The sequence below is a fragment of the Vibrio sp. V09_P4A23P171 genome (assembly GCF_963875615.1).
Taxonomy (GTDB): domain Bacteria; phylum Pseudomonadota; class Gammaproteobacteria; order Enterobacterales; family Vibrionaceae; genus Vibrio; species Vibrio anguillarum.
The window spans coordinates 1-57671 of sequence record NZ_CAWNMR010000055.1; the positions used below are offsets into that span (position 1 = coordinate 1).

The 57671-nt window shown below is 46.2% G+C and carries 56 protein-coding genes, 1 tRNA gene and 1 riboswitch (1 of these 58 running past the window's edge); of the genes, 33 read left to right on the forward strand and 24 right to left on the reverse strand.

The features are described 5' to 3' along the window. Nucleotides 1-557 precede the first annotated feature (557 nt). Together AACT23_RS13765 and AACT23_RS13770 are read right to left on the reverse strand one after the other, a co-directional pair. Nucleotides 558-1808, reverse strand: coding sequence for an HD-GYP domain-containing protein (locus AACT23_RS13765; protein WP_017045406.1), 1251 nt, complete (start codon nucleotides 1806-1808; stop codon nucleotides 558-560). Between the two features lie 248 nt (nucleotides 1809-2056). Further along, nucleotides 2057-2141 (reverse strand) — tRNA-Leu (locus AACT23_RS13770). Nucleotides 2142-2294: 153 nt separating this feature from the next. On the opposite strand from AACT23_RS13770, the gene AACT23_RS13775 reads away from it, so the two are divergent. Then, on the forward strand, nucleotides 2295-2816 hold the full coding sequence (locus AACT23_RS13775) for an RDD family protein (RefSeq protein WP_094127402.1): 522 nt from the start codon (nucleotides 2295-2297) through the stop codon (nucleotides 2814-2816). A 66-nt stretch (nucleotides 2817-2882) separates the two neighbouring features. Here AACT23_RS13775 and lptG read toward each other — a convergent pair whose 3' ends face one another. Next, on the reverse strand, nucleotides 2883-3953 hold the full coding sequence (gene lptG, locus AACT23_RS13780; RefSeq protein WP_013855998.1) for an LPS export ABC transporter permease LptG: 1071 nt from the start codon (nucleotides 3951-3953) through the stop codon (nucleotides 2883-2885). A 3-nt stretch (nucleotides 3954-3956) separates the two neighbouring features. Then, entirely contained in the window at nucleotides 3957-5057 is a 1101-nt protein-coding gene (gene lptF, locus AACT23_RS13785; protein ID WP_013855997.1) for an LPS export ABC transporter permease LptF, read from the reverse strand. A gap of 189 nt (nucleotides 5058-5246) precedes the next feature. Between lptF and pepA the strand changes: the two genes are divergently transcribed. The 3 genes from pepA to AACT23_RS13800 all read left to right on the forward strand — a co-directional run bounded on the left by pepA (nucleotide 5247) and on the right by AACT23_RS13800 (nucleotide 10228). Further along, nucleotides 5247-6755: a leucyl aminopeptidase gene (gene pepA / locus AACT23_RS13790; RefSeq protein ID WP_010318842.1), complete on the forward strand. Its 1509-nt coding sequence runs from the start codon at nucleotides 5247-5249 to the stop codon at nucleotides 6753-6755. A 67-nt stretch (nucleotides 6756-6822) separates the two neighbouring features. Next, nucleotides 6823-7272: a DNA polymerase III subunit chi gene (locus tag AACT23_RS13795; RefSeq protein WP_017043380.1), complete on the forward strand. Its 450-nt coding sequence runs from the start codon at nucleotides 6823-6825 to the stop codon at nucleotides 7270-7272. A 94-nt stretch (nucleotides 7273-7366) separates the two neighbouring features. Beyond that, nucleotides 7367-10228, forward strand: a complete 2862-nt coding sequence (locus AACT23_RS13800) for a valine--tRNA ligase (protein WP_094127403.1) — start codon at nucleotides 7367-7369, stop codon at nucleotides 10226-10228. Between the two features lie 66 nt (nucleotides 10229-10294). On the opposite strand, the gene AACT23_RS13805 is transcribed toward AACT23_RS13800, so the two are convergent. Next, entirely contained in the window at nucleotides 10295-11257 is a 963-nt protein-coding gene (locus AACT23_RS13805; protein WP_094127405.1) for a D-2-hydroxyacid dehydrogenase, read from the reverse strand. Nucleotides 11258-11286: 29 nt separating this feature from the next. Beyond that, nucleotides 11287-12024, reverse strand: a complete 738-nt coding sequence (locus AACT23_RS13810; protein WP_064625906.1) for an RluA family pseudouridine synthase — start codon at nucleotides 12022-12024, stop codon at nucleotides 11287-11289. Nucleotides 12025-12272: 248 nt separating this feature from the next. Between AACT23_RS13810 and AACT23_RS13815 the strand changes: the two genes are divergently transcribed. Further along, entirely contained in the window at nucleotides 12273-13544 is a 1272-nt protein-coding gene (locus tag AACT23_RS13815; RefSeq protein ID WP_094127407.1) for an NRAMP family divalent metal transporter, read from the forward strand. A 77-nt stretch (nucleotides 13545-13621) separates the two neighbouring features. On the opposite strand, the gene rapA is transcribed toward AACT23_RS13815, so the two are convergent. Further along, nucleotides 13622-16531: an RNA polymerase-associated protein RapA gene (gene rapA / locus AACT23_RS13820; protein WP_094127409.1), complete on the reverse strand. Its 2910-nt coding sequence runs from the start codon at nucleotides 16529-16531 to the stop codon at nucleotides 13622-13624. Nucleotides 16532-16965: 434 nt separating this feature from the next. Between rapA and AACT23_RS13825 the strand changes: the two genes are divergently transcribed. The 7 genes from AACT23_RS13825 to AACT23_RS13855 all read left to right on the forward strand — a co-directional run bounded on the left by AACT23_RS13825 (nucleotide 16966) and on the right by AACT23_RS13855 (nucleotide 23529). Further along, nucleotides 16966-18342: a PhoH family protein gene (locus tag AACT23_RS13825; protein ID WP_094127413.1), complete on the forward strand. Its 1377-nt coding sequence runs from the start codon at nucleotides 16966-16968 to the stop codon at nucleotides 18340-18342. A gap of 116 nt (nucleotides 18343-18458) precedes the next feature. Next, nucleotides 18459-19463 (forward strand): ornithine carbamoyltransferase, encoded by a 1005-nt coding sequence (locus AACT23_RS13830; RefSeq protein WP_017047038.1) that lies wholly within the window; start codon nucleotides 18459-18461, stop codon nucleotides 19461-19463. Between the two features lie 460 nt (nucleotides 19464-19923). Continuing rightward, nucleotides 19924-20853 carry an aspartate carbamoyltransferase gene (gene pyrB, locus AACT23_RS13835; RefSeq protein WP_013855987.1) on the forward strand — a complete coding sequence of 310 codons (930 nt, stop codon included), beginning with the start codon at nucleotides 19924-19926 and terminating at the stop codon, nucleotides 20851-20853. Nucleotides 20854-20869: 16 nt separating this feature from the next. Beyond that, a complete protein-coding gene (gene pyrI, locus AACT23_RS13840; RefSeq protein WP_010318833.1) occupies nucleotides 20870-21337 on the forward strand; it encodes an aspartate carbamoyltransferase regulatory subunit in 468 nt (155 codons plus the stop codon). A 120-nt stretch (nucleotides 21338-21457) separates the two neighbouring features. After that, nucleotides 21458-21847, forward strand: coding sequence for a RidA family protein (locus AACT23_RS13845; RefSeq protein ID WP_094127415.1), 390 nt, complete (start codon nucleotides 21458-21460; stop codon nucleotides 21845-21847). Between the two features lie 190 nt (nucleotides 21848-22037). Beyond that, complete coding sequence (locus AACT23_RS13850) at nucleotides 22038-22589, forward strand: heme NO-binding domain-containing protein (RefSeq protein ID WP_013855985.1); 552 nt, start codon at nucleotides 22038-22040, stop codon at nucleotides 22587-22589. Beyond that, nucleotides 22582-23529, forward strand: a complete 948-nt coding sequence (locus tag AACT23_RS13855) for a sensor histidine kinase (protein ID WP_017047037.1) — start codon at nucleotides 22582-22584, stop codon at nucleotides 23527-23529. The genes AACT23_RS13850 and AACT23_RS13855 overlap by 8 nt, the downstream gene beginning before the upstream one ends. Before the next feature lie 8 nt (nucleotides 23530-23537). Here the strand turns inward: AACT23_RS13855 and AACT23_RS13860 are convergent, their stop codons facing one another. The 8 genes from AACT23_RS13860 to mlaF all read right to left on the reverse strand — a co-directional run bounded on the left by AACT23_RS13860 (nucleotide 23538) and on the right by mlaF (nucleotide 28960). Further along, on the reverse strand, nucleotides 23538-24284 hold the full coding sequence (locus tag AACT23_RS13860) for a 1-acylglycerol-3-phosphate O-acyltransferase (protein ID WP_013855983.1): 747 nt from the start codon (nucleotides 24282-24284) through the stop codon (nucleotides 23538-23540). Between the two features lie 89 nt (nucleotides 24285-24373). Then, the gene (murA, locus tag AACT23_RS13865; RefSeq protein ID WP_026029130.1) at nucleotides 24374-25639 is read right to left on the reverse strand and encodes a UDP-N-acetylglucosamine 1-carboxyvinyltransferase; all 1266 of its coding nucleotides are present in this window, start codon (nucleotides 25637-25639) and stop codon (nucleotides 24374-24376) included. A 9-nt stretch (nucleotides 25640-25648) separates the two neighbouring features. After that, entirely contained in the window at nucleotides 25649-25903 is a 255-nt protein-coding gene (gene ibaG / locus AACT23_RS13870; RefSeq protein WP_013855981.1) for a BolA family iron metabolism protein IbaG, read from the reverse strand. 13 nt (nucleotides 25904-25916) lie between these two features. Then, entirely contained in the window at nucleotides 25917-26225 is a 309-nt protein-coding gene (locus AACT23_RS13875) for an STAS domain-containing protein (protein ID WP_094127417.1), read from the reverse strand. Continuing rightward, nucleotides 26222-26860: a phospholipid-binding protein MlaC gene (gene mlaC, locus AACT23_RS13880; protein WP_029190030.1), complete on the reverse strand. Its 639-nt coding sequence runs from the start codon at nucleotides 26858-26860 to the stop codon at nucleotides 26222-26224. The genes AACT23_RS13875 and mlaC overlap by 4 nt, the downstream gene beginning before the upstream one ends. Before the next feature lie 20 nt (nucleotides 26861-26880). Further along, nucleotides 26881-27372, reverse strand: coding sequence for an outer membrane lipid asymmetry maintenance protein MlaD (gene mlaD, locus AACT23_RS13885; protein WP_010318826.1), 492 nt, complete (start codon nucleotides 27370-27372; stop codon nucleotides 26881-26883). Nucleotides 27373-27374: 2 nt separating this feature from the next. Next, entirely contained in the window at nucleotides 27375-28166 is a 792-nt protein-coding gene (mlaE, locus tag AACT23_RS13890) for a lipid asymmetry maintenance ABC transporter permease subunit MlaE (protein WP_013855979.1), read from the reverse strand. Continuing rightward, the gene (gene mlaF, locus AACT23_RS13895; RefSeq protein WP_026029128.1) at nucleotides 28163-28960 is read right to left on the reverse strand and encodes a phospholipid ABC transporter ATP-binding protein MlaF; all 798 of its coding nucleotides are present in this window, start codon (nucleotides 28958-28960) and stop codon (nucleotides 28163-28165) included. Before mlaF ends, mlaE begins: the two co-directional genes overlap by 4 nt. A gap of 271 nt (nucleotides 28961-29231) precedes the next feature. On the opposite strand from mlaF, the gene AACT23_RS13900 reads away from it, so the two are divergent. The 12 genes from AACT23_RS13900 (at nucleotide 29232) to mgtE (ending at nucleotide 38458) form a co-directional block, all read left to right on the forward strand. Next, entirely contained in the window at nucleotides 29232-30197 is a 966-nt protein-coding gene (locus tag AACT23_RS13900; protein ID WP_094127419.1) for a calcium/sodium antiporter, read from the forward strand. Between the two features lie 19 nt (nucleotides 30198-30216). Continuing rightward, nucleotides 30217-31191, forward strand: a complete 975-nt coding sequence (kdsD, locus tag AACT23_RS13905) for an arabinose-5-phosphate isomerase KdsD (protein ID WP_094127421.1) — start codon at nucleotides 30217-30219, stop codon at nucleotides 31189-31191. Further along, nucleotides 31191-31745: a 3-deoxy-manno-octulosonate-8-phosphatase KdsC gene (gene kdsC, locus AACT23_RS13910; RefSeq protein WP_202599046.1), complete on the forward strand. Its 555-nt coding sequence runs from the start codon at nucleotides 31191-31193 to the stop codon at nucleotides 31743-31745. Before kdsD ends, kdsC begins: the two co-directional genes overlap by 1 nt. Beyond that, nucleotides 31742-32305 carry an LPS export ABC transporter periplasmic protein LptC gene (lptC, locus tag AACT23_RS13915; protein ID WP_013855973.1) on the forward strand — a complete coding sequence of 188 codons (564 nt, stop codon included), beginning with the start codon at nucleotides 31742-31744 and terminating at the stop codon, nucleotides 32303-32305. The genes kdsC and lptC overlap by 4 nt, the downstream gene beginning before the upstream one ends. After that, entirely contained in the window at nucleotides 32286-32786 is a 501-nt protein-coding gene (gene lptA / locus AACT23_RS13920) for a lipopolysaccharide transport periplasmic protein LptA (RefSeq protein ID WP_013855972.1), read from the forward strand. The genes lptC and lptA overlap by 20 nt, the downstream gene beginning before the upstream one ends. A 2-nt stretch (nucleotides 32787-32788) precedes the next feature. Further along, a complete protein-coding gene (lptB, locus tag AACT23_RS13925; RefSeq protein ID WP_013855971.1) occupies nucleotides 32789-33514 on the forward strand; it encodes an LPS export ABC transporter ATP-binding protein in 726 nt (241 codons plus the stop codon). Nucleotides 33515-33565: 51 nt separating this feature from the next. After that, the gene (locus AACT23_RS13930) at nucleotides 33566-35026 is read left to right on the forward strand and encodes an RNA polymerase factor sigma-54 (protein WP_013855970.1); all 1461 of its coding nucleotides are present in this window, start codon (nucleotides 33566-33568) and stop codon (nucleotides 35024-35026) included. A 25-nt stretch (nucleotides 35027-35051) separates the two neighbouring features. Then, entirely contained in the window at nucleotides 35052-35339 is a 288-nt protein-coding gene (gene hpf, locus AACT23_RS13935; protein ID WP_013855969.1) for a ribosome hibernation promoting factor, read from the forward strand. Nucleotides 35340-35341: 2 nt separating this feature from the next. After that, a complete protein-coding gene (gene ptsN / locus AACT23_RS13940) occupies nucleotides 35342-35788 on the forward strand; it encodes a PTS IIA-like nitrogen regulatory protein PtsN (protein WP_013855968.1) in 447 nt (148 codons plus the stop codon). A 16-nt stretch (nucleotides 35789-35804) separates the two neighbouring features. Next, nucleotides 35805-36662 (forward strand): RNase adapter RapZ, encoded by an 858-nt coding sequence (gene rapZ / locus AACT23_RS13945; RefSeq protein ID WP_010318814.1) that lies wholly within the window; start codon nucleotides 35805-35807, stop codon nucleotides 36660-36662. A gap of 10 nt (nucleotides 36663-36672) precedes the next feature. After that, nucleotides 36673-36951, forward strand: coding sequence for an HPr family phosphocarrier protein (locus tag AACT23_RS13950; protein WP_013855967.1), 279 nt, complete (start codon nucleotides 36673-36675; stop codon nucleotides 36949-36951). Between the two features lie 151 nt (nucleotides 36952-37102). Further along, nucleotides 37103-38458 (forward strand): magnesium transporter, encoded by a 1356-nt coding sequence (mgtE, locus tag AACT23_RS13955; RefSeq protein WP_013855966.1) that lies wholly within the window; start codon nucleotides 37103-37105, stop codon nucleotides 38456-38458. Between the two features lie 97 nt (nucleotides 38459-38555). Here the strand turns inward: mgtE and pmbA are convergent, their stop codons facing one another. Further along, nucleotides 38556-39899: a metalloprotease PmbA gene (pmbA, locus tag AACT23_RS13960; protein ID WP_081245151.1), complete on the reverse strand. Its 1344-nt coding sequence runs from the start codon at nucleotides 39897-39899 to the stop codon at nucleotides 38556-38558. 108 nt (nucleotides 39900-40007) lie between these two features. Between pmbA and yjgA the strand changes: the two genes are divergently transcribed. Continuing rightward, entirely contained in the window at nucleotides 40008-40535 is a 528-nt protein-coding gene (yjgA, locus tag AACT23_RS13965; protein WP_010318810.1) for a ribosome biogenesis factor YjgA, read from the forward strand. 55 nt (nucleotides 40536-40590) lie between these two features. Here yjgA and thiQ read toward each other — a convergent pair whose 3' ends face one another. The 5 genes from thiQ to mpl all read right to left on the reverse strand — a co-directional run bounded on the left by thiQ (nucleotide 40591) and on the right by mpl (nucleotide 46123). Further along, nucleotides 40591-41295 (reverse strand): thiamine ABC transporter ATP-binding protein, encoded by a 705-nt coding sequence (thiQ, locus tag AACT23_RS13970; RefSeq protein ID WP_017046452.1) that lies wholly within the window; start codon nucleotides 41293-41295, stop codon nucleotides 40591-40593. Beyond that, the gene (gene thiP / locus AACT23_RS13975; protein ID WP_094127423.1) at nucleotides 41295-42884 is read right to left on the reverse strand and encodes a thiamine/thiamine pyrophosphate ABC transporter permease ThiP; all 1590 of its coding nucleotides are present in this window, start codon (nucleotides 42882-42884) and stop codon (nucleotides 41295-41297) included. The genes thiQ and thiP overlap by 1 nt, the downstream gene beginning before the upstream one ends. A gap of 13 nt (nucleotides 42885-42897) precedes the next feature. After that, nucleotides 42898-43890, reverse strand: a complete 993-nt coding sequence (gene thiB, locus AACT23_RS13980) for a thiamine ABC transporter substrate binding subunit (protein WP_094127425.1) — start codon at nucleotides 43888-43890, stop codon at nucleotides 42898-42900. A 66-nt stretch (nucleotides 43891-43956) separates the two neighbouring features. Further along, nucleotides 43957-44076, reverse strand: a riboswitch (TPP riboswitch). Between the two features lie 29 nt (nucleotides 44077-44105). Beyond that, nucleotides 44106-44735, reverse strand: coding sequence for a flavin prenyltransferase UbiX (locus AACT23_RS13985; RefSeq protein WP_094127427.1), 630 nt, complete (start codon nucleotides 44733-44735; stop codon nucleotides 44106-44108). A 29-nt stretch (nucleotides 44736-44764) separates the two neighbouring features. Then, entirely contained in the window at nucleotides 44765-46123 is a 1359-nt protein-coding gene (mpl, locus tag AACT23_RS13990) for a UDP-N-acetylmuramate:L-alanyl-gamma-D-glutamyl-meso-diaminopimelate ligase (RefSeq protein ID WP_094127429.1), read from the reverse strand. A 272-nt stretch (nucleotides 46124-46395) separates the two neighbouring features. On the opposite strand from mpl, the gene fbp reads away from it, so the two are divergent. Both fbp and ppa read left to right on the forward strand, forming a co-directional pair. Continuing rightward, nucleotides 46396-47406, forward strand: a complete 1011-nt coding sequence (gene fbp, locus AACT23_RS13995) for a class 1 fructose-bisphosphatase (RefSeq protein ID WP_013855958.1) — start codon at nucleotides 46396-46398, stop codon at nucleotides 47404-47406. Between the two features lie 177 nt (nucleotides 47407-47583). Next, nucleotides 47584-48111 carry an inorganic diphosphatase gene (gene ppa / locus AACT23_RS14000; RefSeq protein WP_010318803.1) on the forward strand — a complete coding sequence of 176 codons (528 nt, stop codon included), beginning with the start codon at nucleotides 47584-47586 and terminating at the stop codon, nucleotides 48109-48111. Between the two features lie 233 nt (nucleotides 48112-48344). On the opposite strand, the gene AACT23_RS14005 is transcribed toward ppa, so the two are convergent. From AACT23_RS14005 to tamA, 3 genes are read right to left on the reverse strand one after another with little or no spacing between them, the layout of a single operon-like run. Continuing rightward, a complete protein-coding gene (locus AACT23_RS14005) occupies nucleotides 48345-48692 on the reverse strand; it encodes a gamma-glutamylcyclotransferase family protein (RefSeq protein WP_164996789.1) in 348 nt (115 codons plus the stop codon). Between the two features lie 10 nt (nucleotides 48693-48702). Next, nucleotides 48703-52500, reverse strand: coding sequence for an autotransporter assembly complex protein TamB (gene tamB / locus AACT23_RS14010; RefSeq protein ID WP_094127435.1), 3798 nt, complete (start codon nucleotides 52498-52500; stop codon nucleotides 48703-48705). Then, complete coding sequence (tamA, locus tag AACT23_RS14015; protein WP_094127437.1) at nucleotides 52497-54209, reverse strand: autotransporter assembly complex protein TamA; 1713 nt, start codon at nucleotides 54207-54209, stop codon at nucleotides 52497-52499. The genes tamB and tamA overlap by 4 nt, the downstream gene beginning before the upstream one ends. Before the next feature lie 167 nt (nucleotides 54210-54376). Here tamA and msrA point away from each other — a divergent pair, with 167 nt between their 5' ends. The 6 genes from msrA to AACT23_RS14045 form a co-directional block, all read left to right on the forward strand. Next, nucleotides 54377-55015 (forward strand): peptide-methionine (S)-S-oxide reductase MsrA, encoded by a 639-nt coding sequence (msrA, locus tag AACT23_RS14020; RefSeq protein ID WP_094127439.1) that lies wholly within the window; start codon nucleotides 54377-54379, stop codon nucleotides 55013-55015. Between the two features lie 114 nt (nucleotides 55016-55129). Beyond that, nucleotides 55130-55681 (forward strand): YtfJ family protein, encoded by a 552-nt coding sequence (locus AACT23_RS14025; RefSeq protein WP_094127441.1) that lies wholly within the window; start codon nucleotides 55130-55132, stop codon nucleotides 55679-55681. Nucleotides 55682-55821: 140 nt separating this feature from the next. Beyond that, nucleotides 55822-56115, forward strand: a complete 294-nt coding sequence (locus AACT23_RS14030) for a DUF2607 family protein (protein ID WP_094127443.1) — start codon at nucleotides 55822-55824, stop codon at nucleotides 56113-56115. 81 nt (nucleotides 56116-56196) lie between these two features. Then, nucleotides 56197-56874 (forward strand): zinc uptake protein ZrgA, encoded by a 678-nt coding sequence (gene zrgA / locus AACT23_RS14035; protein ID WP_176428633.1) that lies wholly within the window; start codon nucleotides 56197-56199, stop codon nucleotides 56872-56874. A 69-nt stretch (nucleotides 56875-56943) separates the two neighbouring features. Further along, a complete protein-coding gene (locus tag AACT23_RS14040; protein WP_013855948.1) occupies nucleotides 56944-57660 on the forward strand; it encodes an ABC transporter ATP-binding protein in 717 nt (238 codons plus the stop codon). Next, nucleotides 57657-57671, forward strand: the start of a protein-coding gene (locus tag AACT23_RS14045) for an ABC transporter permease (RefSeq protein WP_017042870.1). Its footprint extends 1245 nt past the window's final position; only the first 15 of its 1260 coding nucleotides appear in the window; its start codon is at nucleotides 57657-57659; its stop codon lies off the right edge, out of view. The genes AACT23_RS14040 and AACT23_RS14045 overlap by 4 nt, the downstream gene beginning before the upstream one ends.

Below are 57671 nucleotides of genomic sequence, written 5' to 3' on the forward strand. Positions count from 1 at the left end.
GTAATTTTAAAGCTATTGTTGTTCCAACAGAACAACAATGAATTGACTGTGCCAAAATCAAGTAAACTTGATTCTGATTGGTCACTCAGTTCATTGATAAATCTTTTTTGATTATCATCAACGAGTGCCCACACAGATTGATAGGTTTATATTGTTAAAGAGCGTTCTTCGCTGGGTTGCAGAGACTTCCTTTGAAGAGGCGGCCATTCTAGCGAGATAATGGAAAGTGTCAAACACTTTTTTACATTATTTCGTCTTACCGATTTGACCTACTGATTGGCTGGCTAATTGGGCTTGAACCCTTACTGGCTGTGCCGTGTCAGTGAGGCGGCATTATAGGGAGAACGAAGATGAGTGCAAGCGGTTTTTAGAAAAAAGTACCTTCTGATAGCTCAAGTGAACAAAAAGACACCAAAGCGTCAAATATCGATGAATTAGCGACCTATTTCCCTCTCTAAATCTCCTGATTATCACCCGAGCATTGAGGTGACACTCTTCATATTGCGTGTTTTTCTTCGTCAATGAAAGCCCGCACTGAGGCAATACAAAGAAGCATATTACTCATCACTATCGAAGAAATAAGAGATTCTAGAGCGTGGGTTAAGATAGTCTCGGATTTTATCCGGAAGTTTATGTGGAAGAATGGCGTTAACAATTTTCAAATCTCGATCAGCTAAATCAATAATGGGCGCTTGGGTTCGCGGAACCGAAGGGTCGTAAATCAATACATTAGGATATAGTAAGTGGCTAGCGTTTACGGAGATGACTAACCCAACCATATTGTTAGAAAGCTGAACAACGGTTCCTGGAGGGAAAACGCCCATAAATTTAACCAATACGTTTAAGTTTTCGTTACTATATAAGTGATTACAATGCTTATACATATAGGAAAGTGCAATATAAGGAATCTTCTGCTCTGCAACGATATTGGGATGACACAAATTATCAAATACATTCGCGACCGTAATGACCTGTGAAAGCTCATCAATAGCCGCTTCCTTTAAACCAAGCGGATACCCACTGCCGTCATTGAGTTCATGATGCTGTTCTATTACTCTCTTTGCACTTTCTGGAAAGCTATCGATATGGCTCGCAATATCCAAACCATACTTAGTATGTAATTTGAGATAATTTTGTTCGGGCTCTGTCAGTGTTGTTTTCTTTCTAACAATCGCGGTGGGAACCTTAATTTTGCCTATATCATGAAACAGCGCAGCAAAAGCAAGTTCTTTGATTTTTTGAGCATCATACCCTTTCGCTTTTCCTATCATCATTGCAATGACCGAAACGTTGAGTGAATGAAAGTAGATGTCTTCAAACTCACTTTTGCCATTCATTAAATGCAGCGTAACGCTATCTTCACTCAGTAGCTTATCGACGATATCTTCAACCAAAATTGAAGCTTCATCTATCGCATCCTCTGGCCGATTGCGTATCTTGTTCATTACCGCACGCATACGGGATAGAGAACGCTCAAACTCTTTTTCACAGTTTAGAACTCGCCGACGATATGCGTTCAACTTTTCAATCCGTTTCTGCTTCTCTTCCCACAATTTTTCAGCCTCACTCTCCATCTCTGAAGATTCTTCTATGGCTTCCGGCTGCGTATTGACAGGTAAGGGTTGAGTATCGCTTTGCGCAGGATTGATATAAACATGTTGAATCCCCAAGTGTTTTATCAATTGAATCTGTTCTTGGGATTTAATCTTAAAGCTATTAAAAAGAAAGGGGTGTTCGTTCCACTTTACGGGCAACTTAATGTGCAGGCCAGGCTGCAATCTATCTACTGTGATTTTTATGCTTGCCACAATTTATATAACACCTTAAGTACTAAGTAGTTAATGAGTTTAAAAGAAGTCACTCAAAAGTTCATCAACTACATATTAGTAGTGTTGATATAAATGTGTATGGCTAGAAGCAAGAAATGTGCGCTGTTCAATATAGAAGTATGTGAAGGCTATCAAAAGAGTCCCATTCATCTAAGATAGCGGACTATTATTTCGAGGACAAAAACAACAAAGCCCCGACTTTCGTCGAGGCTTTGTTGTTTAAATTATGGTACCGGTGGGCGGACTTGAACCGCCACTCCCGAAGGAAACGGATTTTGAATCCGTCGTGTCTACCAATTTCACCACACCGGCATCTTGGGCATTGCCCTTTGATGGTTGGCATTATACGTAAGAAAGTTATTGGCGCAATAACAAAATATTGAAATACAAATCGTTTGCCGATATTTTCGCCACAAACCTTCAAGCTGTGCGTCTCTTCTCTTTTCAGATCCTCTCCGAGGCTATATGCTGCTGCAATTTCGCGAATACAAAAGATGTTTAGATATGATGAGTAACTCTATTTCTCTACCGCCTGCCGGATTACTACGCCGATTTGGTGCGCTCATTTACGATGCATTAATCATCATTGCTCTTGAGATGATGGCTGCTGGTGTTGTCGTTGCTATATTAGAAACTCTCGTTGCGTTGAATGTGATGAGCTATGGCTCGTATGCAGATGTCAGCGACCTTCTCACTCGTCATCCCATTTGGAGCTATGTTTACACATTTTACCTTGCCGCTGTCTGGGTCTACTTCTTCGTCTTTTTCTGGACAAGAGCAGGCCAGACATTAGGGATGCGTGCTTGGCGACTTTTGATAATTAACGAACAAGGTGGAAATTCAATCAGCGCCACGCAAGCTTTAATACGTTTGTTCACCTCAGGCTTTGGCTTGGCAAACCTCACCGTACCCTTTGATCAACAAAAAAGAGGGTTCCAAGATATTTGGGCCAAAACGAAAGTAGTGGTACTTCCTAAAGTTAATTGAGTCGGAATAACAAAAAGGAAGGTTTGCCCTTCCTTTTTGTTGATAGTTCTTACCTGTCATTTTTATTTAGAGTTTTCGTCTTAACAACATTACGGCAACGCTGAGAAACACCAAACTGGGTGCGACGGCACCAAACACTGGTGGGATACCATAAACAAGACTCAGTGGGCCGAAAAACTCACTGGAAATATAAAATGTAAAGCCTGCAATCACGCCTGACAAAATCCTTGCGCCCATAGTAACGCTGCGCAATGGCCCAAAAATAAACGATAATGCCATCAGCATCATCACAGCAATGGAAAAAGGTTGAGTGATTTTACGCCACAACGCTAGATCGTACCGTGAAGCATCTTGCTCCGACGTTTTTAAATAGCTGACATAATCATACAAGCCACTCAGTGACAACTCTTCAGGCTTGACCGTGACCACTGCTAGTTTGTCTGGAGCTAATGAAGTCGTCCAACGATATTCAGGTAATGTTTGCTTTGTTATCAATACATCATCGCGCATGTCGGTGATTTGAACATTTTTCATTACCCATTGATTGTCTTTATCGTAATCCACCTCTTCGGCAAAAAGGATGTTTTGCAAACTCTTATTGTTATCAAAGCGCCACATATTTAAGCCATAGAGTTTGTTGTCATCAATTTTACCAATAAAGATAAAATCATTCACATCGCGAGCCCACACACCGCTACGCACTGAAACAATACTACCGCCAGAGAGAGAAAAAGCGCGCAGATCTCGCGCCATCTTCTGCGCTTGGGGTGCTCCCCATTGGCCAAGTAAGGTGACAATGATCATTAATGGCACTGCGGTTTTTAATACCGACATACCGATATTAAGCTTAGAAAACCCCGCAGCTTGCATGACAACGAGCTCAGAACTTGATGCCAACATACCTAACCCAATCAACGCACCGAGTAAGGCGGCCATAGGAAAAAACATCTCGATATCACGAGGAATGCTCAACACCACAAACAGTAAAGCTTGCAGTAAATCGTAGCTTCCTTCCCCGACTTTTCTCAATTGCTCAACATATTTGATAATGCCGGACAAACCAACAAAGGTCGCCAGCACTAACGAGGTTGTCGCAACAATAGTACGGCCGACGTATAAATCTAAAATCTTAAACACGCGTTATGCTGCCTTCTTTAGTCTTAGTTTATCTTTGAAGCGCCGCACTGGCACACTGTCCATGATATTCACTGAAATCGCCGCCAAAAGTAACGCAGCATTGATTGGCCACATACCGATCACCGTAGCAAGTGAGCCATCTTCAATGGCGGACTTGGTTGCGCTGATGGCCATAAAATAGGCCAAATAAATTAAGATTGCAGGTCCCATTTTCGCAAAGCGTCCTTGCCGAGGGTTAACCGCCGACAAAGGGACCACCAGCATGGTGAGTAACGGAATACAAATCACCAGAGAAATTCGCCATTGCAACTCAGCTTTCGCTCTTCGATCCGGGTTGGAAAGCAGATTGGATGTCGGTAACGCCTCCCAATCGCGTCCTTTGGGTTTAACTTCACGCTGGCCAATTAAACCTTCGTATTCGTCAAATTTTGTGATCATATAATCAACGCGTGTTGGCACGCCTTCATAGCGAATCCCGTCATACATGGTGATCATCTGACGGCCATCACTGAGCTCTTTAACATCACCAGAATTAGAGAACATCACACTTGGGAGTATCGAATCCTTTGGTGCAAGCTGCGCAACAAACACATTATGCAGTTTTTTGTTTTCAATATTTTCGATGAAAACCACCGAGGAACCATCTGGTGTGCGTTGAAATTGTCCTTTCTGTAGCAAATCAACACTATTTTCTGCTGCGAGCTGCTCCATTAATTGTGCTTCTTTGTCTTGGCTCCAAGGTGCCAACCAGAATGCGTTAAATGCTGCAGCACCTGAAGTGATCAAAGCCAAATAGAGTGCAGCACGGATCAAAAATTTATTGCCGATGCCAGTGGCATTCATCACCGTAATTTCGCTTTCTGCGTACAAACGCCCAAAAGTCAGTAAGATGCCGATATACAAACTCAAAGGCAGCATTAATAACCCCATTGCGGGCATATTTAAACTCACAATAGATAAGATCATTCGTGCCGGAATGTCACCATCGGAAGCTTCAGCCAAAACGCGAATAAATCGTTGGCTAAGAAACACGAGAAACAGTACGAAAAAGATCGCAAATTGGCTCTTGAGTGTCTCGCGGATCAAATATCTAACAATAATCACGCTGAAATTACCTATACAAAACTTGTTTTTTTGATTGAATCACTATAATTTCCCGTTGAACCTTTTATTTTTAAAATTTTCACTAACTGTTAGGCGTTCAATTAAAAGTAGATCCAAACTCGGATTCAACCACTAAGAGCGCATTATCTAACATTTAGTTCTATTTGTCTTCAGGATGTAGGAGTACGCATGGAGTTCAGTGTAAAAAGTGGCAGTCCAGAGAAACAACGTAGCGCATGTATCGTTGTTGGAGTGTTCGAACCACGCCGCCTTTCTCCAGTAGCAGAGCAGCTTGATAAAATCAGCGACGGCTATATTAGTTCACTACTTCGCCGTGGTGATCTCGAGGGTAAACCCGGCCAGATGCTACTGCTGCATCAAGTCCCTGGTGTTCTGTCTGAACGCGTTTTACTGGTAGGTTGTGGTAAAGAGCGCGAATTAGGCGAACGTCAGTACAAAGAAATCATTCAAAAAACCATCAGCACACTGAACGAAACGGGTTCAATGGAAGCCGTATGTTTTCTGACTGAACTACACGTTAAAGGCCGCGATACTTATTGGAAAGTACGCCAAGCGGTTGAAGCAACGAAAGATGGTCTGTACACCTTTGATCAATTCAAGAGCGTAAAACCTGAGACTCGCCGCCCACTACGCAAACTTGTTTTTAACGTACCGACTCGCCGTGAGCTTAACTTAGGTGAGCGCGCGATTACACACGGCCTTGCGATTGCATCCGGTGTGAAAGCGTCGAAAGATCTTGGCAATATGCCACCAAACATTGCCAACCCAGCTTATCTTGCATCTCAAGCGCGCCGCTTAGCGGACGACTATGAGAGCGTCACCACCAAAATCATTGGTGAAGAAGAGATGGAAAAGTTGGGCATGACCTCTTACCTCGCTGTCGGTCGTGGCTCAAAAAATGAGTCGATGATGTCGGTCATTGAGTACAAAGGCAACCCAGATCCAGATGCAAAACCCATTGTGTTGGTGGGTAAAGGCCTAACGTTTGATTCCGGCGGTATTTCATTAAAACCAGGCGAAGGCATGGATGAAATGAAGTATGACATGTGCGGTGCGGCGTCAGTCTTTGGCGCAATGAAAGCATTGGCTAAATTGAAATTGCCATTAAATGTCGTGGGTATCTTAGCCGGCTGTGAAAACATGCCAGGCAGCAATGCCTATCGCCCTGGTGACATTCTCACGACTATGTCTGGCCAAACGGTTGAAGTACTCAATACCGATGCCGAAGGTCGCTTAGTGCTATGTGATGCACTCACTTACGTTGAGCGTTTTGAACCCGATTGCGTGGTAGATGTGGCGACACTAACTGGCGCTTGTGTGATTGCATTAGGTCACCACATCAGTGGCGTGGTTTCAAACCACAACCCATTGGCGCATGAATTGGTTAATGCTTCCGAACAAGCAAGCGATCGCGCATGGCGTCTACCAATGGCCGACGAGTACCACGAGCAGCTAAAGAGCCCATTTGCTGATATGGCAAATATCGGTGGTCGCCCTGGTGGTACGATTACCGCTGGCTGCTTCTTATCTAAATTTGCTAAGAAATATAACTGGGCGCATTTGGATATTGCTGGCACCGCGTGGAAGTCAGGTGCAGCAAAAGGATCAACAGGTCGTCCCGTCTCATTGCTCGTCCAGTTCTTATTGAACCGCAGCGGCCAAGAGTCTGAGGAATAACCTCAAAATGTGAAAAGGGCCGCAAGGCCCTTTTTTGTTGATGAGCGATTAGATAGTAGGTGACAACATGCAGCGAGCCACCTTTTACATTGTGAACGAAGAAAGCCCTCAGGCAACACTGGCAGGCTTTGAGCAATATGTCCTATTTCTGGCTCATCACTTCGCCAAACAAGGGGCAAAAATTTATCTGCATTGTGATGATAAAACTCACGCTGAACAGTTTGCCGAACATTTATGGCAAGTACCTGCTGAACAGTTTGTCGCGCACAATCTGGTGGGTGAAGGCCCGAAATACTCTACTCATATCGAGATTGGCTACCCCAACGTCAAACCCAATTGGAATCGTCAACTGGTAATAAATGTGGCGGATAATCATACAACCTTTGCGAACGCCTTTGCTGAGGTGGTAGACTTCGTCCCCTGCGAAGAAAAAGCAAAGCAACGAGCACGCGAAAGGTATAAAATCTACCGTCAAGCTGGCTACCAATTGCAAACAATCGAGATCCAACATCCATAGGTCAAACCTTATAGTTAAGGCGATCTTTAACAAGATCCTTCACTTATGAAGTTTGACTAAGATTAACCATTCACAGTATCCATTTAAGAGCACTATGGAAAAGACATATAACCCAACAGCAATCGAACAAGCTCTGTATCAGACTTGGGAAGAGAACGGCTACTTTAAGCCTCACGGTGATACATCAAAAGAAGCATACAGCATCATGATCCCACCGCCGAATGTCACTGGTAGCCTTCATATGGGTCACGCATTCCAAGATACCATTATGGATACTTTGATCCGCTGCGAACGCATGAAAGGCAAAAATACCTTATGGCAAGTGGGTACAGACCACGCCGGTATTGCTACCCAAATGGTGGTTGAACGTAAAATTGCTGCTGAAGAAGGCAAAACCAAGCATGACTACGGTCGCGAAGCGTTTATCGACAAAATTTGGGAGTGGAAAGGCGAATCAGGTGGAACCATCACTAAACAGCTTCGCCGCCTTGGCGCATCGGTAGACTGGGATCGTGAACGATTCACTATGGATGCGGGCCTATCCAATGCCGTTCAAGAAGTGTTTGTTCGCCTTTACCAAGAAGATTTACTCTACCGTGGTAAACGTCTTGTGAACTGGGATCCAAAACTGCACACTGCAATTTCTGATCTAGAAGTAGAAAACAAAGACGTCAAAGGTCACATGTGGCACTTCCGTTACCCACTGGCTGACGGCGTAAAAACAGCAGACGGTAAAGACTACATTGTTGTTGCGACCACTCGTCCTGAAACCATGCTGGGTGACACAGGCGTAGCGGTTAACCCTGAAGATCCACGCTACCAAGCTCTGATCGGCAAAGAGATCATGCTGCCAATCGTCAATCGTCGCATTTCTATCGTGGGCGATGAGCACGCTGACATGGAAAAAGGCACAGGCTGTGTGAAGATCACCCCTGCTCACGATTTCAATGACTATGAAGTCGGTAAGCGCCACCAACTGCCGATGATCAACATTTTCACCTTTGATGCCAATATTCGTGACGCCGCCGAAGTGTTCAACACCAATGGTGAACCAAGTGACGCTTACAGCAACGATCTACCTGCTAAATACCAAGGCATGGAGCGCTTTGCGGCACGTAAAGCCATCGTAGCTGAATTTGAAGCTCTCGGCCTGCTTGAAGAAATCAAAGATCACGACCTCACCATTCCTTACGGTGACCGTGGTGGTGTGGTTATCGAACCGATGCTGACCGACCAATGGTATGTACGCACAGCGCCACTAGCGGAAGTCGCAACCAAAGCCGTTGAAGATGGCGAGATTCAATTTGTGCCTAAGCAGTACGAAAACATGTACTTCTCATGGATGCGTGACGTGCAAGATTGGTGTATCTCACGCCAACTTTGGTGGGGTCATCGTATTCCTGCTTGGTATGACAACGACGGCAACGTTTATGTCGGCCGTAGCGAAGAAGAAGTGCGCGAACAAAACAACCTAGCACCAGTGGTGGTACTGCGCCAAGATGATGATGTATTGGACACTTGGTTCTCCTCTGCTCTTTGGACTTTTGGTACACAAGGCTGGCCAGAAAACACTGAGGCACTAAAAACATTCCACCCGTCTGACGTTCTTGTTACTGGTTTCGACATCATCTTCTTCTGGGTTGCACGCATGATCATGATGACCATGCACTTCTGTAAAGATGAGAATGGCAAACCACAAGTGCCATTTAAAACTGTTTATGTCACTGGCCTTATCCGTGATGAAAACGGCGACAAAATGTCAAAATCTAAAGGCAACGTGCTTGATCCTATCGACATGATCGATGGTATTGATCTTGAATCTCTGGTTGAAAAACGTTGTGGCAACATGATGCAGCCACAGCTTGCAGCCAAGATCGAGAAAAATACGCGTAAAACCTTTGAAAATGGTATCGAACCTTATGGAACCGACGCACTGCGTTTCACGCTAGCAGCGATGGCTTCAACCGGTCGTGATATCAACTGGGACATGAAACGCCTAGAAGGTTACCGCAACTTCTGTAACAAACTCTGGAACGCGAGCCGTTACGTGTTGATGAATACCGAAGATCTCGATTGTGGCTTTAACGCAGGTAGCGAGCTTGAGTATTCGTTAGCCGATAAATGGATCGAGTCTCAATTTGAATTGACGGCTAAAGAGTTCAACAACCATATCAACAACTTCCGTTTAGATATGGCGGCAAATACCCTTTACGAATTCATCTGGAACCAATTCTGCGACTGGTACTTAGAGCTGACTAAACCCGTATTGTGGAAAGGCAGTGAAGCGCAGCAACGCGCAACGCGACGTACATTAATTACGGTATTAGAGAAAACATTACGCCTCGCGCACCCAGTGATCCCGTATATCACTGAAACTATTTGGCAAAGCATTAAGCCATTAGTGGACGGCGTTGAAGGTGACACCATCATGCTGCAAGCGCTGCCTCAGTATGATGAAGCTAACTTCAACCAAGCAGCGCTGGATGATATCGAATGGGTGAAAGCCTTTATTACTAGCATTCGCAACCTACGTGCCGAGTACGATATCAACCCAGGCAAACCTCTTAACGTGATGCTAAAAGCCGCCAACAAGCAAGAAGTGGCACGTTTAGAAGCGAACAAAGCGGTACTGTTGTCACTGGCTAAACTGGAGGCACTACGCGTTCTTGAAGAGGGTGAAGAGACTCCCGCTTGTGCAACGGCGCTGGTTGGTCAATCTGAACTGATGATCCCAATGGCTGGTTTGATTGATAAAGATGCGGAGCTAGAGCGCTTAGCAAAAGAGATTGCTAAAACTCAAGGCGAAATCAAACGCATTGAAGGCAAACTCAATAACCAAGGGTTCGTCGCTAAAGCACCCGAAGCCGTTGTCGCTATCGAGCGTCAAAAGCTGAATGGCTATCAAGATACCTTGGTTAAACTGGAAGAACAGAAAGCGACCATAGCCGCGCTATAATCGCGATTGCGTTACCATTAAAAAGGTCGGTGTGAAAATACCGACCTTTTTTATTTATTCACGCCATCAGCAGACGCGATTTTTGTGCTCTCCACGCTCAAACGCGGCAATGTTATCCATCAAAATCGTTGCCAATTGTGAAATAGCTGAGTCACTACCCCATGCCACGTGTGGTGTGAGCAACAAATTTGGCAAATCCATATTGGCTAGTAAGGGATTTGTTTTGTCCGCTGGTTCTCGACTGAATACATCCACTCCAGCGCCAGCAATTTGCCCAGATTTCAATGCTGTCACAAGTGCTTGCTCATCAACCAAACCACCACGGCCTGCGTTAATCAACAATGCATTAGGCTTCATTATCTTTAATTCGTTCTCACCTATCAGGTTTCGGGTTTGCTCGCTCAATGGGCAATGTAAACTCACAACATCCGCCTCCGCTAACATTTGTTCAAAGGGCATAAAACCTTGTCGGCATAACTTGGCCCCCTTTCGTTCAGAAAATATCACCTGCATGCCTATCGCTCGTGCCAACGTTGCAGTTGCCTGTCCGAGCGCGCCACTCCCCACAATACCAAGCGTTGAACCTGCAACATCCCCTATCGGATGAGTAAAAAAGCAAAATTGTTGATTGCGCTGCCACTCGCCATTGGCAATATCTTGATGATAAGCAAACAAGTTACGCCTTAAGGCATAAATCATCCCAACGACATGTTCCGGAACAGAACGGGTGGCGTAGCCTTGAACATTCACCAGTGCGATGCCTGCTTCACGACAGTAATCGATATCGACATTATTGACGCCTGTGGCCGACACAGCAATCAAGCGCAATTTCGGACATTGTGAGAGTAGCGCCCTATCCAGCACCACTTTATTGGTGATTACGATATCGGCTTGAGATAGGCGATCGAGCGCTTGTTCGGCAGAAGTAAAGTCAAACTCAAGCCAATGATGAGCAAAAGGTAAGCTTGGCAATCGAATATAAGCAGGGATTGTGGCCCTATCGAGAAAGACAACCGTGGGTAGTGACATATTAGCTCCTTGTCGCCACCCACATCACACTAAGGTCGGGGCAACGTTTTGTAATCTGGTAATTTTCGCTCAGGATCAAAGTGTTGCAAAATTTGCTCTTGTGCTTCGGGATAAAAATCACAGCCGACAAAAATATTGCGCAGCCAATGACTCTTTGGATGATAAAAACTGAGCTCTGCGGCATGCAATGCTAAGCGATCGGAAAAATCTTGCGCTTCTTGCGGGGCATAAAACTCATCACCCACAATCGGATAACCCAAAGCTTGCATGTGAACACGTAATTGGTGCGAACGGCCAGTTACAGGAAGAAGACGTACAATTGTCGTTTTTTCTTCTCTTTTCGCTACTTGATATAAAGTTTTTGATGGTTTTCCATCTTCAAAGCAGACTTTCTGTTTAGGCCGATTTGGCCAATCGCAAATCAGAGGTAACTCAACCACCCCCTCGTCAAGCTCCATTACGCCCCACACGCGAGCGTAATAAATTTTATGCGTTAAACGGTATTGAAACTGCTTTTTCAATGCCCCTTCCGCGTATTTATTTTTTGCCAGCACCATCAAGCCAGAAGTCGACATATCCAAACGATGCACAACTTGGATCTCTGGATATTGCTCAGCCAAACGACTCCACATACTGTCGTGATGCTCAGGCAAGCGTCCTGGAACCGACAGCAGACCTGAAGGTTTATTCACCGCGAGAATCTGATCATCTTCATAGACAATATCAATCCAAGGATCTGTGGGCGGCGTGTATTCAAGCATAGCCATCGAAGGTTTCTCCTAAAAAAATCGGCGCATTATAACAACCTCTCCGCCAAGCCAATAGAGAAGAGTCATCTTAGTTTCGTTAAATCACGAAATCGTCAGTAAGTTAGCCTTGCTTAGAAATATCACTTGAAATGTAACTTAAAATTGACAGATTAACTGGGTGTGATATTGATTGATGAGCTTGACATTAAAGTCAGCTTCAAAAGCAAGAATTATAAATAACACAACATCAAGTCTAAGGAACAAGAATGGAACACAGCGTCCCTTATCAATCGGCCAAACGTTTAACCCTGCCACAACTGCTTCGTTCACTCGGGCCGGGCATTATGATGGCAGCAGCAGCCGTCGGCGGCTCTCATCTCGTCGCGTCAACTCAAGCAGGTGCAATTTATGGCTGGCAACTCGCAGGCCTCATTTTGCTGGTCAACTTATTAAAATACCCCTTTTTTAAGGCTGGCATTCAATACACCATGGGGACAGGCAAAAGTTTAGTACAAGGCTATGCTCATCTCGGGCGCGCTTACTTATGGGTTTTTGCCCTCTTAAGCGTGGTATCGGCCATTATAAACACCGCCGCGTTACTGCTGTTTAGCGCCAGTTTACTGGCCTATTTTGTCCCTTTTGAGCTGGGCAATATTGTTCTTTCCGTGATTGTGCTGACCACTTGTTTGCTGATCCTTTTTGCAGGCCACTTTCGCGCGCTCGACTCACTTTCTAAAATGATTATGGCAGTACTGACAATCGCCACCTTACTCGCCGTGGTGATTGCCGTCGCAACCCCAGCACAGATAGTGGTAGAAACCATTTCGCCTTCACCTTGGGCACTCGCCGCGATCGGTTTTTTGGTGGTGACAATGGGCTGGATGCCCGCACCCATTGAGATTTCGAGCATCACTTCGGTGTGGCTCAAGCGTCAATGCCAAGAGCAGCAAGTGACGCCGCAATCCGCGCTATTTGATTTCAATGTGGGCTATATCGGTACTGCAATCTTAGCGATTGTATTTTTGGCGCTTGGTGCCTTAGTACTACACGGAACAGGCGTTGAACTCTCGAAATCTGGCGTCGGCTTTTCGCATCAATTGGTCGGATTGTACGCTTCAACCATAGGTGAGTGGTCACGTTATTTGATTGCAGTGATCGCCTTTTTCTGTATTTTTGGTAGCACCATCACCGTTATTGATGGCTATTCACGAGTGATTGCAGAATCACAACGTCTTTTGCAAAACAAAGAGAGCCAAAGCCCACGTTGCTACCAAGTTTGGGTCATCGTGGTATCGGCTTTAGCGCTGGCCATCATTGCCTTTTGGGCTTCAGCACTGATGCCAATGCTGAATTTTGCGATGATCATGGCATTTATGACCACGCCAATTTTTGCGCTGCTCAACTATATTCTGGTGACTAAAACACCTTTACCGGCTGAACTCGCGGTAGGAAAAAAACTCAAAGCACTGTCTATCGTAGGGCTTGTTTATCTGTTTGGCTTTTTAGCGCTATTTATTTGGTGGAAGTGGGTTATGTAATAGCAGACAAAACAAAGGCCTTATCGAAAAAGGCCTTTGTTATTTTTAATGCACGCCACAAGGGCCAATTAAAGGGATCAGTTATGCGTCACAACAATTAAACGCAACGAATCCAGTTGGAATTGCGCTTTACCGATGTAACCGCTTAACTCGTTAATCTGCTCTTCAATCGCGCTGATCTCTTCATCACGAATGTTCGGGTTGACTGCTTTAAGCGCCAATAAGCGCTCCAGTTCACCGTTTAAGCTCGACTGCATCTCTTTTTGCGCTTGTTCACGAATCGCTTCAACACGGCTCACAACTTGGCTTTCACTGGCAGCAATTAAGCTATGCACATCATTTTGTACTGACGTAACGAGCTTGCTGGCCAAATGACGATTCACTGGGCTTAATTGGCGGTTGAAGCTTTCAAACTCAACTTGCGCGGAGAGATCATTACCACGCGCATCCATCATCAAACGGATTGGTGTTTGAGGAAGGAAGCGGCTGATACCACTGCGTTTTGGCGCTTGTGCATCCACCACATAGATCAACTCAAGCAGCAAAGTCCCAACAGGCAAAGCTTTATTTTTCAGCAGAGAAACCGCCGATGTTCCCACGCCTTCGCTCATCAGTAGGTCGATCCCGCCTTGAATCATCGGGTGTTCCCAACTGATGAAATTCATATCTTCACGCGATAATGCCGTATCACGATCAAAAGTGATGGTCGCTCCTTCATACGGCAAACCGGGGTAGCTTGGCACCATCATGTGCTCTGATGGTGTGACCACCAGCGCGTTTTCACCCCGATCATCTTGGTTTAAACCGATCGCATCAAATAAGCTCAAAGCGAAAGTAACCAAGTTAGTATCGCCATCCGTTGATGCTATACTTTCGACGATTTTCAATGCTTTTTCGCCACCGTTTGAATGCATTTCAAGCAGTCGGTCACGCCCTTGTTCAAGCTGAGCCTTCAACGTTTTGTTGAGCGTTGCCGACTGTTCAATGATCTCATCCAACGTATCGATATTTCCCGAAGCCAGCATGTCAATCAGATCATCGGCATATTTATCATACACAGCGCGGCCTGTTGGGCAGGTTTCAGCAAATGCATTCAAGCCTTCATCAAACCAACGCGCCAAAATCGCTTGCGATGTGCCTTTAAGGTACGGCACATGGATATCGATATCACGGTGTTGACCAATACGATCCAAACGGCCAATGCGTTGCTCTAAAAGATCTGGGTTAAACGGCAGATCAAACATCACCAGCTGGTTAGCAAATTGGAAGTTACGCCCTTCAGAGCCGATTTCACTACAGATAAGCACTTGCGCGCCACCCTCTTCTTGTGCGAAATAAGCGGCGGCTTTATCACGTTCTAAAATCGACATACCTTCATGAAAAACGGTGGCGCGAATGCCTTCACGCTCACGCAGTGCTTGCTCCAGTTGTAACGCGGTGCTAGCGCGAGAAGCGATCACTAAAATCTTTTCGCTGCGTTTTTCTTTCACTTTTTCAAGCAGCCAATTCACGCGAGAATCGAACTGCCACCAACTTGCATCATCGCCTTCAAACTCTTGGAAAATCTCTTCGGGGTAGAGCATTTTCATCGCGCGAGCCTGAGCACTGAGCTTACCGCCGATCATGCCAGCCACTCGCATCGAGGTCGTGTATTGCGCGGGGATTTCCATCGGCATCAAGTGCACATTACGCACAGGGAATCCTTTAATCGCAGAGCGGGTGTTTCTAAAAAGCACGCGGCCTGTGCCATGGCGATCCATCAGATTATCAATCAGCTCTTGGCGAGCAGAGGCTTTGCTCTCTTCATCGGCATCGCTTTCAATAATGCGAAACAGCGGCTCAACATCTTGCTCTGAAAGTAGCTCAGTGATTTGGTTTTTGGCTTCGTTTTGCAACTTCTCACCCGAAAACAAGGCACTGACTGAATCGGCTACGGGCGCATATTGCTCTTCTTCTTCAACGAACGCCTCGTAATCGTAAAAACGATCGGGATCGAGCAAACGCAAACGCGCAAAGTGGCTTTCACGGCCCAATTGCTCCGGCGTTGCCGTTAGCAGCAATACCGCAGGGGTGTTTTGCGCTAGCCCTTCGACCACTTGGTATTCGCGGCTTGGTTTATCTTGGCTCCATTCTAGATGGTGAGCTTCATCCACCACCAATAGATCCCACTCCGCCTCAAGTGCTTGTTCAAAACGTTGACGACTTTTACGCAGAAAATCGAGCGAACAAAGCACATATTGCTGAGTATCAAAAGGGTTGTGTGCTTCAGCGAACGCTTCAACACAGCGCTCCTCATCAAAAATGGAGAAATGAAGATTAAAGCGACGCATCATCTCCACCAACCATTGGTGCTGCAAGGTTTCCGGCACCACAATTAAAATACGTTCCGCGCGGCCAGAAAGCACTTGTTGATGAATGATCATCCCCGCTTCAATGGTTTTACCTAACCCCACTTCATCGGCTAATAACACGCGGGGCGCATGGCGACGGCCAACCTCATGTGCGATATAAAGCTGATGAGGAATCAGGCCCGCGCGCATGCCACATAAACCACGCATTGGGCTTTTGTGTTGTTGATATTGGTTAGTGAGGGCGCGATAACGCAACACAAAATTATCCATGCGATCAATTTGACCTGCGAACAATTTATCTTGCGGTTTGTTGAAACGGATTTGGTGGCTTAAGAAAATTTCACGTAGCGCCACGCCGCTTTCATCGTTGTCTTCGCGCGTACCGAGATAAGTGAGTAGTCCTTGTTCTTCAACAACTTGCTCAACGCGTAGCGACCAGCCTTCTTGGCTTTCAACCACATCGCCGCTATTGAACGTCACTCGTGTTACCGGGGCGTCACTGCGTGCATAAACGCGGTTTTCTTCTGATGCAGCAAACATCAAGGTCACAGTACGCGCATCAAGCGCTACCACAGTACCTAAACCAAGATCACTTTCTGTATCGCTTATCCAGCGTTGCCCCAAAGCAAAACTCATGAATCGACTACCTTATTTATTTGGAATGGATTGTATCGATCTGCTACCACGTGAAGGCAACTCCTAATTATGATTGTTGTTGGAGTGTGGTGCAGAAAAAGGTCGCTAATCTTACTTGATGGCGTGATACAGGTCACGTGTAAAGCGAAGGATAACCAAGATTTTTTTCTTCAACTTTTGGTTGACATCAAACTGTAAGAAATCGGTGGCATTTGTAGTAAACAAGGTTGCTATACTTGTTGTAACGATGCTTGCTTTGCCAGTCAAAAGGATGACTCTGGCACGAAGCATGCTGACCAAACAGACAATGAGTATCAACACAGGCTTGCAGTAAGTCATCGAGCAATCGAGTCACTACCGGCATCCATTGATCGATAACCTCTACTTGCTAGCACCTTTTGTTAAGCACGCTGCACAGCAGCAAGGAGACGCTTATGGGCGATACCGATCGGAAACTGTTTGTACTTGATACCAACATCCTGCTTCATGAACCTTTAGCCATTTACTCCTTCCAAGAGCATGATGTGGTCATTCCGATGACCGTTCTTGAAGAACTTGACCGGATCAAAGACAGCAAACGCGATGTTGCACGAGATGCGCGGGTCGCTATTCGTGCTTTAGAGCACTTATTCCACGATGCCACCCCAGACGAAATTACCGAAGGTATTCCATTTTCTAAAGAGGCCAGCAAGACGGGAACTATCTCGATCCTTGCCGACTTTGAGTTGCAAGAAACCGTCAAAGCCTTTGCTGACAAAGCTGGCGACAACCGTATCCTCAACGCTGTACTTTACCTGCAAGCGAAACGAGCGCCACGTTCTGTGGTTCTCATCACCAAAGACATCAACATGCGATTGCGCGCTAAAGGTGCAGGCGTGCGCTATGTTGAAGATTACCGCACTGACCAATTGATTGATGATGTGCAGTACCTGACCAAAGGCTTCCAAGTTCGTGAAGGAAATTTTTGGAACAACGTCGATGAAGTTGAGAGTAGAACCGTCGGCGGAAAAGCCTTCCATACGTTAGATAAAACGCCGTTTGATCCAACCTTTATCAACCAGTATGTCATTGATGAAGAAAGTGATTTTTCGGCACGCGTGCATGAAATCAACGCAGAAAAAATTACGCTGCTTGATATTGGCCGCGAGAGAATGATGCACCGCAAAGCATGGGACATCACCCCAAAAAATATCTACCAAGCGATGGCGCTTGATGCCTTGCTTGATCCAAGCATTGATTTGGTGATTTTAACCGGAGCCGCTGGTAGCGGGAAAACGCTGCTCGCGATGGCCGCCGCTCTTGAACAAACCATTGAGAAGAAGATGTTCGATAAGATCATCGTCACCCGTAACACGCCAGATATCGGAGAATCGATCGGCTTCTTACCCGGAACGGAGGAAGAAAAAATGATGCCGTGGCTGGCGGCGGTTACGGATACATTGGAAGCCTTGCACAAAAACGATCACTGCACCGAAGGTTCACTCAAATACATCTGCGATAAAGCCAATATCCAGTTTAAATCGATCAACTTTATGCGTGGGCGCTCAATCCAAAATGCCTTTGTGCTACTGGATGAGTGTCAAAATTTAACCGCTTCTCAAATCAAAACCATCATCACGCGCTGCGGTGAGGGCACTAAAATTGTCTGTTCTGGTAACTTAGCGCAGATTGATTCCCACTACTTAACCCCGGTGACCTCGGGTTTGACCTACATGGTTGAGCGCTTTAAAAACTTCGAAGGCAGCGCCAACATTCACTTAAACGGCGTCGTTCGCAGCCGCTTGGCCGAATTCGCTGAAGAGAATTTATAGTCACATTAGGCGAGATATTATTAATATCTCGCCTTTATTTTAAAATAATTATTCACAAATTTAGCATTTATATGTTTTACTAAGGCCATTCATCATTCACCGTTTAGGACTGGGATATGGCTTTCAATTTACGCAACCGCAACTTTCTCAAACTGCTCGATTTTACGCCGAAAGAGATCCAATTTCTGCTCGATCTCTCTGCTGATCTCAAAAAAGCGAAATACGCCGGATCAGAACAGAAAAGATTAGCGGGTAAAAATATTGCGCTGATTTTTGAGAAAGCCTCAACACGGACGCGATGTGCATTTGAAGTGGCCGCGTTTGATCAAGGCGCTCAAGTCTCTTACATCGGGCCATCAGGGTCGCAAATTGGTCATAAAGAGTCGATGAAAGACACCGCGCGCGTACTCGGAAGAATGTACGATGGCATCCAATATCGCGGTTTTGGACAAGAAATTGTCGAAGAGCTTGGCGCACATGCTGGCGTTCCTGTATGGAACGGGCTCACCAACGAGTTCCACCCAACACAGATTTTAGCTGACTTTTTAACCATGATTGAGCATGGCCGTGGTAAGCAGTTGCACCAAGTGTCACTGGCTTATCTAGGCGATGCACGCAATAACATGGGCAATTCACTGATGGTGGGCGCAGCAAAAATGGGCATGGATATTCGCCTCGTCGCACCCAAACAGTTTTGGCCAGAAGCATCACTCGTCACCACTTGCCAAGAAATTGCCAAACAGACGGGAGCCAAAATCACGCTCACTGAAAATATACAAGAAGGCGTGCAAGGATGCGATTTTCTCTATACCGACGTTTGGGTTTCCATGGGCGAATCAGCCGATGCATGGGATGAACGCGTGGCCTTAATGACACCTTACCAAATCAATATGAATGTGATTAAGCAAACTGGTAATCCACAGGTAAAATTTATGCACTGCTTGCCTGCGTTTCATAACGACGAAACCACTGTAGGTAAAGAGGTGGCGGAAAAATATGGTATGAAAGGTTTGGAAGTCACCGAAGAGGTGTTTGAGTCTGAATATTCGATTGTGTTTGATGAAGCTGAAAACCGCATGCACACCATCAAAGCTGTGATGGTCGCGACTCTCGGCGCTTAAAAAAAACAAGGCAACAATGGATCGAAGCCCGATGAACTTACATGAGTAAGTGATTCGGGTGAGTGAAAACAGCTAACGCCGCGACAGTGCCAAAGCGACTTTTAATCCTCAAAATCATTGGTGCTGTCGCAAGGCAGCAAGAGAACGAAGCCCGATGAACTTACATGAGTAATTGATTCGGGTGAGTGAAAGCAGCTAACGCAGCGACAGTGCCAATGATGAAGAGGATTGTGAGGTAATCGCTTGCGCTCACACAACGAAAGCGTATAATTCCCAGCAATTTGTCTGAGGGGTAGCCATGAAAACGGACGTTGTTATTCACATCTACAACGCAATTCGATTCAATGTAGGTCAGCGTACTGACTTACTGGGCGCGTTATTTTTCCCCTCTCTTGATTTTTAAAGCCTCCCTATTGGGGGGCTTTTTTATGGCTACTAGAAAATTATAGGGAAGACGACTATGGTGAATTCGCTTTATCAAAAGCACATTATTTCGATTCCGGAGCTCTCTCGTGACGAGCTGGAATTGATTGTGAAAACCGCAGGCCAACTCAAAGCGGAACCAAAACCAGAGCTGATTAAGCACAAAGTGGTAGCAAGCTGCTTTTTTGAGCCGTCGACTCGTACTCGTTTGTCTTTTGAAACTGCTATTCAACGCATCGGCGGCAGCGTGATTGGCTTTGATAATGGTGGCAATACGTCACTGGCGAAAAAAGGCGAAACACTGGCCGATTCAGTACAAGTGATCTCCTCTTATGTGGATGCGTTTGTGATGCGCCACCCCCAAGAAGGTGCAGCACGTTTAGCCTCTGAATTTTCAAACGGCGTTCCTGTGATTAACGCTGGCGACGGCGCTAACCAACACCCAACTCAAACACTGCTTGATTTGTTCACCATTGCCGAAACACAAGGCCGTTTAGATAACATTAATATCGCCTTTGTTGGCGACTTGAAATATGGCCGTACCGTCCATTCTTTAACCCAAGCTTTGGCTAAATTTAACCACATTCGCTTCTTCTTTGTTGCGCCGGATGCGCTAGCAATGCCTGACTATATTTGCGAAGAGTTAGATGATGCAGGCATTGAGTACAGCCTGCACACCGATATGGAAAGCGTTATTCCACAGTTAGATATTCTGTATATGACGCGCGTCCAAAAAGAGCGCTTTGATGAATCAGAGTACGCGCACATTAAATCGGCGTACATTTTGACAGCCGCCATGCTTGAAGGTGCGCGCGATAACTTAAAAGTGCTGCATCCGCTTCCGCGCGTGGATGAAATCACCGTTGATGTGGACAAAACGAAGCACGCTTACTTCTTCCAACAAGCAGAAAACGGGGTCTACGCCCGTGAAGCTTTGCTGGCGCTTGTGTTAAACGAAACCCTGTAATAAAGGAGCCCCAACCATGACTAAAGAGACTCAATTGCAGGTTGAAGCCATTAAAAACGGCACGGTTATCGATCACATTCCTGCGCAAATCGGCATTAAAGTATTAAAGTTATTCGATATGCACAATTCTCATCAACGTGTCACGATTGGCTTAAATTTACCCTCTTCCGCGCTGGGCGCAAAAGATCTGCTGAAGATTGAAAATGTGTTCATTAATGAAGCCCAAGCCAATAAATTAGCACTTTATGCACCTCATGCGACTGTCAACCAAATCGAAAACTACCAAGTGGTGAAAAAGCTAGCGTTGACACTGCCTGAGCAGATCAATGATGTTTTTGCCTGCCCAAACAGCAACTGTATTTCCCACAATGAACCGGTCGAAAGCAGCTTTAAGGTTTTCGAAAAGAAAAACGATATTCGTTTGAAATGTAAGTATTGTGAGAAAGTTTACTCACGTGAGATTGTGACCGAACGCGAGTCATAATATAACCCCATTTAAGTCTATCGATGCCTCACTTTAGTGGGGCATTTTGCACTTTACCTGCCGTTTCTTTAAAGGCAAACTGACGCCTACCCTTCCCATAAAAACAGATGGAACACAATCATGACTAAAGTACTTCATACCGAATCCGCTCCTGCCGCAATTGGCCCTTATGTACAAGGTGTCGATATTGGCAATATGGTGCTCACTTCAGGGCAAATTCCAGTCAACCCAGTCACCGGTGAAGTGTCAGCAGATATCGCAGTGCAGGCTCGTCAATCTCTCGACAACGTAAAAGCCGTGGTGGAGTCTTCTGGCTTAACGGTTTCTGACATCGTAAAAATGACTGTATTTGTTAAAGATCTGAATGATTTTGGCACGGTGAATGAAGTCTACGGTAAATTTTTTGATGAGCATAACGTGGCAAACTACCCTGCGCGTTCATGCGTAGAAGTCGCTCGCTTACCTAAAGATGTGGGTATTGAAATTGAAGCGATTGCGGTACGTAAGTAAGCATTGCTCATAATCAGCACAGTGTAAGCACCACCAGCATGCCACTCTGACGTGAATGTGCTTTTTCAAACCTCGAACCCCGTTCGAGGTTTTTGTTTAATCCAAAAAATCAATTTTTACACCTCATACTTGCTACTTTAGGGTTAGTCACCAACACTTATCGTACTTTTGAACCGTTCGAGGTAGTGAGATGCAAGGGATTATCTATACCGTTCTTTCTGATTTAGTCATCGAAAAATTTGGCGCACTGTTTTGGGATCAAATGCTCGAGGATTTAAAACCTAGCTCTCAAGGCATCTACACCGCTGGAGAGCAATACTCCGATGACGAACTGCTTGCAATGGTGGCTTATTTGAGCGAGCAGAAAAACATCCCCACCGATGATTTAGTCCGGCTTTATGGGCAATACCTATTTTCTCGCCTGTACAACAGCCTTCCTGAAAATTATCCAAATAAAAACAACTTATTAGAGTTTTTAATTTCGGTCGATCAAGTGATCCATAAAGAAGTGAAGCGGCTCTACCCCGATGCCTATTTGCCGCAATTTCAATGTAAAAGCGAGGGCGATCGATTAACCATGTATTACACCTCGAAAAGAAAATTGTGCGCTGCGGCAGAAGGACTCATCATCGGCGCTTCAGAACAATTTGGTGAAGAAGTCGAAATCGAGCAGCCCCAATGCATGCATCATGGCGCTTCATTTTGTGAAATTGTTGTCACCTTTAAGGGTAAACATGAGTGAAATAGAGCAATACCAACGCATTTATGAGCGTGAGCGTCAGGCTCGTTTGCTAGCAGAGCGGTTACTGCAAGAAAAAAGCCGCGAGCTCTACGATAAAATTTTAGAGCTGCAAGAGACTCTAGATCAACTTCATAGCGCGCAAGCTCAGCTTGTACAATCAGAAAAAATGGCCTCCGTCGGTCTGCTGGCGGCTGGCGTTGCTCACGAAATCAATAACCCAATCGGTTTTTGTCTGAGTAATTTAAATACGCTGCGTGATTACTCTCACGCCTATATAGGAATTGTCGCTTTGGTAGCCCAGCACAAAGCCGAAATTGCTAACACGGATTTCTACCGCAATTATCAAGATTATTATCAACGACATGATATTGGTTTTGTCGAAAGTGATTTAACTGACATGCTTCAAGAGACTTCGGGTGGATTGCTGCGCGTAAAAGATATTGTCACTAGCCTACAAAGCGTTTCTCACTCCAGTGATGGCCGATTTGTCGAGTGTGAGTTAAATTCGTGTATTGAATCAACACTACACATGGTCTGGAACCAATTTAAATATACGATGGAGGTCGAGCAGCGGTTGGATGAGGCTTTGCCGAAAATCAATGGGATATCAGCAGAGCTACAACAAGTGTTTATGAACCTATTTATTAACGCCTCTCACGCTTGCGAAGCACAAGGAAAGTTAACGATTAGCACAGATTCTGTGGTCGAAAAAGGGAAACGCTGGGTGAGGGTGACAGTGGCAGATAATGGGCATGGCATGAATCAAGACATCATCAACAAGGTGTTTGATCCTTTCTTCACCACCAAACCTGTCGGCGTAGGGACGGGTTTGGGTTTATCGATTTCATACAGTATTGTTGAAAAGCATGGTGGGAAAATGCAGGTCGAATCTGAAGTGGGACAAGGCACCACCTTCATACTTCTTTTTCCCACCATTTAGTAAAGCGGTTACTGACTGCGTGATGTGACTTTCTTACCATCAAGCATCGCGACCTCTTCATCCAGCTGCGCTAATTTGGCCATCATCTGCTCACGGCATAATGTCGCTAATTCCCGTAAATTTTCTTTTCCATATCCTTCAATACTGATCGGTGGCAGCATCTCAACAATCACATGACCATTGTCCCAACGGTTCAGCTTAATATCATTAGTTGAGCTGCAAACGATGGGGATAATCGGTACACCTGCGCCAATTGCCGCATGAAATGCACCCATTTTAAAGGGCAGCATGCCACGGCCACGCGAGCGAGTACCTTCTGGAAACATCCACACAGACACATCACTGGTTTTTATGCTATCGACAACTTGATCAATGGTCCCTTTGGCTTTGTTGCGATTGGATCTATCAATTAAAATATTCCCTGCTAACCAATACAACTGACCAAACACAGGTGTCCAAACTAAACTTTTTTTCCCTACTGTCACGACTTTCGGCGTTACAGCCGCAGCAACAGTACACAGATCCCAGTTATTTTGATGATTCGCAATGTAGATGTGCTGGCCGCGTTGATAAGCATCTTCTGGGATACGCAGTTCTAATTTAATACCCATCAATTTTGACATGCGGGCAAATAAACGCCCAAACGTAAATACATGTTTGGGATTACGTGGGCTAAGTAAACAGTAGCCACATCCAAAAACAAACATCACAATGGCAAACAGTGCGACTGCCAATAGACGCAAAAGAGCAATCATTTCAGTTCTCCATGGAACAAAGATAAAAAATGAGCAAGGATAAAAAAGCCGAAACCCAGAGATTTCGGCTCCATTGCATGAGCGAGAGTTTAACTGCTGACTTGAATGCGCTCAATATTAGCGCCAAGAGCCGACAGTTTATCTTCAATTCTTTCGTAACCGCGATCGATATGGTAGATGCGATCGACGATGGTTTCACCTTTTGCGATACAACCGGCAATCACTAGGCTGGCTGAGGCACGTAGATCGGTCGCCATCACCTGCGCGCCACTCAACGATTCCACATCACCACAAATCACGGTATTCCCTTCAATCTCCGCTTTTGCTCCCATACGCATCAGTTCAGGAACGTGCATAAAACGGTTTTCAAAGATGGTTTCAGTGATCTTACCACCACCTTTTGCCATCATATTAAGTAGGGTAAATTGTGCTTGCATATCGGTTGGAAAGCCAGGATGAGGCGCAGTGCGAATCGAAACCGCCTTAAGCTCTTTTCCGGTCATATCAAGGCTTATCCAGCCCTCACCCGTTTCAATCTCAGCGCCCGCTTCTTCCAGTTTTGCTAACACGGCCTCTAACAAATGCGAGTGAGTGTTGTGGCAAACAATTTTTCCGCGAGAAACAGCCGCCGCGACTAAAAACGTGCCCGTTTCAATGCGATCAGCCACAACAGCGTGTTTACCACCACCCAAACGTTCAACACCTTCAATGGTAATGGTATCGGTGCCTGCACCGGACACTTTTGCACCCAGCTTATTCAAAAACAGTGCGGTATCGACAATTTCAGGCTCACGCGCAGCGTTGTCGAGCACGGTTGTGCCTTCGGCAAGGGTTGCGGCGCACATAATGGTAATGGTGGCACCCACGCTCACTTTATCCATGACGATGTGTGCACCTTGTAGACGACCTTCGACACTGGCTTTCACGTAGCCATCTTCTAAGGTGATGGTGGCACCAAGCTGCTCTAAACCGTGAATATGCAGATCGACAGGACGAGCGCCAATGGCACAGCCTCCAGGTAGCGAAACTTGGCCATAACCAAAACGAGCCACTAATGGACCGAGAGCCCAAATAGAAGCACGCATGGTTTTGACTAAATCATACGGCGCGCAATATTCATCAATTTGACTAGGATCGACATGAACTGAGCCATTACGTTCGACTTTAGCGCCTAAACGTTTGAGCAGTTCCATTGTGGTATCAATATCGCGAAGGTGTGGCACATTGGCCACTTCTACTGGCTCAGAGGCCAAAATAGACGCAAATAAAATAGGCAGTGCAGCGTTTTTGGCACCTGAAATGGTCACTTCACCTTGAAGAGGTTGTGTTGACCCAATAACTCGAAACTTTTCCATCAATAAACCTTACAGCGACATCAACTTTTTATCACGAGCCCACTCTGTTGGTGTGAACGCTTTAATAGAAAGGGCATGAATGTCGTTTCTTTGAATGTACTCCATCAGTGGAGCATAAATAAGTTGTTGTTTTTTAACGCGACTCATCCCTGCAAAACAAGCATCAACAGCGATAACTTCATAGTGGCTACCTTCACCTTTGACGTGGATCTCTTCAAGGTTTAGTGCTTGTTCTAATAACTGTTGTACTTTTGCGCTATCCACAATGTTCCCCTGCTTAATTCTTTATATGTTGAGCCATTAAACGATCAATGTTGCTCAATTGGAATAGTGTGCGCAGTTGCTCTGGCACGAAACTGAGCATTATATGACAGTTTCGTTTTTTTGCATGCTCTATTAGGTGGATTAACATCACCATTCCGGCAGAGTCTATGCGTTCAACGTTTTTCAGTTCAATCTCAAACTGTGTACTCTCCGGGTTCCATTTTTGGATAAACACCCATAAATCAGGCACATGCTCTCTGTCTAATGCGCCCGACAAAGCCGCAATCGGTATATCAGTTTGATGCCACTGCGGATGAATCATTGCGCTTTACCTTCAAAACGGATCGGCTGATCCGCCAATTGTTGCAGTTCATTGGCAACCGCTAAGATGCCATCTTGGCGAATTTTACCGCTCCATTCAGATTGCTTACTGGAGAGCAAACTCACTCCTTCTGCAATCATATCAAAGACTTGCCATTCGCCATTTTTCTCTTTGCGCAATTTAAACTCAAGCTTGATGTTCGGTCGTGGCGTATCAATAATATCCACCTTCACGCTGGTAATGCGTTTATCATCCGACACCGCCTGTTCAGGCTCGAACTCAATAATTTGGTTACTGTACTGAGTCAATACTTGCGCATATGCACTGACAAGATAGGCACGAAATGCGGTGATGAAAGTGGCGACATCTTCACGCTTGGCCCCTTTTAAGTTTGGGCCCAATAACTTCAGTGCCGCATACTGCTCATTGACGTAAGGCATCAGCTCCTGTTCCACGATTTCTTTCAAATATTCAGGATGGTGGTGAATCGCTTCTTGTTCGGCTTTCAAACGAGTAAATGCCGTTTCAGACACCTGCTTCATCATGGTATAGGGCTGGGTTTTATCCACATTGGCCGCTTGCACAAACATAGCGGCAACGAGGGTAAATACAAAAATCAACGTCCGTTTAAACACTGTTTTTATAAACACTGTTGTTACTCCTTACCTTTTTCTTGTGAGCCACCACCGACGCTATACAGCACTTGGCCAATCAAATCTTCTAATACGAGAGCGGATTTTGTGTCTTCAATTAAGTCGCCCTCTTTTAACATCTGTTCATCTTCAAAGACAAACCCGGGCACAAGCCCAATGTACTGCTCACCAATCAATCCAGAAGTTAGAATTTGTACACTCGACGTTTCTGGAAATTGATCATATTGACTGTTAATAGCCATAGTAACCACAGGCAGCAAGCTCTCTCTATCGAGTTTAATCTCGGCCACTCGCCCAACGACCACACCACCCACTTTGACTGGCGAGCGCACTTTTAAACTACCGATATTGTCAAATTCAGCTTTCAGTTGGTAAGTATGGTTGGAACCCAACCCTTTTACGTCAGCGACCTGAAAAATCATCACCAGAATTGCGCAAATTCCAGCAAGGACAAAGCTACCGACCCAAAGTTCTATTTTTCGTGTTTGCTGCATGATTAATTCCCAAACATCAATGCGGTGAGTACAAAGTCTAGCCCTAATACAGCTAAAGACGAATGCACTACGGTTCTTGTGGTGGCACGGCTAATACCTTCCGAGGTTGGAATAGCATCGTAACCGTTAAACAGTGCAATCCAAGTCACTGTGATGGCAAACATCACGCACTTGATCATACTGTTGCCAATATCTTGCCCTAGCTCTACCGATGACTGCATCGCAGACCAAAAACTGCCGTGATCAATCCCTTTCCAATCCACGCCAACAAGCTGGCCTCCCCAAATGCCGACCGCCATAAAAATCATCGCTAGCAACGGCATTGATATTAGCCCAGCCCAAAAGCGAGGAGCGATAATACGTTTGAGCGGATCAACCGCCATCATCTCTAAACTGGAAAGCTGCTCGGTGGCTTTCATCAGGCCGATCTCAGCGGTAAGTGCAGAACCAGCACGCCCAGCAAACAGCAGCGCAGTCACCACGGGCCCAAGTTCACGCAATAAAGAGAGAGCGACCATCTGCCCAAGGCTACCTTCCGCGCCGTAATCGACCAAAATCACATAGCCTTGCAGGCTCAACACCATGCCAATGAACAAGCCAGAAACGACAATAATCGCCAGCGACTGAACACCAACACTGTAGAGCTGCTTCACTAACAATGGAAAATTCTGAATAGGCCGTGGGCGGCTCACTAATGCGCCAAACAGCATCAAGCTAGCTTTGCCAAAGGCTTGGCAAAATTCGAGCGTACGGCGACCGAGCCCTTCAATCCAGTCAGTCAATGTGGACATCATGAGAATAAATCCTTTTCTAGGCTTTGCGCTGGAAAGCGAAATGGTACTGGGCCATCAGCCTCGCCTTGTAAAAATTGTTGTACGCGAGGATCGCTATTTTGATAAAGATCGTTTGGCGTTCCTTTGGCAATCACTTTGCCGTCAGCCAGCAAATAAACCCAATCGGCAATGCTCATCACTTCAGGAACATCATGAGAGACCACTATCGAGGTCACCCCTAAAGCTTGATTCAAATTGCGGATCAATTCCACCAGCACGCCCATGGTGATCGGGTCTTGCCCCACAAACGGCTCATCATACATGATCAGTTCCGGATCCAGCGCAATCGCGCGCGCTAATGCAGCCCTTCTTGCCATGCCACCGGATAATTCGCTCGGCATGAGCAAGGCGGCACCGCGCAGACCGACCGCTTCTAATTTTAATAAAACTAATGTCTTAATCAGCGATTCATCTAATTGAGTGTGTTCACGTAAAGGGAAAGCCACATTATCGAACACATTTAAATCGGTGAATAACGCGCCCGACTGAAACAACATGCTCATTTTTTTACGAGCTTGATACAGCTTTTTGCGACTGAGCATCGGGATGTTTTGTTTGTCGAACCAAATCTCACCTTGTTCAGGAAACAGTTGTCCGCCAATAAGACGTAGCAAAGTGGTTTTACCAATACCCGATGGCCCCATAATGGCGGTAATTTTTCCTTGCGGAACGCTGAGACTCACGTCATCGAAAATCTTCCGTCCTGAACGGGAGAAGGTTAAATTCTTGATTGTGACAAGATCGTTGATTGGCATCATGAGTGTTTCACTATTGTTGTCCGCCCCAAAATGATGGGCAATCATAAGCATAACGTTCTAAAATTAAAAGCACTGTTCAATTACATCCTAAAGTAAAGCATCATCTTTCGCCAAAACAATCTTCCGGTCATTTATTGATGGATAGCTAACTAAACCATGAATTGAACGTAATTAATTGGATCTTCAGCTTCCCTTTTCGCAACCAACACGTCAAAATTAGCGGTTAATTGCATCATTTTTTCACTCATTTCATTAATTAGGTATCATCATGATCGAAGCGGTAGCGTTTCTCATTGTAGGTTTGGTGTTTTTAGTCTGGAGCGCTGACAAGTTAGTCTTTGGTTCTGCCGCGCTTGCTCGCAACTTCAGCATCTCGCCATTAGTGATCGGCATGACTATTTTAGCAATGGGATCATCAGCACCAGAGATGATGGTATCGGCAACGGCCGCTTTGGATGGGAAAACCGATACTGCCGTCGGTAACGTGCTCGGTTCTAACATCGCTAACATTGCTTTGATCTTGGGTATTACAGCACTCATCAAACCGCTTTCCGTCAGTTCTGCGGTACTCCGCCGTGAACTGCCGCTGATGATTGCGGTCACACTACTTGCTGGTGCGTTATTGTGGGATAACCACTTAGGATTCTATGAAGGTGTGTTGCTGTTTGCACTTTTCGCCGTGTTTATCATTGCGATGCTCCGCATTAGCCGTAACGAGCAAAAACATGGTGACGCGCTGCTTACCGAGCAGGAATCTGAAATACCGCAGGGCGTGAGCAACGCAAAAGCGGCTATTTGGGTAGTGATTGGGCTTATCATTCTGCCGATTGCTGCCAGCGTGTTAGTCGATAACGCCGTCATTATCGCTAAGTTTTTTGGCATGAGCGACTTGGTAATTGGCCTGACGATCATCGCTGTTGGGACCAGCTTGCCAGAGTTGGCCGCCTCACTCACAAGTGTGTTGAAAGGCGAAGATGATATGGCTGTGGGCAACATTATTGGCTCGAACGTATTCAATATTCTTGCCGTGATGGGCTTACCCGGCATTCTTAATCCATCGATACTCAGTGAGCATGCGATGGGACGCGATTTTTGGGTAATGCTTGGCGTATCTCTTCTACTGGTTGCCATGGCTTTAGGGAAATCGCGTAGTATTAACCGCATTGAGGGAGGCGTGCTCTTCCTCGCTTTTATCGGATACCAAGCTTATCTACTTATGAATATGACCGCTTAACCCAAACTCGGAGTATCGAATGTCGAATCAGTTTGATTATCGCAGTGTTGCACAGCAAGTTCTCGCCACCGAAATGGCGGCTTTACAGCAGCTAGAGCAATACTTTGACGACTCATTTTGCCAAGCGTGTGAAATGATCATTGCCAATGATCACGGCAAAGTGGTGGTGATGGGTATGGGTAAATCAGGTCATATCGGTAAAAAAATTGCCGCGACCTTAGCCAGTACTGGCACTTCGGCATTTTTCGTACATCCAGGAGAAGCGGCGCACGGTGATCTTGGTATGATCGAGCGTGGCGACATCGTAATTGCTATTTCAAACTCTGGCGAATCCTCGGAAATTTTATCACTGTTTACTGTGCTAAAACGGCTCAATATTCGCATCATTAGCATGACAGGCAACCCGTCATCGAATATGGCAAAGTTGGCCGATCTTCATTTGCAAATCACAGTCCCACAAGAGGCATGCCCGCTTGGCCTTGCGCCAACCTCCAGCACCACAGCAACGCTAGTGATGGGCGATGCGTTAGCCGTCGCACTCTTGCAAGCACGCGGCTTTACCGCTGAAGATTTTGCGCTGTCTCATCCCGGTGGGGCTTTAGGGCGAAAATTGTTGCTCAAGCTCTCTGATATCATGCACATTGGCGATGCATTACCAACAGTGCAACCAAACGCATTGATCCGCGATGCCTTACTTGAGATCAGCCAAAAAGGGTTGGGGATGACCGCGGTAGTAGACAACAACATGCAGCTTATTGGCATCTTTACTGATGGCGATTTACGCCGCATCTTAGACAAACGAATCGATATTCACAGCGCGGCAATCAGCGAGGTGATGACGCAAAACCCAACGGTAGCAAACCCTAACATGCTCGCGGTCGAAGGGTTAAACCTAATGCAAGATAAACGAATCAATGGCTTGATGCTGTGCGAAAATGGCACATTGGTCGGTGCATTAAACATGCACGATTTGCTCAAAGCAGGAGTGATGTGATGACCATGATTGATACACTCTACGGCCCGGTCTCACCGCCTATTCTCGATATAGCCAAGCAGATAAAACTGCTGATCTGCGATGTGGATGGCGTCTTCTCTGATGGCTTAGTTTATATGGGCAATCAAGGCGAAGAGCTAAAAACCTTCCACACTCGAGATGGCTACGGCATAAAATCATTGATGAATGCTGGCATTGAAGTGGCGATCATTACAGGTAGGCAGTCAAAAATTGTCGAAAACCGTATGGCCGTATTAGGCATTACACTGGTTTATCAAGGTCAGGATGACAAGGTCAAAGCCTATAACGACATTTGTCGCCAGCTCAATATTGCCCCAGAACACACAGGGTATATCGGTGATGACTTGATTGATTGGCCGGTAATGGAAAAAGTCGCGCTGAAAGTCTGTGTCGCGGATGGTCACCCGCTATTAGTTAAACGCGCAAACTACGTGACCCATATAAAAGGTGGGCATGGCGCTGTACGCGAAGTGTGTGATTTGATTTTGCAAGCTCGCGGTGAGTTAGATGTGCACAAAGGCTTAAGTGTATGAGTTTATCTCGTGTCCTCTATGTGATACTGATTTTTATCGCATCGTGGTCAGCCTATTACTTGTTCGATAAAGAACAAAATACCGATATACAAGTTGCTCCAAACTTGGAGTTACCGTCGTTTAGTGGAAAAAATCTCGACAACACCACCTATAACGAGCAAGGTATCCGCAGCTACATCATTCAATCGACGCATCTGGATCATTACGCAAAAAGTGGCGACACCATTTTCGAGTACCCGATACTCAAAGTCTTCCGTGATGGTATTTTGCAAGAGTGGGAGATTACCGCCAAACGCGGCGTACTCGATGAAGAGCAAGTACTCACACTGTATGACGACGTACTGGCAAAAAACCTATTAGCAGATTCTGGTTTTGATACGCTTTCAACCATTAAGATGAGCATTCAACTCAATAATCGCGATTTTTGGGCCGATAATCAGGTCGATTTGGTTGGGCCACAATTCGAAACACAAGGACAAGCGATGAAAGGCAACTTTGCCGACAATACCGCTATTCTTTATAACCATGTACAAGGTAGATATGAAACTCTCACACCTTAGTCTTATTGCTTGTTTAGCGATTTCTGGTCACGCATTGGCATTGTCCACCGATAATGCCCAACCAGTTTACATCGATTCTGACAGCCAACAGCTCGACATGAAAAGCAACAAAGTGACTTTCCTTGGTGATGTCAAACTCAAACAAGGCAGTATCAGTATCAACGCCGACAAAGTGATTGTAACTCGTGATGCGAAAGATGGCTCCATTCAAGAAATTGAAGGATATGGCAACCTCGCCACTTTTTCGCAATTAACCGACGATGGCAAAACCTTGTATGGTGAGGCGAAAGAGCTCTATTACAAATTGGCCGATGATCAGTTGACGATGATCGATCAAGCCATGTTGTCACAAGATGATAGCATCATCCGTGGTACGAAAATTCGCTACAAAATTTCGTCACAGAAGCTGATGGCTGATGGTAACTCTAACGAGCGAGTATCGACCGTGCTTCAACCGCAAGCCACTACGACACAAGAATAATTATGGCCATACTTAAAGCAGAACATTTAGCGAAAAGCTATAAAAAACGCAAAGTCGTCTCTGACGTCAGCTTGCAAGTAGAATCGGGGCAGATTGTTGGCTTACTCGGCCCTAACGGCGCAGGAAAAACCACATCGTTTTACATGATCGTCGGCCTTGTCGCTCGTGATGAAGGTAAGATCAGTATTGATGATCACGACATCAGCATTTTACCTATGCACAGTCGCTCACGCTTAGGGATCGGCTACTTACCTCAAGAAGCGTCTATTTTTCGAAAATTATCGGTCGAAGATAACATCATGGCGGTACTTGAAACCCGTGAATCGATGACCCGTGAAGAGCGCCAAGATAAACTCGAAGATCTACTAGAAGAATTTCACATTCAACATATCCGCCATAGTGCGGGAATGGCGCTATCGGGTGGTGAACGTCGCCGAGTTGAAATTGCCCGCGCTCTTGCCGCAAACCCACAATTTATTTTGCTTGATGAACCCTTTGCAGGGGTCGACCCCATTTCCGTTATCGACATTAAAAAGATCATCCAACACCTGCGAGATCGTGGCTTAGGCGTTTTAATCACAGACCACAACGTTCGAGAAACATTGGACGTCTGTGAAAAAGCCTATATTGTAAGCCAGGGTCGTTTGATCGCAGAAGGTACACCACATGACGTGCTCAATAATGAAGAGGTAAAACAAGTTTATCTCGGTGAACAATTCCGTCTATGATTAAGTAGAGAGTGACATCAATTCTAAAAATAATAAGGTAACTGGCACTGAATGAAACCCTCATTACAACTGAAGCTCGGCCAACAATTAGCGATGACACCGCAGTTACAACAAGCCATTCGTTTGTTGCAACTCTCCACATTGGAACTCCAGCAAGAGATCCAAGAGGCTCTAGAGTCTAATCCATTATTGGATGTTGAAGAGGCCTATGAAGAGAATGCCACCGCCGATGTTCATAGCATCAATGAGGAGAAAGAAGCCAGTGCTGAGGTGTTAGATATTGAGCCACAAGACAGCTCTGACTTAATTGAAAAATCCGAAATCAGCAGCGAGCTTGAGATCGACACCACATGGGATGATGTCTACAGCGCGAACACAGGCAGCACAGGGATCGCCCTTGATGATGACATGCCCGTGTACCAAGGTGAAACAACGCAAACCCTGCAAGATTATCTACTGTGGCAATTAGATCTTACGCCGTTTAGCGACACCGACCGCAGCATTGCTCTTGCCTTGATTGACGCCATCGATGACTACGGTTATCTCACCGTTTCTTTGGATGATATTTTAGAAAGCTTTGCCGATGAAAATATCGAGCTTGATGAAATTGAAGCCGTTCGTAAACGTGTTCAGCAGTTTGATCCCCTCGGTGTGGCTTCAGTCAACCTTCAAGACTGCCTGCTTTTACAATTAGCGACCTACCCTGCCAGTACCCCTTGGTTAGAAGAAGCTAAACAGCTGCTGATCCAACACATTGATCTGCTCGGCAACCGTGACTACAAGTTGATCATCAAAGAAACCAAGTTAAAAGAAGAAGATCTGCGAGAGGTATTGCAGCTCATTCAACAACTTGACCCAAGACCGGGAAATAATATTTCAACCGAGCACGCCGAATACGTTGTGCCTGACGTGTCTGTTTACAAAGATCACGGCAAATGGGTGGTCACAATAAACCCAGATAGCGTACCAAAACTTAAGATAAATCAACAATATGCAGCATTAGGCAAAGGTAACAGTGCCGATAGCAACTACATTCGCAGCAATTTGCAAGAAGCAAAATGGCTTATTAAGAGTTTAGAAAGTAGAAACGAGACACTGCTCAAAGTTGCCAAGTGTATTGTTGAACATCAACGTGATTTCTTTGAGTATGGTGAAGAGGCGATGAAGCCAATGGTACTCAATGACGTTGCTTTAGCGGTAGAAATGCATGAATCCACCATATCAAGGGTGACAACGCAGAAGTACATGCATACTCCGCGTGGTATTTTCGAATTGAAATACTTCTTCTCCAGCCATGTCAGTACCGACAGCGGGGGAGAGTGTTCATCGACTGCAATACGAGCACTGATTAAAAAACTGGTGGCCGCTGAAAATACAGCCAAACCATTAAGTGACAGTAAAATTGCAGATCTACTGGCTGACCAAGGGATTCAGGTAGCTAGACGGACGATAGCTAAATACCGTGAATCGTTGGGCATTGCTCCATCGAGTCAGCGCAAACGCCTACTGTAAGGCACAAAACAGAGAAGGAAAGTCTATGCAAATCAACATTAATGCCCATCACATTGATCTGACCGATTCAATGCAAGACTATGTAAACTCGAAGTTTCAAAAACTTGAGCGATTTTTTGACCATATCAATAACGTACAGGTTGTTTTACGTGTTGAAAAAGTACAACAGATCGCTGAAGCTACGCTCCACATAAATCAAGGTGATATCCACGCCGTGGCCGACAATGAAAATATGTATGCTGCCATTGACAGTTTAGTGGATAAACTCGTAAGACAACTCAACAAGCATAAAGAAAAGCTAAGTAGTCATTAATCATGCAATTAAGCGAAGTACTCTCATTGGACTGCACGAAAAGTGCGGTCCAATGCACCAGTAAAAAAAGAGCCCTAGAAATCATTAGCGAAATCGCTGCTGAGTATTCAGGTCAAAATTCCACCGAGCTGTTTGAATGCATGCTCAGCCGAGAAAAAATGGGCAGTACTGGTATTGGTAATGGCATCGCCATTCCTCATGCAAGAATGACCAACAGTGATCGTGCCATTGCCGTTTTGCTGCAGTGTGAAGAACCGATTGAGTTTGATGCCATTGATAATCGACCTGTCGATCTACTATTTGCGTTGCTCGTTCCTGAAGAGCAGTGCAAAGAGCATTTAAAAACGCTCGCTTGTATGGCCGAGCGCCTCAATGACAAACAAGTTTTAAAACAGCTTCGAAGTGCACAAAGCGATCAAGAGCTGTACGACATCATGACTAACCAATAACCACCGAGCCGAAACTATGCGTTTAATCGTTGTGAGTGGTCAATCAGGCGCAGGGAAAAGCGTTGCTTTACGAGTACTGGAGGATCTCGGCTACTATTGTGTCGATAACCTTCCCGTCAACTTGTTGGATGCGTTTATTCAATCTGTCCAAGGCAGTAAACAAAATGTCGCGGTGAGTATTGATATCCGTAACTTGCCCCAAGAGCCTAGTTTGGTTGCGGATGTTTTAGAGCAGCTAAAACAGAATAACGACGTTAGTGTGCTGTTTCTCGATGCCAGTAAAGAGACACTACTCAAGCGCTACAGCGAAACGCGTCGTATCCATCCTCTCTCATTAAACGCCGATAAACCTTCACTTGCGCAAGCGATTGAATTGGAAAAGTCGCTGCTTGCACCGCTCAAAGAGCAAGCCGATTTAGTGCTCGATAGCAGTAATCAATCGTTGCATGAGTTGAGCGAAACCGTACGCATGCGAATTGAAGGACGTGAGCGCAAAGATCTGGTGATGGTGTTTCAGTCTTTTGGCTTCAAATATGGACTACCCAGCGATGCAGACTACGTGTTTGATGTGCGTTTTTTACCCAACCCACATTGGGAACCCGATCTTCGCCCATTAACTGGCCTGGATGCACCAATTAAGTCGTTTCTTGAACGCCATAGTGAAGTAATTGAACTTAAACAACAAATTCAAAAGTTTGTTGAATACTGGCTGCCGATGCTCGAAAAAAACAACCGCAGTTATCTCACAATTGCGATTGGTTGCACCGGTGGTAAGCACCGCTCCGTTTACCTGACTCAACAGCTTGGCGAGTACTTTGCTCAATTGGGTCACCAAGTACAGATACGCCATACATCATTAGAAAAACAGCAATAGGAGCGATGGTATGCCACTATTAAGTAAAACGGTTTTAATCCAAAATCGCTTGGGCCTTCATGCTCGTGCAGCCGTTAAGCTGGTTGAACTGTCGCAATCTTTTGATGCGGTGGTCACCATTCAAAGTGAAGAAGGAAAAGAAGCCACTGCAGACAGTGTGATGGGTTTATTGATGCTCGAATCCGCACAAGGTCAATACATCACCATCAATGCTGAAGGCTCACAAGCAGAGCCTGCTTTGCAAGCGGTTAGTTCGCTGATTGAACATAAATTCGATGAAGACGAGTAAGCACAAGGCTTACACTCCACTCTCCCACAGACAGCGCATGCGCGCCCCTGATAGTCAAAATAAATTCAGTGCTTAATAAGAACTTATTAAATAAGGCCTAGAATTAAGTTACTATTCAACACATTGTAAGAATCCTAAGTAGGGGGAAACCATGGCCGAGCAAATTGAATTTGATCAAGCTCACCTAACCCTCCAAGAAGTCAGCGAAGCTTTAGAAAATGGTCGTTTTGTCCATGTCCGTCGCCAATTGCAGGACATGGAGCCAGAAGATATTGCTCACCTCTTAGAAGCCTCTCCACGTAAAAGCCGGGAGGTGTTATGGCAACTCACCGACCCAGAAGACTACGGTGAAATCCTTGATGAGCTCAACGAAGACGTCAAAGATGCACTAGTTTCCAAAATGGCACCCGAAAAACTGGCAGAAGCGACCGAAGGCATGGACACCGATGACGTGGCCTATGTACTGCGTAGCTTGCCAGATGACGTGTCACGCGAAGTGCTTTCGCAGATGGACAGCGCTGATCGCCAGCGCGTTGAAACCGCGCTCTCCTATTCAGAGGAAACAGCCGGCGGGATCATGAATACCGACGTGATCACCATTCGTGGTGACGTTGATATTGACGTGGTTTTACGCTATTTACGCATGCGCGGCGATCTGCCCGAAGCAACCGATGCACTTTACGTGATTGACGATGAAAGTAAGCTGATTGGGCATCTCTCACTCACCACCTTGCTGACCACGCAACCGGATATTCCAGTAAGTGAAGTCATGGATGATGCCGATGAGGCGATTTTGGTCACCACCAGCGACTCAGATGTTGCCAGCCTGTTTGAACGTCGCAACTGGGTGTCCGCGCCTGTGGTGGATGAAAACCAGCACTTGGTCGGTCGGATCACCATTGATGACGTCGTTGACATCATTCGTGAAGATGCCGAACACTCAATGATGAGCATGGCTGGTATGAACGATGACGAAGATACCTTTGCTCCGGTAGTCAAATCCGCTCGTAAACGGACCATCTGGCTTGGGGCAAATGTTTTGGCCGCCCTCGCCGCTGCCTCTGTTTCTAACATGTTTGAAGCAACACTGGATCAAATGGCCGCCATTGCCGTGCTAATGACCATAGTGCCCTCAATGGGTGGTGTCGCAGGTAACCAAACTGTGGCCTTGGTCATTCGTGGTTTAGCATTGGGACATATCGGTGACAGTAACCAACGTGAATTGCTATTCAAAGAAGCGGCGATCGGTTTTTTAAATGGCATCATGTGGGCCACCATCATTGGCGGCATTGTGGTGGCATGGAAAGGCAATTGGATGCTTGGCGGCATCATTTCCGCAGCAATGATGGCCAACCTACTCATTGCCGGGATCGCCGGCGTCACCATCCCAATTTTACTGAAAAAAATGAAAATCGACCCGGCTCTTGCTGGCGGAATGGCGTTAACAACCGTCACCGATGTGGTTGGGCTTTCTGTCTTTCTCGGCTTGGCGACCATTTTGATGTAGCCATATTTTGATGTAACCCTATAGTGATACATACCCAAACCACCCATAAAAAAAGCTTGGTTGTTATACCAAGCTTTTTCATATTCAGCTTAAGCGATTATTCGCCCGCAATTTTCATCGATTCAAGTAAAATAGACCCAGTTTGGATTTGCGAGCGTGTTTCGACATCACTCCCTACCGCCACCATTTGCTGGAACATATCTTTCAAATTACCCGCGATAGTAATCTCAGATACAGGGTATTGAATCACACCGTTTTCAACCCAGAAACCAGCGGCGCCACGCGAATAATCACCTGTCACTGCATTTACACCTTGACCCATCACTTCAGTGACTAACAAACCTGTACCCAACGCTTTGAGCATCTGCTCAAAATTTTGCCCTGTGGATTGAACATACCAGTTATGGATGCCACCCGCGTGACCAGTTGGAGTCATCTTCATTTTACGAGCGGCATAGCTGCTCAGAAGATAAGTCGAGAGCACGCCATCAGTAATGATTTGGCGGTCTTGAGTAAATACCCCTTCACTATCAAATGGGCTTGATGCCAACGCACGTAATACATGGGGTTTTTCGGCAATATTGAACCAATCGGGTAAAATTTTCTCGCCTAACTTATCAAGTAAAAAGGAAGATTTACGATACAAGCTGCCACCACTGATCGCCATCACCAAATGGCCAATCAAACCTGTCGCTACATCTGCGGCAAACATCACCGGAACTTTGCCCGTCTTCAGTTTTTTTGCATCTAAACGGCTGATGGTTTTTTCTGCAGCTTGTTGCCCGACCAGCTCTGGCGACCATAAATCGTCGCGGTGACGTGCAACGGTATAGCTATAATCACGCTCCATCTCACCATTTTTACCCTCACCAATCACGCAGCAGCTAATACTATGACGGCTAGAGGCATAACTCGCGAGCAAACCATGGCTATTACCATACACTTTCACACCGTAATGGCTGTCATAACTTGCGCCATCACTTTGTTTGATCTTGTTGCTGTAAGCTAACGCTTTCTCTTCTGCAGCAATGGCAATTTTAGCGGCCATATCCGGGTTAGGTTCATCGGGATGGAAGAGATCTAAATCAGGAATATTTCGCACCATTAGCTCTTGAGGTGCAGGGCCTGCATAAGGATCTTCAGAAGTGTAAAGCGCAATATCAAGCGCTGCAGCGACCGTCTGCGCAATTGCTTTTTCACTGAGATCTGACGTCGACGCACTGCCTTTACGTTGCCCACGATACACAGTGATGCCTAATGCCCCATCACTGTTAAATTCTACGTTTTCAACTTCACACATTCGCGTCGAAACACTCAGGCCGGTACTTTTGGTGATCGCCACTTCGGCAGCATCAGAACTGAGCGCAGCCATCTCTAATGCCTTAGCAACCGCCGCTTCAAGTTCGATGCGCTGCTGAGCAACTTGTTGTTTTACGTCCATATCTCATCAATTATTAGCAAACAATGTCATTAGGATAACAAGAATTTCGCTTTCTCCCCACGATTCTTGCTAAAATAGCTGACATACATAACTCAATAGATGAAGAAAATGGCGCGTAAGAATCAAAAAGCTCCTTGGGAAGAAGAAGAGGAGATCATTTGGGTTAGCAAAACCGAAATGAAAAACGACATGACTGAGCTACAAAAACTGGGTGAAGAGCTGGTTGCTCTGAAGCCGTCTCAGTTAGCAAAAATCCCGATGTCTGAAGATTTGATGGATGCCATCAAAGATGCTCAGCGTTTTAGCATGGAAGCCAGACGCCGCCAACTGCAATACATTGGAAAAATGATGCGTACCATCGATGCCGAACCAATTCAAGCGGCATTGGATAAACTGCGTAACAAGCACTCACAAAATACCGCCATGCTGCACAAGCTCGAACAGATGCGTGATCGTATTGTGGAGAAAGGTGACAGCGCGATTGAAGATGCGATGGCACTCTATCCAGAGATGGATCGTCAACGTCTGCGCCAATTAGCGCGTCAAGCAAATAAAGAGAAAGCCAACAGCAAACCACCAAGAGCATCACGAGAGATTTTCCAAGTGCTCAGAGAGCATAACGATAAGTCAGTGTAACCTGTCATAGTGCTGATTAGACGCAAAAACCTCACCTAAACGTGTGAGGTTTTTTTTATTCCCCTGCACGCACAAAATCACTGAGCTGCGCGTCTGCGTGTTGCGCGGAAAGTGCCTCAATGCGATCACTCACTAACACATGTCCTTGAGCCATAAACGCAAAATGGCTCGCAATCGCTTTGGCATCACTAATATGGTGCGTCACCATCACAACAGTGATCGCTCTTTCTGCGGCTAACTGCTTAACCAAAAGCAGCATCTCTTCTCTGAGTAGCGGATCCAAGGCGGAAAAGGGCTCATCCAGCAGCCAGATAGGATGTGGTTGTACAAAACAGCGCGCCAGAGCAACTCGTTGACGCTGCCCCCCTGAGAGCTGCTCAGGCAAGCGATCAAGTAGCGCAGCCAAACCCACTTGCTGCGCGGCGCACTCAACTAACGCCTTTTGCGAAGTGGTTAATTTCAGCCCCGGATGTAACCCAAGGCTAATATTTTCACGTACAGTGAGATGGGCAAAAAGATTGTGCTCTTGAAACAGCATCGAAAAAGGACGCAAGTGTGGCTCTTGCCCAAGTAAGGATTGCCCTTGCACTTGGATATCGCCGCTTTTCGGTGCAATAAAGCCCGCAACTAAGCTCAGTAAAGTTGACTTGCCCGCGCCACTTGGCCCCATCAAAGAGAGAATCGCCCCTCGCGGTACAGAAAGCGAAAATTCAAACCACTCCTGTTGATACTCATAATGTACGGCCTTGAGTTCTAACATTACTTTACCTTTGAATGTGAGTGAAATAACCGCTCAATGAGGGCAAAACACCCCACACTGAGTAGCAACAGCGTAAGAGAAACCACCGCCGCCGCTTGCATTTGGTAACTGCCCAGCAGTTGGAACAGGTAAAGCGGTAAGGTTCTAAACTCTTGGCTACCAAATAGAGCAATCGCACTTAAATCCCCCATTGAGAGCAAAAAGCTGATCGCAAAGGCATGCGCTAAGGGTTTACGCAACGCACGCAGCTCAATCACTTGCAAACGCTGCCACCCTTTAATGCCAAGGCTGGCACATAACCATTGATATTGCTGCGCGATATGCAGCATAGGTTGCGCCAATGTTTTCAACACATACGGCAATGCCATTAAGCCATTGACGAAAAAAACCACCCAATACGCTAGGCTAAATGCATCGGTCCAGATACGCAGCAACAGAAAAAGCCCGGTGCTTATAACAAGCCCTGGCGTGACCAAAATAATCGCGCCAATCAACTCTAGTTGGTCCGCCTTACGGTTGTGCTGCTGCAGGCGCCAAGCGCGAGTCGTGATCAGTATGGCAACCCCAGCCGAAACAGCAACCACGCTTGCCAATAACGCCACTTGCAGTGAAGCCCAAAGCGCACGCCAGAATTGCTCATCACTCAAGACGTGAAAAAGCTGCGAATTTAAACCGCTCAAGATGACCATCACCAGCGGCGGAAGTACTAACAGCAACGCAAGGAAGATCCATGCGCCGTCCCAGTATTGTGCTTTTCGATTGTCTCGACTAACCACATAATCACTCGCTTGACGCCCTGTGGTGATGGCTAACGGCTTCGCTAGACGTGAAATGGATAGAGACAGCAGCCCGCATAACAGCATCTGCCACAGCGCAAGCAGCGCGCCGGCTTGTAAATCAAAATCAAATTTGATCGCCTGATAAATCGCCAGCTCAATCGTGGTAGATTTAGGCCCGCCGCCAAGTGCCATCACAGTGGCAAAACTGGTAAAACAGAGCATGAACACCAAACCACAGACATGAGGAAGCTGCTGACGCAAACGCGGCCATTCAACCCAACGAAATTTGTGCCAATGACTCATGCCAAGATGCGCGCATAACTTATGTTGTTCAGCCGGGATCGACTCTAACGCTTGCAGCAATAAACGGCTGGCATACGGGAGATTAAAAAACAGATGCGCCAGTAAAATACCGTTTAATCCGTAAATGGAAAACGGCAGTTTGCTATCAAACCACGCGAGCAGCGAGGCGAGCAGACCGCTATTACCATAAATGGCCAACAAACCAAATACGCCCACCAGCACTGGAAGCACTAAGGTCGTTGCAAACAATTTAATCAGCAGCGCGCGTCCCCAAAATCGACGACGGTAAAGTGCGTGAGCAACAGGAACCGCGAAACCAACACTGAGCAGCATCGACAAGCTGGCTTGGTAAAAACTAAATTGAGTAACATGGCGATAATACGGGTCTTGCCATACGTGCATCACATTTAAGCTGGGTGCTTGTAACAGCAACGCCGCCAATGCACTGATGACAAAGGTCGCGACAAGCATCGCGACCCCAATGCCTATTTTAGGAATAGCATTCAAACTTTATCGAACCTTAAAACGTTAAGGCGGTTTGCCACTCACGGATCCACGCTTTACGCATCTCAGACACCTCTTGTGCGCTAAAGGTAAGCGCCTTTGGTGGCACAGCCAGCGTTTCAAAACCTTTCGGTAGCGCGACAGACGTCACAGGATACATCCAGTTTCCGGTTGGCATCACCGACTGAAATTGATCACTTAAAATAAAGTGCATGAACTCATCGGCCAATTTGCCGTTATCACTGTGTTTTACTTTCGCAGCCACTTCCACTTGCATGTAGTGTCCTTCGGCAAAATCAGCAGCCGCATACTTGGCGTCATTTTCCGCAATCAAATGATAGGCTGGAGAGGTGGTGTAAGAGAGCACCAGATCGGACTCACCTTTTAAAAACATCGCATAGGCTTCTGACCAACCTTTGGTGACTGTCACCGTCTTATTGGCGAGCTGTTGCCATGCTAAATTGGCTTTCTCACCATAGACAGATTTCATCCACAGCAGTAAGCCTTGACCGGGTGTTGAAGTGCGCGGATCTTGATAAATCACTTTAAGATCATCGCGCTTTTCTACCAATTCTTTTAAGCTTTTCGGTGGGTTTGCTAATTTCTCTTTATTGTAAACAAAGGCAAAATAGCCGTAATCATAAGGAACAAATGTTTCATCACTCCAACCACCGGGTAGCGTGACTTGGCTCATCTCGACATTATGATCTGCCAATAAGCCAGTCTGTTTGGCCTCGGCCATTAAGTTGTTATCTAAACCGAGTACGATGTCTGCTTTACTGTTATTACCTTCAAGACGCAAACGGTTTAGGATCGATACCCCATCATCGAGTGCCACAAACTGAAGATCGCAAGCGCATTGTGCTTCGAATGCTTTTTCAATCGCCGGTCCCGGGCCCCATTCTGATGCGAACGAGTCATAAGTATAAACGGTAAGGATATTGTCAGCGGCATGCGCTGGAAAAGAGGTGATGGTGGCAAGTGCAATGGTATTAAGAGTGGTGTTCAACTGGTCGCTCTCCTTGGTTGAGCGGCACAGGCTTGAGGAGGATGAGAATATTCCATTATTCCTATTCTGAGATCCTAACCCAATTCCTACGCCAGCATTATCTGGTTCAGGTTTACGGGTCCCAAGCTCACGCTTGATCTCAGCAGCATTCATTGAGATGAATGATTTGCTCCCCGTTGAGTGAGGTGGATTGTAATTGGAATTAACGCAATAAGCTACACCATTGGGCGTGAGTCATATCCCCAACGCGGCACAAGCCCTTGTTCAACGCCTAAATGGTCCAAAATACGCGCCACCATAAAATCGACCAAGTCTTCAATTGACTGCGGCTGATGATAAAAACCGGGGGCAGCGGGCATAATGGTGACGCCCATTTGCGACAACTTGAGCATGTTTTCTAAATGTAAGGTGGAAAACGGAGTTTCGCGTACCACTAACACCAATTGGCCACGCTCTTTCATCACTACATCGGCAGCACGTTCGATCAAATTATCGGACATGCCATGGGCAATCGCCGCAACGCTGCCTGCCGAACATGGGCACACCACCATCTGTTTTGGCGCAGCAGAGCCCGAAGCAACTGGAGAGAACCACTCTTCTTTGCCGCACACGACAAGCTGTGAGGCATCGCAGTGTAAATGTTCCACCAACGCTGCTTTGGCTGCCTCAGTCCCACTGGGCAACTTCAAACCGTGCTCGGTTGCAAGCACAACGCGCGCGGCCGAAGAGATCAGCAGATACACTCGGTAATCTGCAGCCAATAAACACTCCAACAGACGAAGTCCGTAAGGAGCACCTGAAGCGCCAGTAAAGGCTAAAGTGATGGCTTTCTGTTTTGTTGTCATAACTCTCTATTTCGTTTGTGTCGCTGGCATTACATGGCTTGATTTAATGCAAGTAGGAGCTTGTTATGAATACCTTCAAAGCCACCATTGCTCATCACCAAAATGTGATCGCCCGGCTGGGCTTCCTGCGCAATTTGCGCGACGAAAGCATCAATATCATCATTCACTTGCGCTGGTTGTGAGCATTGATCAGCTACATCCTGCACCGACCAAGCAAGATTGTTAGGCTGATAGAGATAAACTGAATCGGCTTGCTGTAATGACGCCGCTAAAGTTTGCTTATGTACGCCCAACTTCATCGTAGCCGAACGAGGCTCTAAAACCGCGATAATTTTCTGATCGCCTACCTTGTTACGTAAACCACCCAAAGTAAGTTCAATGGCCGTTGGATGATGAGCAAAATCGTCATACAACGTAATACCGTTCACTTCGCCTTTGAGCTCTAAACGACGTTTGGTATTGATAAATTTGCCCAAAGCTTGACAGGCTAAATCTGGTGTGACCCCTACGTGACGCGCCGCGCCAATCGCCATTAAGGCGTTATCGACATTATGATCGCCAACCAAATCCCAAGTCACGCGCCCCACGCGTTCATTGTCAAAGAACACATCAAATTGCGAACCATCACGCGTGATTTTTTCAGCTTTCCACTGCGCTTTCTCACCGATAAACTCGGTTTCGCTCCAGCAGCCACGTGCGAGAACATCCGCTAATGCGCGCTCTTTTTGCGGAGCAAAAATACGACCATTGCCCGGAACAGTACGCACTAGATGATGAAATTGGCGCTTAATCGCTTCAAGATCGTCAAAAATGTCCGCATGATCAAACTCTAAGTTGTTCAACACTAAAGTTCGTGGATGATAATGGACAAACTTAGAACGCTTATCGAAAAAAGCACTGTCATATTCATCGGCTTCAACCACGAAAAACATGCTTTCGCCCAAACGCGCAGAAATGCCAAAGTTGCCAAGTACGCCTCCCACCAAAAAGCCCGGTTGGTAACCGCAATCTTCTAAGATCCACGCCAACATGCTCGACGTGGTGGTTTTACCGTGTGTGCCAGCCACCGCAAGGACCCAGCGATCATGCAACAGGAACTCTTGCAACCATTGCGAGCCAGAGGTGTAACGCAAGTTGTGGTTCAGCACATATTCAACACACGGATTGCCGCGACTCATGGCGTTGCCAATCACCACCAAATCAGGCTTGGGCTCTAATTGAGCAGGGTCAAAGCCTTCGATAATCTCGATACCTTGAGACTCCAATAACGTACTCATCGGTGGGTAAACGTTGGCGTCGCTGCCGGTAACTTTATGACCTAATTGCCGCGCTAAAACGGCAACACCGCCCATAAACGTACCGCAAATCCCAAGAATGTGAATATGCATAAATCCTAGCCTCGCACATGGCGTTGTGAGTGATTGTCTCCATTATCACCATCCATTTAAGAAAAGCGAGCATGTTTGCAACTTCTAAAAAGTCGACAAACAAATTGAGATCTCAATCTGTTACTTCATTACCATTAAAAAGATCTAAGCCCTAAAATCGCAGTGTTACCCAAACGTTATCAAATGGGTGCCTCGTTTCGGCCGACATCCCAACAAGAGGATGCGTTGTGAAACAATCACTCCCCCCTATATAGCTATGTTAAGGAAATAACATGTCTGAGATTCGCACTCTTGGCGAGTTTATTGTTGAGAAACAACATGACTTCCCCCACGCAAGCGGTGATCTTTCATCTCTGTTGTCCTCTATTCGTCTTGCGGCAAAAATTGTTAATAGAGAAATCAACAAAGCAGGCCTTGCTGATATTACCGGCGCAGTTGGTACGGATAATATTCAAGGCGAAGAACAACAAAAACTCGATGTCTACGCCAACGAAAAATTTAAAGCGGCGCTTGAAGCGCGCGATCAAGTATGTGGTGTCGCCAGTGAAGAAGAAGATGAAGCGGTTGCGTTTAGCAAAGAGCTCAACAAAAATGCAAAATACGTGGTGTTGATGGACCCGCTGGACGGCTCATCCAACATCGATGTCAATGTCTCTGTCGGCACGATTTTTTCTATTTATCGCCGCGTATCGCCAGTCGGCACGCCACCAACACAAGAAGACTTCTTACAACCCGGTAATAAACAGGTTGCGGCTGGTTATGTTATTTACGGCTCTTCAACCATGTTGGTGTATACCACTGGCAACGGCGTGAATGGCTTTACTTATGATCCGTCACTCGGCACCTTCTATCTTTCACACCCCAATATGATGACCTTCGATGATGGTAAAATTTACTCCATCAATGAAGGTAACTACATCCGCTTCCCAACTGGCGTCAAAAAATACATTAAATACTGCCAAGAGAATGTGCCTGAAGATAATCGCCCTTACACGTCACGTTACATTGGTTCGCTAGTGGCGGATTTTCACCGTAACCTGCTCAAAGGTGGGATCTATCTATACCCAAGCACGCAAAGCCATCCAAACGGCAAGCTGCGTCTATTGTATGAATGCAATCCTATGGCGTTTTTGATTGAACAAGCAGGCGGTATTGCTTCTGACGGTGTCAATCGCGTGTTGGATATTAAGCCGACAGAACTGCATCAACGTGTGCCATTCTTCTGCGGTTCAAAAAATATGGTCCATAAATTGGAAGAGTTCTTGGAACTCAATCGCGATTAAATCAGCTCAATGAGCGCCTAACTCTAGGCGCTTTTTTTATCGATAAATATGAGGCAAGACTCTCTTTTTACGGTTTACACCGTTTCCTATTTACCGCTAAAGTTGCAACACAAGCGTTTACGTTCTGTTAATCAACCCAAAACAATTCAAGTCCAGCGACGAAAAAGGAAATGCTAAATGAGCTTAAACAACGTTCCGGCAGGAAAATCACTGCCTGATGATATTTACGTGGTGATTGAAATTCCAGCCAACGCCGACCCAATCAAATACGAAGTCGACAAAGAATCTGGCGCGGTATTTGTGGACCGTTTCATGTCTTCACCTATGTTCTACCCATGCAACTACGGTTATGTGAATCACACCTTATCGCTCGATGGCGATCCTGTCGATGTGTTGGTGCCCACCCCTTACCCGCTCATGCCAGGCTCGGTGATTCGCTGCCGCCCAGTTGGCGTATTGAAGATGACCGATGAGTCTGGTGAAGATGCCAAAGTGGTGGCGGTTCCTCACTCCAAGCTCACTAAAGAGTACGACCACATTCAAGACGTAAATGACCTGCCAGCACTACTGAAGGCGCAAATTACACAGTTCTTTGAACGCTATAAAGAGCTTGAAGCGGGCAAATGGGTCAAAGTCGATGGATGGGAAGATGCCGCTGCCGCGCGAGCTGAAATCCTGACTTCATTTGAACGCGCTCAAAAATAGTCACCATCATTAAACAGTCACGATAGTTATATACCTAAACAACTTGGAGTTGCAGGTAGGCGGCAAGTGAGTGAGTCCCCATGAGCATAGGCAAACTATGTGATTGGGGTGAACGAACGTAGCCAACACCGCTGCAGCTTCAAGTAGGAAGGGTATAAGTGTCGTTATAAATAAAAAGCCACATCCTGCTAATACGCTGTGTGGCTTTTTATTTCCATTTTCAACGCCGTTCGTTACACCCGTTGGCACCAGTCTCCAGAATTAATCACAGCAGTAAGACGGCTGTGATCTTGATAGAGATAAATCCACGCACGGCCAAATGGGGTTTCGATCGTTTCACGGCGATATTCGATGGGAATATCTTCTAAAAGATCGAGCTTTGCTAGTGTCAGCTCATCCACTCGATATACCTCACCGACTATCGATTGCTGTCCCTGAGCCAAGCCAGGATATGGACCTAGATCATACAGCGTATAGTCAGCTGGCGTGTAGAACGATCCTAACATTTCGCTTGTCTCAAGCAGATGCGCATTACTTTCACCACGGCGTAATGTGCCGTAGACAAAAACCAGATGTTGCATATGACTGTCCCTAGTTAAATTCAAACTGATACAAAAGATCCACCGCGCTATCTAAGCCGGATACCGCTTCAACGTACAAATCCCTCATCAAGCGGTAACGCACGGTAAATTCGCCCACCGAGCTGAAAATACCAACACCATATTTCACTTGTAGCCCCGGTAAAATATAGCCGCTTACCGTCACTTGTGAATCATCACCGGAACCAGCCGTATCCAATTGCAGATCTTGCACACCGAAGGCTTGACCAATTTCGCCCACCACCTTACCGCTTTGTGCCAAGCTCAAACCAATCAGTGCAGTGGTCATCGCATTGCCACCCGCCTCGCCATCAATATTCTGACCACGAAGTAGGTAAGAAAGTGCATTGGCTTGTGGCATCGCGGGTTCTGAAAAAATGGAGACTGTCGGTTCATCGGCAGAGCCGGTCACTTTTACCCCTGCAATCACGCCATCTTGTGTGTTATCCGGGTTGCGCACCGCTTTAATCGAAACATAAGGTTGATCAACCGGTCCATTCATTAAAATTTTGCCTTCTTGGATCAGCAAATCTTGTCCAAAGGATCGATACGAACCATTTTGGATATTTACTTCTCCAGTAATAAAAGGGCCTTTATCCTTTTGCGCCACATTGAGGCGGCCAATCAAGCCGCCTTGCAAACCAAAGGCACTGAGCCGGAAATCATCACCAATCGAGATGTTGACATTCGTTTCAACGTTAAATGGCATGGCGCTTTGCTCGCTCACAGGCTGTAAAGCAGCGTCCAATATCACTTGATCTTTGGAGACACCAATCGCGCTCGGAGGCAACTCTTCTACCACGATACGTCCCCAAGGCAGGTTAATATTTCCTGTCACAGTGGCCAGTTGAGGTTCTAGTGTGATGCTCATGTCTGGAATAACTTTAATCTTGACGATAGGCGGCAGATCCACCAATAGCTCATCGGCCAACACGCGCAGGTTGGCACGCCACTGCTCCATTTTCTGCCAGTCGGCATCCCCCTTGATACTCAACTCGCCATCCGCAGTTTGAATCGCTGCATTGAGCAAGGCTTGGTAACCATTAAAGTCCATCGCCACTCGGCCCGAGGTAACATCCAGCGGCGAAATATCGCCTTTGACGACAATGTCATCCACCACCACGCTGCCCATCACTTTCGGGTGCAACATCGGCCCACTGAAGGCAAGTTGACTGCTAATCTTCGATTTCGCTTGGCTATAATCCCCAAGCAGCGGCTGTAGAAAATCAATATTAAAGGTGGAAAGCGTTAATGCGCCATCCATCATTTTTTCTTTTGCCATTAGATCCGCAATGGTGATTTGCCCCGACAGATCGCCATTATCGGTCACATCCACTAGCCAACGAGCAAACAGCTTGTTCTGTTCAAGCGTACTTTCAATAGTGACGCTATCCCAACCTAAAGTAATGGCTTGGTCGATGTGCTGCGTGACTGCACCTTGGCTTAAGCTGAGTGACACTTTCGCTTGAGGCGCAGTATTGGGCGCCCATTGAGCTGTGAGACTGACATCGGCTTGGCCTTTAAGTTGAGTCTCTTGCGGTAAAAACATTGCGATTTGCTGAAAATCAAAATGATTGAGAGAGAGCTCGGCCGCGCCACTTTGCCCCACAGTCGCGTCTTTATCCAAGCAGAGCGATGCTCCCTCTTGCTGCCAACAATGCGCGGTAATCGTGGCTTGTTGTTTCTCGATATTAACCGCAACAGGTGTCGCTTGGTTTAATAGCCACGGCCCTTGTTCTGTGGACAGTTGTACTCGTTCCAGCGCACCTTGCCACTGCATCGTCGGCTTATCTTCAAAAGATCCGCTGATCGCCAAGCTGGTTGAAATCAGATTTGAAATGACGTCTAAGCTCAGTTGATGCTGCGCCTGCGTGCCTGAAAAACGCAAGTCCACACTATCAACTAACTGCTGCTGGTAGCTCAACTGGCTCGCCTGCAATTTCACTTCGGCTTGTGGCACAGGAAGTGGCGTAACATCACCAGTTAAAGTCACCTGCTTTAGGGTCGCTTGTTGCTGCCAAGCAAGATCATTTGCATTGAGGCGCAGCTTGATTTGTGGCTGCTGTAAATCACCACGCAGATAAATATCGCCAATCACTTTGCCGTGCAAATCAGGAACACTTTTCACCAGATCCGCAAAATCAACCGATAAGCCCATACGCCACTCTTTATCCAGCTCACCTTTGGCCGTAATCTGGTTGGGTCCATGGGCTAACGTTAAGCCGCTGGTCGACACAGTAAAAGCGCCTTTCCCTGTCATATCTGATGCGTTTAATTGACCTTCAATATTCAGTGGGTAGCCACGCAACACACCCTCAATATCCAAAATAGGCAGCGCAACGTTCCAACCGCCCTGCTCGGTCAGCTCACCCGTAGTTTCGAGCTTACCGCTGATCACGCCTTCGGCTTGCGGCCACTGTAATCCCGGCTGAATCTGTTCTAAATTCAGCGCCGCTTGCCAGTGAATTGGGGCTTGCCAGTTGGCCATCACTTGACCAGCAATTTGCCCCCCTAAGGTATCGATGAGCAAAGAATCTAAGTTGATTTGCTGTAAAGTGCCTTTACCAGCAACATCCAGCGTCACATCGGGCAGATCTTTACCTTGCAGTTGGCCATTGAGCGCCACGCTATATCCGTCGAGTGAGCCTTGAGTTTTTAAACTCGGCACGCGAACAAAATAGTCTCCTTGCCCAATCAATGGCCACTGTGCTTGAACATCATCCAACGAAATATCAAACGGGATCTCAGGTTGCAGTAGCGCCAATTGCGCATTTAAGTTTGCTTGCGCAAGCCCGCCCAGTTTCGCGTTGAGTGTTAAATCACCCAAGCTACCCGAAGCCTCTAGTGCCAGTGTTTGCCCCTGAGCTTCGGCCATTTTGAGCGTGCTTTTTAAAGAGAGATTGAGCGGATAGTCTCCCTTCAGCTGCGCATCAGATTTTAGGTTGGCAATCAATTGTGGCAGCTCAAGCTCAAGTGATTTTAATGAAACACTGCTCTGATAAGCATTGGCGACCAAACCAAGATGCTTGACAACCAAAGGCTCAGCTTGCTGAAGAGTAAACTGATTGATATCAAAACGCTCCACTTCCAATTGCAGCGGAATGATCACTTCTGGCAAGGTGATGGGCGTTTTCACCGCAGGTGCCGCCGTCGATGATACGGTTGTGGATGGAGTGGATTTGGATTGTGCGCTTGAGGCTGAATCTGCCTCGTCATTGGTCGCAAGCTTCAGTTGAATATCGCTCCAATTGGTTTTGCCAATCCGTAAGCGATTACCTTGAAATGAGGCATGAGTAGAAAATTGCTTCCATGCCAGCGTATTACCCAAAATATCCAGCTGAATATCATTGAGCTCCACACGGCCAACCTTAATTGGCACCGGTGTAGAGATTGACGTAATGGGATCAGAGGCAGACGAAGGCTCACCTTGCGTCGAAGGGGGAAGCTCTGGCAGTGCCAGCCTTAAGCCACTGATCGCAAGTTCATTTAAGCAAATTGAAGGCTCCAATAAGCAGCTAGCACTTATGGCTAATGTCACGCGCTGCACATCGAGATCGAGCTTTAATGCTTCATCGGAAAAGGTGACTTGGTTGAGCGTGAAACGTGGAAAAATTGCACCTTGAGCGCTGGCAACCTGCAGTTGTGGCAGCGCTTTTTGTGCTCCCCACAACAGACCGTTAAGCCCTGTATTGGTAAACAACAAGGCTGCGAGTGCAATAAATACCGCGCCCAACAAGGTGAATAAAATCGCCGATGCCCATTTGGTTATCTTCAACATCACTTTGGTCATAGTTCAGGCCCCAAGGTGAAATGCAGCTGAAATTCATCGCCGGGATTAGCGTCAAGCCCCCATGCAAAATCTAAGCGGATCGGTCCAACCGGAGAAGCCCAGCGAATCCCGGCTCCCACACCAGTTTTCCAATCCGGTGAGTCATTAAAGGCATCGCCGTAATCGACAAACAGTGCGCCCCACCAATTTCCAACCAAACGATATTGATACTCCAACGAACTGGTAGCGATGTATTTGGCCCCAGTCAGTGCGCCGCTGGCATCTTTAGGTGAGATAGATTGATAGCTATACCCTCGCAAATTATTATCGCCACCAGCAAAGAAGCGCAGAGAAGGCGAGAGTTTGTCAAACTCTTCACTGAAGTTTGCGCCGCCGTCTAAACGCAATAAACCACGGTGGTTTTGCCCGGCGCTGCGTATCCAAGCCGTGCCCGCCAACAACCGCACCACACGCGTTTCAGAGACGAAATTTGGATCGCCATACTCAAGTGTGATGCTCTGTTTATCGCCCCACATCGGCATTGAACCACCACGAACACGCGTACGAGAATAGGTCGCTCCCGGTAATACAAACTGGCCGACATCGCTTTGCAAACCTTGTTCGTAGTTTTCTATCAAATAACGAACGAATAGGGTTCGATGCCAACCGCCATCACGCAGCCAGTGGCGCTCAAACGATAAGTTAGACTCCAAACTCTTCGTATCACGGTTATCGACATTCTTCATTCCATACTGAATTCGATAATATTCACGCCGCACATCTTCTAGCGGTATTTTGTAGCCAGCGGTAATGGTCTGCTCTGGGGCAGAAAGGGAGAAACTGCTATCAAAACTGTGGCCGAGGCTGTTAACCCAAGGTTTCTTCCACTTGAATGAACCACGCACTCCCACATCCGTTGAGTAACCTAAACCGGTTTCAAGCTGATTTCGAGCTTGCGGTGCAAGGGAAACCTTCATCGGCAGTTCGCGACCGTTCTCCAGTTGGCTAAGATCGGGTTCAACAAAAACAGAGGAAAACCAATCGGTATTGGATAAGTTTTGGTTATATTCCCCTACCTTGGAAACAAGGTAAGGATCATTGGTTTTATAGGGCTGAAGTGAGCGAACTCGCTGATCTTCAATTTGGCTACCAGTAATGAGCGAGGGACCAAAATGATAACGAATACCACTGTTAAAATGAAGGCGTACGAAAGCTTCATTCAACTCTGGCGCAACTTCCAAACGGCTTAATTCAAAATTCCCGTTAAAATAACCTTTTTGCAACGCTAAGTTGCGGATACCCGATTTCAAAGCATCGTACTGGCCATGATTAACCGCCGCGCCCACTTTAAGGGCATTGCGGTTAATGAGATTGGCAAAATCAGCATCAGATTCAGCTTCCCCGCTGATCACCACATCCATCTCTTTAATGGTTGTTAGCAGTCCTGGATTGATATTGACCATCAGCTCTTGCTCATCGCTCACCACCACAAACTCAAATTGAGGATGGTAGTAACCCAGCGCGACAAGCGCTTCCGTCATGCTTTTCTCTAAACGAGATTGAAAACGAAGATGCGTAGAATAGTCGCTCTCTGGAATCGACGATAAATAGGCTTCAACGTTGTTTTCTAATTCACCCTCTAAACCATTAATGGTTAACGCCACCTTGGCATACGCCGAAGTGGAAATAAGTAGCATCGTGAATAGAACTGGTAATGATTTTCGTCTCATGCTTAATTAAAGGAACAGTTGAGTAAACAGATCGTTAATGGATGGAAATCATACCGCCAATAGCAAGCTCCGTCTGTATGAAATCAGTCAATTATTCGGGCTGAATGTGAAACAGTGGCTCAACAACAATAAATAAAGCCAAAAATCGGTACACAAAAGGAAAGCTCATGCTCAATAAACAAACAATGGTCAGCGCACAAATAGCACTGAAAGGACGAGAAACCCCTATGTCAGTGGAGGAAATTCATTACGTTAACCACAGCAACATCACTGAGCAGCCTAATGAGCATCAGCAACAAATAGTGATTGGTATGGGCTGTTTTTGGGGCGCTGAACGCTTATTTTGGCAACTCGATGGTGTGGTGTCGACTTCAGTAGGCTATGCCGGCGGCTTTACCCCAAACCCAACTTACGAAGAAGTATGCAGTGGTGAAACTGGCCATACTGAAGTGGTACGCGTAATCTTTGATCCACTGCGCTTGCCATTAGAAAAGCTATTAAGTCATTTTTGGGAAAAGCACGATCCGACCCAAGGCATGCGTCAAGGTAACGATAAAGGCACTCAGTATCGCTCCGCCATCTATACCTATTCAGAACAACAACAGCAAATAGCACAAGCCTCAAAGCAGCGATACCAGCAGGCGTTGTCAGCCAGTCAACGAGCCTTAATTACCACCGAAATTGCACCCGCTGGTCCTTACTACTACGCCGAAAGCTATCATCAACAATATTTAGCTAAAAATCCGAATGGTTATTGTGGGTTAGGAGGAACAGGCATCTGCTTCCCGCCCCAGCTCAGCGAATAAAGCGTGTATAATTGAGGCTTTGTTAGCATTTTGTTAGCCGCTTCATGGCCTCTTTTCGTGGTTTTATTGATTCTATGCTATACCTTTGTTGCTCAACTAAAAGGGACCCCTACAATGAAAAATAAACGAGTGATCGCCATTCTAATGGCCTGCTGTCCAGCGCTTGCCATGGCACACAACATTACCCAAGGTCAGCAAGTTGCTGATGTTTCAGTGGAAAAATATGGTGAAATCATCCTACAAGATGATAAAACGGCCTTTCAAACTTGGGATACCAGCCAACTGCTAGGCAAAGTGCGCGTCATTCAAGCCATTGCTGGTCGCAGCAGTGCTAAAGCGTTAAATGCACCATTGATGGCCGCCATTACGGCCGCACAATTTCCCGCAGAAAGTTATCAAACCACCTCGATCATCAACCAAGATGATGCGATTTGGGGCACAGGATCGTTTGTCAAATCTTCCGCTCAAGACAGCAAGAAAGAGTTTCCGTGGTCTTCCATGGTGCTAGATGAAGCGGGAAATGTAGCCAAAGCGTGGGATTTAAAAGAGGAATCATCAGCGATCATCGTTCAAGACAAGCAAGGTAACGTACTGTTTGTTAAAGAAGGTGCATTGAGTGATGAGGAAATTCAAACGGTTTTAGACTTGATCAAACAGAATTTATAATAACCTTAGGTGGCCGATAACACGGCTGCCTTTGCTAAACATATCGTGGTGAAAGGTGCTTTTATAAAAATAAGAGTACGCTTTATTCTCACAATATTGTTATATTATAACAATTATCATTTTACTACTGTATTGGTTTGATGTTTACCCGTCTACGTTGCCCCCATTACCAAGCTCAAAGCATTGCATTATGTGCCATGCTACTGATGCTATGGTTGAATGTCGCTTATGTAGATCATCACCTCGATACTAATCCTGCACATCACGCGCAGCATCATTGCCAACTTTTTTCTGGCTTTCAAAATGGTCTAAGCAGTGCGCTGCCTATCCTTCCTGTCATTAGTGGCAGCGAAATTCGATCATCAGTAGAGAAAACTCAGCGTCGCCCCTCAGTTCATTACGCTTATCTTGCTCGCTCGCCTCCTCACTTTTAGACGTCTTATCTAGTTATTTATGATTTGTTACCCAAAGCCAACGCGCTAAGGGCTATTTTGATGTTTAAAAGGAATCACCCAATGTTTATCCAACGTAAACTCGCTCTCTCTATCGGCCTAATTTTAAGCACGCCAGCACTGGCAAATGAAGAGTTTCGCCAACATGAGGCCCATGTACATGGCCACGTCGAGTTCAATATTGCTCAAGATGGGCAAGATTTACTGATTGAAATCACCGCCCCCGGCGCTGATGTAGTCGGCTTTGAACATGCACCACAAAATGATGAACAACAACAGCGCTTAAATAAAGTCCTTGAGCAGTTCAGCCACGCCGATGGCATTTTCCAACTGCCCGCTCCGGCCAAGTGCCATTTAGAAGAAAGTCGTATCGCGCATACGTTAAATGGTGAGCACCACGACCACGACCACGACCACGACCACGACCACGACCACGACCACGACCACGACCACGACCACGACCATCATGAAAAACATGATGATAAACATCAAGATAAAGATGCTCAACACGCACACCATGACCATAAAAAAGATGTGCATGATGAAGGCGAGCACGGTGGTCACGGTGAATTCACGATTCAGTACCAATATCACTGCGATAACATGCCGCAATTGCAGTACCTCGACACGCAATGGTTTAACTTGTTCCCAAATACCCAAACTATCTCTGCCAATGTACTGACAGACAAAGCACAATCTGCCTCTGAGTTGAAAACAAACAGCACTCGCATTACGTTTTAAGGCGTATAAGCAACAACCTGGAGTAAGCACATACTTACTCTAGGTTCACTGTCGTTAAAGGAATTCACAATGAGTGATTTGCATATTCTATCGCTGACGTCTGTCATTGAATTGAAAGAGGTCGAATTTCGTTGGCCGAATAGCTCACAACCAGCCTTATCTATCCAAGATCTTTGTGTAAAACGTGGAGAGCACCTTTTTATTAAAGGGCCAAGTGGTTGTGGCAAATCGACCTTACTGAGCTTACTGACTGGGATCAACCAAGCACAACGAGGGGAGGTCTCTATTTTAGGCACCAACCTGTCGACGTTAACTTCTCGTCAACGGGATCGTTTTCGAGCCGATCATATTGGCTACATTTTCCAACAATTTAATTTATTGCCTTATCTCTCAGTGATTGAAAACGTTACGCTACCTTGCCATTTTTCCAGCACTCGCAAGCAGAATGTGGCAGGCGATCTGATTGAGAAAGCAAAACAGTTACTCACTCGCCTACATCTTGCACCTGAACTACTGACTAAACCGGTTATCGAACTGAGTATTGGCCAGCAGCAGCGTGTCGCGGCGGCGAGAGCACTGATTGGAGAACCCAAGCTGATCATCGCCGATGAGCCAACCTCTGCGCTGGATCACGACAATCGACTCGCGTTTATCGAACTGTTATTGGAAGAGGCGAATCGGGCAGGTTCAACACTGGTGTTTGTGAGCCACGATCCCACCTTAGAAGCTTTATTTGACCGCGCAGTTTACCTCCCTCAATTGAATCAGGCAGGAGTGACAGCATGAATGTAATTACC

What these genes read in the sequence shown, in the direction of transcription:
- AACT23_RS13775 (WP_094127402.1), top strand. Translation starts at nt 2,295, where the DNA reads ATGCTGCTGCAATTTCGCGAATACAAAAGATGTTTAGATATGATGAGT.
- pepA (WP_010318842.1), top strand. Translation starts at nt 5,247, where the DNA reads ATGGAGTTCAGTGTAAAAAGTGGCAGTCCAGAGAAACAACGTAGCGCA.
- AACT23_RS13795 (WP_017043380.1), top strand. Translation starts at nt 6,823, where the DNA reads ATGCAGCGAGCCACCTTTTACATTGTGAACGAAGAAAGCCCTCAGGCA.
- AACT23_RS13800 (WP_094127403.1), top strand. Translation starts at nt 7,367, where the DNA reads ATGGAAAAGACATATAACCCAACAGCAATCGAACAAGCTCTGTATCAG.
- AACT23_RS13805 (WP_094127405.1), bottom strand. Translation starts at nt 11,257, where the DNA reads ATGTCACTACCCACGGTTGTCTTTCTCGATAGGGCCACAATCCCTGCT.
- AACT23_RS13810 (WP_064625906.1), bottom strand. Translation starts at nt 12,024, where the DNA reads ATGGCTATGCTTGAATACACGCCGCCCACAGATCCTTGGATTGATATT.
- AACT23_RS13815 (WP_094127407.1), top strand. Translation starts at nt 12,273, where the DNA reads ATGGAACACAGCGTCCCTTATCAATCGGCCAAACGTTTAACCCTGCCA.
- rapA (WP_094127409.1), bottom strand. Translation starts at nt 16,531, where the DNA reads ATGAGTTTTGCTTTGGGGCAACGCTGGATAAGCGATACAGAAAGTGAT.
- AACT23_RS13825 (WP_094127413.1), top strand. Translation starts at nt 16,966, where the DNA reads ATGGGCGATACCGATCGGAAACTGTTTGTACTTGATACCAACATCCTG.
- AACT23_RS13830 (WP_017047038.1), top strand. Translation starts at nt 18,459, where the DNA reads ATGGCTTTCAATTTACGCAACCGCAACTTTCTCAAACTGCTCGATTTT.
- pyrB (WP_013855987.1), top strand. Translation starts at nt 19,924, where the DNA reads ATGGTGAATTCGCTTTATCAAAAGCACATTATTTCGATTCCGGAGCTC.
- pyrI (WP_010318833.1), top strand. Translation starts at nt 20,870, where the DNA reads ATGACTAAAGAGACTCAATTGCAGGTTGAAGCCATTAAAAACGGCACG.
- AACT23_RS13845 (WP_094127415.1), top strand. Translation starts at nt 21,458, where the DNA reads ATGACTAAAGTACTTCATACCGAATCCGCTCCTGCCGCAATTGGCCCT.
- AACT23_RS13850 (WP_013855985.1), top strand. Translation starts at nt 22,038, where the DNA reads ATGCAAGGGATTATCTATACCGTTCTTTCTGATTTAGTCATCGAAAAA.
- AACT23_RS13855 (WP_017047037.1), top strand. Translation starts at nt 22,582, where the DNA reads ATGAGTGAAATAGAGCAATACCAACGCATTTATGAGCGTGAGCGTCAG.
- AACT23_RS13860 (WP_013855983.1), bottom strand. Translation starts at nt 24,284, where the DNA reads ATGATTGCTCTTTTGCGTCTATTGGCAGTCGCACTGTTTGCCATTGTG.
- murA (WP_026029130.1), bottom strand. Translation starts at nt 25,639, where the DNA reads ATGGAAAAGTTTCGAGTTATTGGGTCAACACAACCTCTTCAAGGTGAA.
- AACT23_RS13875 (WP_094127417.1), bottom strand. Translation starts at nt 26,225, where the DNA reads ATGATTCATCCGCAGTGGCATCAAACTGATATACCGATTGCGGCTTTG.
- mlaD (WP_010318826.1), bottom strand. Translation starts at nt 27,372, where the DNA reads ATGCAGCAAACACGAAAAATAGAACTTTGGGTCGGTAGCTTTGTCCTT.
- mlaE (WP_013855979.1), bottom strand. Translation starts at nt 28,166, where the DNA reads ATGATGTCCACATTGACTGACTGGATTGAAGGGCTCGGTCGCCGTACG.
- mlaF (WP_026029128.1), bottom strand. Translation starts at nt 28,960, where the DNA reads ATGCCAATCAACGATCTTGTCACAATCAAGAATTTAACCTTCTCCCGT.
- AACT23_RS13900 (WP_094127419.1), top strand. Translation starts at nt 29,232, where the DNA reads ATGATCGAAGCGGTAGCGTTTCTCATTGTAGGTTTGGTGTTTTTAGTC.
- kdsD (WP_094127421.1), top strand. Translation starts at nt 30,217, where the DNA reads ATGTCGAATCAGTTTGATTATCGCAGTGTTGCACAGCAAGTTCTCGCC.
- kdsC (WP_202599046.1), top strand. Translation starts at nt 31,191, where the DNA reads ATGACCATGATTGATACACTCTACGGCCCGGTCTCACCGCCTATTCTC.
- lptC (WP_013855973.1), top strand. Translation starts at nt 31,742, where the DNA reads ATGAGTTTATCTCGTGTCCTCTATGTGATACTGATTTTTATCGCATCG.
- lptA (WP_013855972.1), top strand. Translation starts at nt 32,286, where the DNA reads ATGAAACTCTCACACCTTAGTCTTATTGCTTGTTTAGCGATTTCTGGT.
- lptB (WP_013855971.1), top strand. Translation starts at nt 32,789, where the DNA reads ATGGCCATACTTAAAGCAGAACATTTAGCGAAAAGCTATAAAAAACGC.
- AACT23_RS13930 (WP_013855970.1), top strand. Translation starts at nt 33,566, where the DNA reads ATGAAACCCTCATTACAACTGAAGCTCGGCCAACAATTAGCGATGACA.
- hpf (WP_013855969.1), top strand. Translation starts at nt 35,052, where the DNA reads ATGCAAATCAACATTAATGCCCATCACATTGATCTGACCGATTCAATG.
- ptsN (WP_013855968.1), top strand. Translation starts at nt 35,342, where the DNA reads ATGCAATTAAGCGAAGTACTCTCATTGGACTGCACGAAAAGTGCGGTC.
- rapZ (WP_010318814.1), top strand. Translation starts at nt 35,805, where the DNA reads ATGCGTTTAATCGTTGTGAGTGGTCAATCAGGCGCAGGGAAAAGCGTT.
- AACT23_RS13950 (WP_013855967.1), top strand. Translation starts at nt 36,673, where the DNA reads ATGCCACTATTAAGTAAAACGGTTTTAATCCAAAATCGCTTGGGCCTT.
- mgtE (WP_013855966.1), top strand. Translation starts at nt 37,103, where the DNA reads ATGGCCGAGCAAATTGAATTTGATCAAGCTCACCTAACCCTCCAAGAA.
- pmbA (WP_081245151.1), bottom strand. Translation starts at nt 39,899, where the DNA reads ATGGACGTAAAACAACAAGTTGCTCAGCAGCGCATCGAACTTGAAGCG.
- yjgA (WP_010318810.1), top strand. Translation starts at nt 40,008, where the DNA reads ATGGCGCGTAAGAATCAAAAAGCTCCTTGGGAAGAAGAAGAGGAGATC.
- thiQ (WP_017046452.1), bottom strand. Translation starts at nt 41,295, where the DNA reads ATGTTAGAACTCAAGGCCGTACATTATGAGTATCAACAGGAGTGGTTT.
- AACT23_RS13985 (WP_094127427.1), bottom strand. Translation starts at nt 44,735, where the DNA reads ATGACAACAAAACAGAAAGCCATCACTTTAGCCTTTACTGGCGCTTCA.
- mpl (WP_094127429.1), bottom strand. Translation starts at nt 46,123, where the DNA reads ATGCATATTCACATTCTTGGGATTTGCGGTACGTTTATGGGCGGTGTT.
- fbp (WP_013855958.1), top strand. Translation starts at nt 46,396, where the DNA reads ATGTCTGAGATTCGCACTCTTGGCGAGTTTATTGTTGAGAAACAACAT.
- ppa (WP_010318803.1), top strand. Translation starts at nt 47,584, where the DNA reads ATGAGCTTAAACAACGTTCCGGCAGGAAAATCACTGCCTGATGATATT.
- AACT23_RS14005 (WP_164996789.1), bottom strand. Translation starts at nt 48,692, where the DNA reads ATGCAACATCTGGTTTTTGTCTACGGCACATTACGCCGTGGTGAAAGT.
- tamB (WP_094127435.1), bottom strand. Translation starts at nt 52,500, where the DNA reads ATGACCAAAGTGATGTTGAAGATAACCAAATGGGCATCGGCGATTTTA.
- tamA (WP_094127437.1), bottom strand. Translation starts at nt 54,209, where the DNA reads ATGAGACGAAAATCATTACCAGTTCTATTCACGATGCTACTTATTTCC.
- msrA (WP_094127439.1), top strand. Translation starts at nt 54,377, where the DNA reads ATGCTCAATAAACAAACAATGGTCAGCGCACAAATAGCACTGAAAGGA.
- AACT23_RS14025 (WP_094127441.1), top strand. Translation starts at nt 55,130, where the DNA reads ATGAAAAATAAACGAGTGATCGCCATTCTAATGGCCTGCTGTCCAGCG.
- AACT23_RS14030 (WP_094127443.1), top strand. Translation starts at nt 55,822, where the DNA reads ATGTTTACCCGTCTACGTTGCCCCCATTACCAAGCTCAAAGCATTGCA.
- zrgA (WP_176428633.1), top strand. Translation starts at nt 56,197, where the DNA reads ATGTTTATCCAACGTAAACTCGCTCTCTCTATCGGCCTAATTTTAAGC.
- AACT23_RS14040 (WP_013855948.1), top strand. Translation starts at nt 56,944, where the DNA reads ATGAGTGATTTGCATATTCTATCGCTGACGTCTGTCATTGAATTGAAA.